Annotated in this window: 39 protein-coding genes, 1 tRNA gene and 1 pseudogene (1 of these 41 only partly in view); 12 read left to right on the top strand and 29 right to left on the bottom strand. The window is 66.5% G+C overall.

Annotation, left to right across the window (positions count from 1 at the left end; genetic code table 11):
• A pseudogene (locus AC1DEZ_RS20820) lies at nt 1-303 on the bottom strand (hypothetical protein); the annotation flags it as partial.
• A 14-nt stretch (nt 304-317) separates the two neighbouring features.
• Nucleotides 318-2,120 carry a sensor histidine kinase gene (locus AC1DEZ_RS20815; RefSeq protein ID WP_441510989.1) on the bottom strand — a complete coding sequence of 601 codons (1,803 nt, stop codon included), beginning with the start codon at nt 2,118-2,120 and terminating at the stop codon, nt 318-320.
• A 325-nt stretch (nt 2,121-2,445) separates the two neighbouring features.
• On the opposite strand from AC1DEZ_RS20815, the gene AC1DEZ_RS20810 reads away from it, so the two are divergent.
• Together AC1DEZ_RS20810 and AC1DEZ_RS20805 are read left to right on the top strand one after the other, a co-directional pair.
• The gene (locus tag AC1DEZ_RS20810; protein WP_441510988.1) at nt 2,446-2,712 is read left to right on the top strand and encodes a hypothetical protein; all 267 of its coding nucleotides are present in this window, start codon (nt 2,446-2,448) and stop codon (nt 2,710-2,712) included.
• Between the two features lie 103 nt (nt 2,713-2,815).
• Complete coding sequence (locus tag AC1DEZ_RS20805) at nt 2,816-3,244, top strand: SufE family protein (RefSeq protein ID WP_441510987.1); 429 nt, start codon at nt 2,816-2,818, stop codon at nt 3,242-3,244.
• Nucleotides 3,245-3,250: 6 nt separating this feature from the next.
• On the opposite strand, the gene AC1DEZ_RS20800 is transcribed toward AC1DEZ_RS20805, so the two are convergent.
• From AC1DEZ_RS20800 to AC1DEZ_RS20790, 3 genes are all read right to left on the bottom strand, one after another.
• On the bottom strand, nt 3,251-4,048 hold the full coding sequence (locus AC1DEZ_RS20800) for a DUF6456 domain-containing protein (RefSeq protein WP_441510986.1): 798 nt from the start codon (nt 4,046-4,048) through the stop codon (nt 3,251-3,253).
• Nucleotides 4,045-4,410, bottom strand: coding sequence for a helix-turn-helix domain-containing protein (locus AC1DEZ_RS20795; protein WP_441510985.1), 366 nt, complete (start codon nt 4,408-4,410; stop codon nt 4,045-4,047). Before AC1DEZ_RS20795 ends, AC1DEZ_RS20800 begins: the two co-directional genes overlap by 4 nt.
• A 206-nt stretch (nt 4,411-4,616) precedes the next feature.
• Nucleotides 4,617-5,033 carry a Ros/MucR family transcriptional regulator gene (locus AC1DEZ_RS20790; RefSeq protein WP_441511190.1) on the bottom strand — a complete coding sequence of 139 codons (417 nt, stop codon included), beginning with the start codon at nt 5,031-5,033 and terminating at the stop codon, nt 4,617-4,619.
• 334 nt (nt 5,034-5,367) lie between these two features.
• Between AC1DEZ_RS20790 and AC1DEZ_RS20785 the strand changes: the two genes are divergently transcribed.
• Entirely contained in the window at nt 5,368-7,539 is a 2,172-nt protein-coding gene (locus AC1DEZ_RS20785) for a S9 family peptidase (RefSeq protein WP_441510984.1), read from the top strand.
• Here the strand turns inward: AC1DEZ_RS20785 and AC1DEZ_RS20780 are convergent, their stop codons facing one another.
• Nucleotides 7,540-8,898 carry a hypothetical protein gene (locus tag AC1DEZ_RS20780; protein WP_441510983.1) on the bottom strand — a complete coding sequence of 453 codons (1,359 nt, stop codon included), beginning with the start codon at nt 8,896-8,898 and terminating at the stop codon, nt 7,540-7,542.
• 288 nt (nt 8,899-9,186) lie between these two features.
• Here AC1DEZ_RS20780 and AC1DEZ_RS20775 point away from each other — a divergent pair, with 288 nt between their 5' ends.
• Nucleotides 9,187-9,786 (top strand): superoxide dismutase, encoded by a 600-nt coding sequence (locus AC1DEZ_RS20775; protein WP_441510982.1) that lies wholly within the window; start codon nt 9,187-9,189, stop codon nt 9,784-9,786.
• Between the two features lie 69 nt (nt 9,787-9,855).
• Here AC1DEZ_RS20775 and AC1DEZ_RS20770 read toward each other — a convergent pair whose 3' ends face one another.
• Nucleotides 9,856-11,541 carry a methyl-accepting chemotaxis protein gene (locus tag AC1DEZ_RS20770; protein ID WP_441510981.1) on the bottom strand — a complete coding sequence of 562 codons (1,686 nt, stop codon included), beginning with the start codon at nt 11,539-11,541 and terminating at the stop codon, nt 9,856-9,858.
• 120 nt (nt 11,542-11,661) lie between these two features.
• Nucleotides 11,662-12,495 (bottom strand): ChbG/HpnK family deacetylase, encoded by an 834-nt coding sequence (locus tag AC1DEZ_RS20765; RefSeq protein WP_441510980.1) that lies wholly within the window; start codon nt 12,493-12,495, stop codon nt 11,662-11,664.
• Between the two features lie 195 nt (nt 12,496-12,690).
• Here AC1DEZ_RS20765 and AC1DEZ_RS20760 point away from each other — a divergent pair, with 195 nt between their 5' ends.
• Nucleotides 12,691-13,650 (top strand): glycosyltransferase family 2 protein, encoded by a 960-nt coding sequence (locus AC1DEZ_RS20760; protein WP_476780571.1) that lies wholly within the window; start codon nt 12,691-12,693, stop codon nt 13,648-13,650.
• Nucleotides 13,651-13,765: 115 nt separating this feature from the next.
• Complete coding sequence (murJ, locus tag AC1DEZ_RS20755) at nt 13,766-15,292, top strand: murein biosynthesis integral membrane protein MurJ (protein ID WP_441510978.1); 1,527 nt, start codon at nt 13,766-13,768, stop codon at nt 15,290-15,292.
• 3 nt (nt 15,293-15,295) lie between these two features.
• On the opposite strand, the gene AC1DEZ_RS20750 is transcribed toward murJ, so the two are convergent.
• From AC1DEZ_RS20750 to AC1DEZ_RS20735, 4 genes are all read right to left on the bottom strand, one after another.
• Nucleotides 15,296-16,276, bottom strand: a complete 981-nt coding sequence (locus AC1DEZ_RS20750) for an NAD(P)H-dependent flavin oxidoreductase (RefSeq protein WP_441510977.1) — start codon at nt 16,274-16,276, stop codon at nt 15,296-15,298.
• A gap of 16 nt (nt 16,277-16,292) precedes the next feature.
• Nucleotides 16,293-17,165, bottom strand: coding sequence for a branched-chain amino acid aminotransferase (locus tag AC1DEZ_RS20745; protein ID WP_441468778.1), 873 nt, complete (start codon nt 17,163-17,165; stop codon nt 16,293-16,295).
• A 126-nt stretch (nt 17,166-17,291) separates the two neighbouring features.
• Entirely contained in the window at nt 17,292-17,609 is a 318-nt protein-coding gene (locus AC1DEZ_RS20740; RefSeq protein WP_441510976.1) for an AzlD family protein, read from the bottom strand.
• Nucleotides 17,596-18,309 carry an AzlC family ABC transporter permease gene (locus tag AC1DEZ_RS20735; RefSeq protein ID WP_441510975.1) on the bottom strand — a complete coding sequence of 238 codons (714 nt, stop codon included), beginning with the start codon at nt 18,307-18,309 and terminating at the stop codon, nt 17,596-17,598. The genes AC1DEZ_RS20740 and AC1DEZ_RS20735 overlap by 14 nt, the downstream gene beginning before the upstream one ends.
• 126 nt (nt 18,310-18,435) lie before the next feature.
• On the opposite strand from AC1DEZ_RS20735, the gene AC1DEZ_RS20730 reads away from it, so the two are divergent.
• Entirely contained in the window at nt 18,436-19,053 is a 618-nt protein-coding gene (locus tag AC1DEZ_RS20730; RefSeq protein WP_441510974.1) for a 4'-phosphopantetheinyl transferase family protein, read from the top strand.
• Between the two features lie 3 nt (nt 19,054-19,056).
• Here the strand turns inward: AC1DEZ_RS20730 and AC1DEZ_RS20725 are convergent, their stop codons facing one another.
• The 7 genes from AC1DEZ_RS20725 to pheS form a co-directional block, all read right to left on the bottom strand.
• Complete coding sequence (locus tag AC1DEZ_RS20725; RefSeq protein WP_441510973.1) at nt 19,057-19,797, bottom strand: TerC family protein; 741 nt, start codon at nt 19,795-19,797, stop codon at nt 19,057-19,059.
• Between the two features lie 21 nt (nt 19,798-19,818).
• Nucleotides 19,819-20,523, bottom strand: a complete 705-nt coding sequence (locus tag AC1DEZ_RS20720; protein WP_441510972.1) for a TerC family protein — start codon at nt 20,521-20,523, stop codon at nt 19,819-19,821.
• Nucleotides 20,524-20,611: 88 nt separating this feature from the next.
• On the bottom strand, nt 20,612-21,688 hold the full coding sequence (locus AC1DEZ_RS20715) for a tartrate dehydrogenase (RefSeq protein WP_441510971.1): 1,077 nt from the start codon (nt 21,686-21,688) through the stop codon (nt 20,612-20,614).
• A complete protein-coding gene (locus AC1DEZ_RS20710) occupies nt 21,685-22,596 on the bottom strand; it encodes an alpha/beta fold hydrolase (RefSeq protein ID WP_441510970.1) in 912 nt (303 codons plus the stop codon). The genes AC1DEZ_RS20715 and AC1DEZ_RS20710 overlap by 4 nt, the downstream gene beginning before the upstream one ends.
• Nucleotides 22,597-22,785: 189 nt before the next feature.
• Entirely contained in the window at nt 22,786-25,209 is a 2,424-nt protein-coding gene (gene pheT, locus AC1DEZ_RS20705) for a phenylalanine--tRNA ligase subunit beta (RefSeq protein WP_441510969.1), read from the bottom strand.
• 26 nt (nt 25,210-25,235) lie between these two features.
• The gene (locus AC1DEZ_RS20700; protein WP_476780570.1) at nt 25,236-26,417 is read right to left on the bottom strand and encodes a ceramide glucosyltransferase; all 1,182 of its coding nucleotides are present in this window, start codon (nt 26,415-26,417) and stop codon (nt 25,236-25,238) included.
• A gap of 28 nt (nt 26,418-26,445) precedes the next feature.
• Nucleotides 26,446-27,528, bottom strand: coding sequence for a phenylalanine--tRNA ligase subunit alpha (pheS, locus tag AC1DEZ_RS20695; protein WP_441510967.1), 1,083 nt, complete (start codon nt 27,526-27,528; stop codon nt 26,446-26,448).
• 112 nt (nt 27,529-27,640) lie between these two features.
• Here pheS and AC1DEZ_RS20690 point away from each other — a divergent pair, with 112 nt between their 5' ends.
• Complete coding sequence (locus tag AC1DEZ_RS20690) at nt 27,641-28,417, top strand: LOG family protein (RefSeq protein WP_476780573.1); 777 nt, start codon at nt 27,641-27,643, stop codon at nt 28,415-28,417.
• A gap of 60 nt (nt 28,418-28,477) precedes the next feature.
• On the opposite strand, the gene rplT is transcribed toward AC1DEZ_RS20690, so the two are convergent.
• Complete coding sequence (gene rplT, locus AC1DEZ_RS20685; protein ID WP_265052281.1) at nt 28,478-28,852, bottom strand: 50S ribosomal protein L20; 375 nt, start codon at nt 28,850-28,852, stop codon at nt 28,478-28,480.
• A 28-nt stretch (nt 28,853-28,880) separates the two neighbouring features.
• Nucleotides 28,881-29,081 (bottom strand): 50S ribosomal protein L35, encoded by a 201-nt coding sequence (gene rpmI, locus AC1DEZ_RS20680; protein ID WP_066718776.1) that lies wholly within the window; start codon nt 29,079-29,081, stop codon nt 28,881-28,883.
• A 270-nt stretch (nt 29,082-29,351) separates the two neighbouring features.
• Here rpmI and AC1DEZ_RS20675 point away from each other — a divergent pair, with 270 nt between their 5' ends.
• Nucleotides 29,352-30,377 carry an amino acid ABC transporter substrate-binding protein gene (locus AC1DEZ_RS20675; protein ID WP_441510966.1) on the top strand — a complete coding sequence of 342 codons (1,026 nt, stop codon included), beginning with the start codon at nt 29,352-29,354 and terminating at the stop codon, nt 30,375-30,377.
• 24 nt (nt 30,378-30,401) lie between these two features.
• Here AC1DEZ_RS20675 and AC1DEZ_RS20670 read toward each other — a convergent pair whose 3' ends face one another.
• The gene (locus AC1DEZ_RS20670) at nt 30,402-31,610 is read right to left on the bottom strand and encodes an MFS transporter (RefSeq protein ID WP_441510965.1); all 1,209 of its coding nucleotides are present in this window, start codon (nt 31,608-31,610) and stop codon (nt 30,402-30,404) included.
• 101 nt (nt 31,611-31,711) lie between these two features.
• On the opposite strand from AC1DEZ_RS20670, the gene AC1DEZ_RS20665 reads away from it, so the two are divergent.
• A complete protein-coding gene (locus AC1DEZ_RS20665) occupies nt 31,712-32,308 on the top strand; it encodes a TetR/AcrR family transcriptional regulator (RefSeq protein ID WP_441510964.1) in 597 nt (198 codons plus the stop codon).
• Between the two features lie 60 nt (nt 32,309-32,368).
• Here AC1DEZ_RS20665 and infC read toward each other — a convergent pair whose 3' ends face one another.
• Together infC and AC1DEZ_RS20655 are read right to left on the bottom strand one after the other, a co-directional pair.
• Entirely contained in the window at nt 32,369-32,911 is a 543-nt protein-coding gene (gene infC, locus AC1DEZ_RS20660; protein ID WP_441468974.1) for a translation initiation factor IF-3, read from the bottom strand.
• A gap of 117 nt (nt 32,912-33,028) precedes the next feature.
• Complete coding sequence (locus AC1DEZ_RS20655; RefSeq protein WP_476780569.1) at nt 33,029-34,246, bottom strand: glycosyltransferase family 4 protein; 1,218 nt, start codon at nt 34,244-34,246, stop codon at nt 33,029-33,031.
• 107 nt (nt 34,247-34,353) lie between these two features.
• On the opposite strand from AC1DEZ_RS20655, the gene AC1DEZ_RS20650 reads away from it, so the two are divergent.
• Nucleotides 34,354-35,130: an alpha/beta hydrolase gene (locus AC1DEZ_RS20650; RefSeq protein ID WP_441510962.1), complete on the top strand. Its 777-nt coding sequence runs from the start codon at nt 34,354-34,356 to the stop codon at nt 35,128-35,130.
• Nucleotides 35,131-35,151: 21 nt separating this feature from the next.
• On the opposite strand, the gene AC1DEZ_RS20645 is transcribed toward AC1DEZ_RS20650, so the two are convergent.
• From AC1DEZ_RS20645 to AC1DEZ_RS20625, 5 genes are all read right to left on the bottom strand, one after another.
• A complete protein-coding gene (locus AC1DEZ_RS20645) occupies nt 35,152-35,418 on the bottom strand; it encodes a BQ00720 family protein (RefSeq protein WP_441510961.1) in 267 nt (88 codons plus the stop codon).
• 110 nt (nt 35,419-35,528) lie between these two features.
• Nucleotides 35,529-35,957, bottom strand: coding sequence for an Hsp20 family protein (locus AC1DEZ_RS20640; protein ID WP_441510960.1), 429 nt, complete (start codon nt 35,955-35,957; stop codon nt 35,529-35,531).
• Between the two features lie 184 nt (nt 35,958-36,141).
• A tRNA-His gene (locus AC1DEZ_RS20635) sits at nt 36,142-36,218 on the bottom strand.
• Between the two features lie 151 nt (nt 36,219-36,369).
• Nucleotides 36,370-37,308: a phasin family protein gene (locus AC1DEZ_RS20630; protein ID WP_441510959.1), complete on the bottom strand. Its 939-nt coding sequence runs from the start codon at nt 37,306-37,308 to the stop codon at nt 36,370-36,372.
• A gap of 90 nt (nt 37,309-37,398) precedes the next feature.
• Nucleotides 37,399-37,797, bottom strand: a complete 399-nt coding sequence (locus tag AC1DEZ_RS20625) for a phasin (RefSeq protein ID WP_441510958.1) — start codon at nt 37,795-37,797, stop codon at nt 37,399-37,401.
• Between the two features lie 223 nt (nt 37,798-38,020).
• Between AC1DEZ_RS20625 and AC1DEZ_RS20620 the strand changes: the two genes are divergently transcribed.
• Nucleotides 38,021-40,900 carry the 5' portion of a sensor histidine kinase gene (locus tag AC1DEZ_RS20620; RefSeq protein WP_476780568.1) on the top strand. The gene runs 66 nt beyond the window's last position, so 2,880 of the gene's 2,946 nt are visible here — the first part of the coding sequence; it begins with the start codon at nt 38,021-38,023; its stop codon lies off the right edge, out of view.

Below are 40,900 nucleotides of genomic sequence, written 5' to 3'. Positions count from 1 at the left end.
GTCCGGGATCGACGCGGGGGCCGGCTCGGCGCGGCGTTCGGCCGCCGCGCGGGGCGGCGCGGCCGGTGCAGCCGAGAGCATCGGCGCCGGATGGCGCGCCTTCTGGAACATCAGCGCATTGGCGACGATCGCACAGGAAACGATGCCGAAGGCGAGAAGCAGGATCGCCCGGCCCGGCCGCCGTCCGACTGTGCGGCCGATCCGCCCGAGCCAGGAGGATTTGCGACGCGCCGGCTGCGCGCGCCGAACCGGGGCGGACAGGGAAGCGCTGGAATGGGCACGGGCGGCCATGGTCACGGACATCGGTCAGCTCGGTTTCAGGCGGTCAGACGGAGTGGTTCTTTGGTTTCGAGCCCCTTCCGCGGGGCGCGCGCGAAAGTGACGATCTTGGCCAGCGGCTCGACGGCTTCAGAGCAGCCGACCGGCAGCCGGATCGAGACCCGCGTGCCGACACCGAGAGCGCTCTCGACAGTCATGCGCCCGCCATGCAGGCCGACCAGGCCACGGACGACCGAGAGGCCAAGGCCGGTGCCCTCATGGTTGCGGTCATAGGCGCCCTTGACCTGGAAGAAGGGATCGCCCAGCCGCGGCAGGTCGGCAGCCCCGATGCCGATACCGGTGTCGGAAACGGACAGGTCGATCATATCGCCGTCGCGGACGATGGCGAGCATGACGCGCCCGCCTTCCGGCGTGAACTTGATCGCGTTGGACAGCAGGTTCAGCACGACCTGCTTCATTGCACGCTTGTCGCCCTCGATCGGCGGAAGAGCCGGGCCCGCGACACGGTCGAGCGCAACGCCGCCGTTCTGGGCGCGCAGCGCCATCAGCGTGCAGCAGTCGCGGGCAAGCTCGGCAAGATCGAGCGGGTCCCGCTCGATCTCCATCGCGCCGCTCTCGATCTTCGAGATGTCGAGCAGGGTGTTGACGACTTCCAGCAGGTGGTGGCCGGACGCATGGATGATCCGGGCGTATTCGAGCCGCTTGGCCGCATCGATCCAGCCGTTCTCCTCGGTCCCCAGCATCTCGGAGAAGCCGATGATGGCGTTCAGCGGCGTGCGCAGCTCGTGGCTCACAGTCGCCAGGAACTGCGCCTTGACGTCATTCGCCCGCAGGGCTTCGGCGTGGCCGCGGTCGCGCTCGTCGTCGGCCGCCCGGCGCGCCGTGACGTCGCGCATCACGCAGACCACGGCTGTTCCGTCCCTCCCCTCGGCCTCCCCGGTGCGATAGGCCTGCATTTCCAGCCAGAGCGAGACTGGCCGCCGATTCTCGCCCTCCCGCGGGACGAAGAGCGTGCGGAAGCAGGCGGTCGCCGCGCCATCGCCGTGGGCGGCATCGCTGAGCGCCTTCAGAAAGAGCGGCCGATCCGCGACATGCACGCGATCGAGCAAGCCGCGCCCCAGCAGTTCGCGGGGCTCCGCGCCAGCGAGAGCGCGCGCGGCGGCATTCGCAAAGACGACGGAACCGTTGGCGTCATGCCAGGTCACGAGATCGCCGACATGATCGAGAAGGAGCTGCGCCCGCGTATCCGCCGCGCGGTGCGCGCGTCGCTCGGCATCGCGCCGGCGCAGCATGATCGCGGTCGCGATCAGCACCTGCGCCAGGGCCACGATGACCAGCATCGACATTGCTTCGCTCGTCCAGACGGCAGGCCCGGCCAGGAGGCCAAGATGCTGCAGGCCGATGGCGGCCAGCAGCGCCGCAACGGCCACCCAGCCCGCCCTCAAGACGAAGTCGCGCGAGCCGAAAAAGGCCGCCTCGACCGGAACGACGACGAGCCACAGCAGCAACGGTGAAGACAGGCCGCCGGTCGCACCGGCGAGCGCGATGATGAAGAGCGACAGAGCCGCCGACGAGATCAGGTGCGCGATGTCGAGCCGGCCGGTGCGAGAGAGCAGCACGACGGCCAGGACGGGAAGCGCCGCGGCCACAACCATGACTGCCTCGAAAGCGCCGAGCGCGCCGCGCCAGGCAAGATAGGCTGGTGCAAGGCTGAGCGCGCCGCCTCCGACGAGCAGACGCGACAGAACGAAGCGCTCGTGGCGCAAACGTTCAGCCGGGTTCGACCGCACCGATGCATGCACCAATGCCGCCGCCTGTGTCCTCAGTGCTGTGATCGCCATACGGAACGCAACGCCTAAAACTCTGCGGACCACCCGTCCGCGTCACGCATCTCGCCATGCGCGGTTTAAGCGGGACTTAAGGCGCAAGCTCCCACATACTCCACCGGAAGCGGAAAAGAAGAATTATCCCAGATTTTTCATGACCTTAACTGAAATTCTGACGTTTCCGCGTCGATATTCGATGTTCGCAGCAGGGTGAATGGAACCTGAAGATCGGCTGTGGCATTCGACTCGCATTTGAGCGTTCGGAATGACGCGTTTTTTCCGGATCTCTGCCTAATCTCGCTTGTCCGGTGCCGAAGGCGCATCAGCTATGGAGATCGAGATGGCTCACTTCCTGCGCAAGGTCGCGATCATCGGGCTGATCGCGGTGAACTCTCCGGTTCACGGCAACAAGCCCGCCGAGACGACGCTGCCGCAGACCGTCCGTCACGCCGTCGAAAGCGCCCAGGCGAGCGCGCGCAACGCTGCCGGTAGCCTCACGGCCGCGCGCGAAGCGGCGGAGATTCTCGCCGGCCTCGATCCGGCGCTGCGCGAGCGCATCCTGAATACCGCAATGACGACCGCGACCGCCAAGCCGGCGACGCGCTAGCAACGCACAAAGAGGCCGGGCTTTACGCGCTTGACGCGGAACTCCCCTCGCGGGAAGAGGTCGCGCGCCCTATCTGAAGGGAACAATCGCGGCCAGGCAGGACATGACAGCAAGCCTCGACGATATCGTCGCCAATTTCGAGCTGCTCGACGAGTGGGACGACCGCTATCGTTACCTGATCGAGCTGGGCAAGAGCCTTGAACCGCTGTCCGAAGCCGCACACAACGATGCCAACAAGGTGCGGGGCTGTGCTAGCCAGGTCTGGCTTGAAGCGCGGCGTGAGGGCGGTCCAGGTCCGCAGACCCTGCTGCATTTCCGCGGCGACAGCGACGCCCATATCGTGCGCGGGCTGGTCGCGCTGGCGCTGGCGATCTTCTCGGGGCGGCCTGCGTCCGAGGTTCTCGCAACCGATGCCTTCGCCATCTACGAGCGGCTGGGCCTTGCCGCCCATCTCACGCCGCAGCGCTCGAACGGCGTGCGCGCGATGATCGACCGGATCAAGCGCGACGCCGGCGCTGCCGCGGCAGGCTGAGCGGCGTCATTCGGCCGCTGCCGGAAAGAGAGCTGGACGAGAGTCCGCAGCCTGCCAGCTTCTGAGGCCGGCCGGCCGCGCAGGGCGAGCCAGCCCGTAATGCGTCGCCAGCGTCGCCAACGCGATGCGGAGCACGACCTTGGCCGAACGCGCCGGCCAGCGTCGCTCCCTCTCGACCAGATCGAGCCCCTTGAGAAAGCCACAGATGTCGATGACCAAACCAGACAGCTCCGGCCCCAGCTTGTCGCAGGCCAGCCTGACCCGCTGACGGGCCGCGAGCGAAGTATCGGACGCGCCTGCCGCGTCGCGGGGCCCCGGGCTCCGCTGTTCCGGCGTCAAGGCGGCGTCCCAGTTCATCGTCGTACGCGGCAGCATCTGGGCCAGCGTAATGTCGGCGCGAAAACGTTCGCCGGCCGCGAATTCCTCGTCAGTCACTTGCGGCTTCCCGTCCTTCCCCGAACGGCGATATAGCCAGAGCAACGGACTCTCGCGCTCATCCAGCAGGGGCCGGCTCGGATCTGCGGCCTGGGGGCCCGTATCCTCAGCCGGCAGGCGAGCCTGCGCCTCCCCACAGAGGGCGAGCCTTGCAGATTTGCCCGCGCCGCTCCAGCCGACGAGACCATCGGCAATCAGCGCGGTGGCGACTTCCGCCGAGGCGTAGCCCGCGCCAAGGCTGGCACCTCTCGCCTCACGATAAAGCGCAATGCGTCCGCATCCCAACGGAGACGCAATCGCATAGCATCCGGGCTGCGCGAGGTGCCGGAGCAGCCGCTGCCGCTCGTTGCGATCCTGTCCAGCGGTCATCGGCGCGCCTCCCTTGCCCGGCATTCCAGCCTGTGCATCACAGCCAGGAGCGCGGCTTCGAGCGCGTTGAGCCCGCATTCGAGGCGCAGATCGTCGCGGCGGTCCTCGACCAGAGCGCAAGCATGCCGCACCGTCGTCCGATCGCGGCCAAAGCAGGCGCCCACACGCGTCAGGCTGAGGCCAAAGGTGACATGGGCAAGATACATCGCCACCTGCCGCGCCAACGCCACCTGCTGGCGGCCACGCGTGGCGCCGCGCAGAGCGGCGAGAGGAACGCGTGCCAGCCCGGCAACCGCGGCCTCAGCCAACCGCGCCCCTGCCGTGGCGCGCAGGGAAGCCTCACTCTCAGCATGAATGTTCATGATATGTTCCCAATTTCAGACGACGCTCACCGCTAGGGAGTCGCCGTCCGAAATAGGATTATATTCTTAAATCCAGACTGACAAGCCTTGGCGGCACGCTATCCCCGGCTCCTGCCACGGGCTGACAGGTATGAAAAAAGCCGCCGGGTGCCCGGCGGCTTCCTCTTTGCCAGATCGTCTGGCCAGCAGACTGGCCGGATGTCGGCTCAGCGGCGCTTCCGGCGCTGCTGACCGAGGCCCATCTTCTTCGCGAGCTGCGAGCGCGCCTCGGCATAGTTCGGCGCAACCATCGGGTAGTCCGGCGGGAGGCCCCACTTCTCGCGATACTGCTCCGGCGACATGTTGTACTGCGTCCGCAGATGTCGCTTCAGCGATTTGAACTTCTTTCCATCCTCAAGGCAGATCAGGTAGTCGGCCGTGATGGACTTCTTCACCGGAATGGCGGGCTTCGGCGCCTCGACCTGAACAACCGGGGCGGCCCCGCCGATGACGCGATTCAACGCAGAATGAACTTCGCTGATCAGAGCAGGTAGTTCAGATGCAGGCACGGAATTGTTCGAAACATAAGCGGAAACGATATCCGCCGTCAGCTCGATGTAATCCGATCCCTCGTTTTCGGTCATGGCGATGTCACTCCTTATCGTTCTTGGCAGCAGTTTTTTCTGAGGATCGCCCGTTTTGCTCTGCCTGTTTTCTGACCAAACTTTGCGATAGCGGATCAAGCACTACCGCGCCCAGAATCGGACAACGCGGACTGATCGAGATAAGCGTTTAGTCCATGCCGACTATTCATGCAAGAGAACAATTCCCAACAATTGAAATTCTGGAAAGCTCTATAATTCAACCCCTGCGCGAGTTCATTTCATTGCACCGCAAAATCAAACACACGATTCCGCAGGCATCTTGCCAGGGCTTGCGCCGCTCTCTACCTGTCGCCGCCCCTATCGGAGAATTCCCATGCGCTCGGATCAGCATCGTCAGGCTCGCGGCACGCCGCCATCCCGCCGCGGCGGCCGGCCGAAGGCGCCAAGGGCCGAGATCAGGCCCAAGGAGACCGTCGTTCATGGCGTGCCCCTGCGCGACGACTATGATTGGCTGCGGGCAGCGAATTGGAAAGACGTCCTGCGCAGCCCCGATGCATTGCCAGCCGACATTCGGGAATATCTCGAAGCAGAAAACGCCTATTGCAAGAAGCTGATGGCGCCGACGCGCGCGCTGCAGCGCGATCTCGTCAAGGAAATGCGCGGGCGGATCAAGGAGGACGACTCCAGCGTACCGCAGCCGGATGGTCCGTTCCTCTACTATTCACGCTACCGCAAAGGCGCAGAGCATCCGCTGATCTGCCGGCGTGCGCGAGGTCCGTCAGATCAGCGGAAGGCGACGCGCGAACAGATCATGCTCGACGCAGATGCATTGTCCGAAGGGAAGGACTTCTTCGACCTTGGCGATACCGCGCACAGCCCAGACCACAAGCTGCTTGCCTGGAGCGCCGATGAAGCCGGCTCGGAATTACATACGATCCGCATCCGTAACCTGGAGAGCGGTGCGGATCTGCCCGATCAGGTCGAGGATACAACCGGTGACATCGTATGGGCGAATGACTCGCGCTCGTTCTTCTATGTCGCGCTCGATGCCGATCATCGTCCGTCGCGCGTGCTGCGCCATCGCCTGGGCACGCCCGGCAGCGCGGACGAACTGCTGCATGACGAAGCGGATGCCGGCATGTTCGTCGATATCGACCGGACGCAGTCCAGCCGTTTCCTGCTGATTACCATCAGCGATCACGAGACGTCCGAGACGCGCGTGGTCGATCTCGACAAGGACGACGCCAAGCCTGCCCTGATCGCGCCGCGTCTCGTCGGGCGGCAATACGCGCTGGAGCATCATGGCAACGACTTCCTGATCCTGACCAATGCCGACGACGCCGAGGACTTCAAGATCGTCAGCGCGCCCCTCTCCGGGCCCGCGCCGGAGAACTGGCACGATCTCGTGCCGCACAGGCCGGGGCGGCTGATGCTGAGCCATGTCTGCCTGAAGGGGCGCCTGATCCGGCTGGAACGCGAAGACGGGCTGCCCCGCATCGTCATCCGCGATCTCGCCAACGGAGTGGAGAGCAGCATCGCCTTCGACGAGGAGGCTTATGGCCTGGGCATGGACCCCGGCTACGAGTTCGACACGGATACGCTGCGGTTCATCTACGCGTCGATGGCCCGGCCGGCCGAAACCTATGACTACAACCTCGCCACCGGCGAGCGGACCTTGCTGAAGCGGCAGGAAATTCCGTCCGGCCATGACCCCGCCACCTACAAGGTGCGCCGCATCTTCGCGACGGCGAAGGACGGCGAGCGCGTGCCGATCTCGATCCTGCACCGCGTCGACACGCCACTCGACGGCTCCGCGCCATGCCTCCTCTACGGCTATGGATCCTATGGCTCGGCGATGTCGGCTTCGTTCCGGACACGGCCGCTCAGCCTGGTCGATCGCGGCTTCCTCTATGCGATCGCCCATGTTCGCGGTGGCACAGACAAGGGTTGGCGCTGGTATCTCGACGGCAAGCGCGAGAACAAGCGCAATACTTTCACCGACTTCATTGCTGCGGCGGAGGCTCTGGCCGAAGCGGGCTTCACCAGCCGCGGCCGCATCGTGGCCGAGGGCGGAAGCGCCGGGGGCATGCTGATGGGCGCGATCGCCAACATGGCGCCGGAGCTCTTCGCCGGTATCGTGGCGGAGGTGCCCTTCGTCGACGTGCTCAACACGATCCTGGACGACACCCTGCCGCTGACGCCGCCGGAATGGCCGGAATGGGGCGACCCGATCCGCGACGTGCAGGCCTTCGAGACGATCCGCAGCTATTCGCCCTACGACAACGTGACGGCGCAGAATTACCCGCCGATCCTCGCCATGGGCGGATTGACCGATCCTCGCGTGACCTATTGGGAACCCGCGAAATGGGTGGCGAGACTGCGGGCCACGATGACAGGCGGCGGGCCGATCATGCTTCACACCAACATGGAAGCCGGCCATGGCGGCGCCGCCGGCCGCTTCGACTCCCTGAAAGAGACGGCGCTGGCCTATGCCTTCGCAATCCAGACGGTTGGCGAAGGCTGGCCGGGCGCCGGTGATGCCTGATCACATGCCCAACCGGCTCTTCTCGCTGGCGAGATAGACTTTGAGCTCGTCCATCGAGGCGAAGCTATATTCGCCGTCGGGGGTGCGCGCCCGGATCGAGCCGTCGGCATAGATGGTGAAATGGGCGTCGCCGACCTGATAGGCGCCGACGACGCCTTCATCGGAAGCGGCTCGCTCCGGCGCGGCAGCCTGATCGTCTTCCGCCTCGTCCTCGACGGCCTCAGCGTGCGTGGCGGCCGTCGTCTGTGCGCCTTCGCCCGGGGCGGCATCTTCCAGAGCGGTTTCGGCGTGAGGTTCGGGATCGGGCTCCACCCCTGCCGGCGCGGGAGCAGAAGCAAACTCCGGCGCCTCCGTCCGCGGCGGCCATGGCGGCGAAGCGGCCTCGGCAGTGGCTTCCTCCGCCGGTGCGGGGGTCTCGAACCATGGCTCCTTGCGGGGCGAGGCCTTGTCCATCCAGGCTTCCGCCTCAGCGAAGGGATCGGTCTCAGGTTCGAGCCTCGGCTCGACCCGGAGACCGGGCTGGGCGGGTTCGTTCAGGTGGCCGGCCAGGCTCTCGCGCAACGCGCTGAACTCGTCGAGATCGGCATCGCGTTCGGCAGGCTTGCCCTCGTCCTGCCCAGCCGGGGGCGTCGTCTCGTGCTCCGGCGAAGGCCCGGCATCAATGTGAGCCGGCTCGACCGCATGCGCCAGCGCCTCATCCTCGCCCATCGGCTGGATCTTCGCGGCGACGATTTCAGCCGGCTCAGGGCTCTCCGTCTCGATCGCAATCGGAGCGTCCTTCGGCTCTTCGGCATGCCCGGACGAGATTTCCTCGAACATGTCGGGGAGCGGCTCCGCAGGCTCCGGGGACGCAGCGTCCCCTTCGCTGCCATGCGGCGGCTCCGTCTCTTCGAGACGCTTTGCCACGAGTGCTCCGAACAGGTCCCGATCCGGGGGCGACGCGCGATCGGCAGCAGGCGCCGCCGTTTCCGGTGCCGGCGCCACGAGCGCTTCGGCCACCGCACCGACAGCGACGGCGCCGGCCGCTGCTCCAACCGCCGCGGGCACGAACGCCGACTGCTTCGCGATGCGCTCCTCGCGCGCAGCCTCCCAAGGCGCGCGGACGGGCTCGGCGGCAGCCTGCGCCGGGTGCACATCCACGCGCATCTGCGCGCCTTCCGCCAGCGACCGCTTGAGCGCGACAACCTCGCGCAGCACCCAGGCGAGCGACAGGAGGATAAGCCCGGTGCCGCTTGCGATCGTACCGATGATGACCTGGGTGAAGCCGCGTTCGAGGACCAGATAGGGCCAGCCGTCATAGATGGCGTAGACGCCGCCGCCGAAGAGAACGAAGCCCAGAACGGTAAATATCGCGATCAATTTCGCATCCTTGGCATGAGCCGCGCCGGCGCTGAAGTGACGCAAAGCCGTGCGACTATCTAACGTATTGAATAAGGGAGAGTTTCCAATCCGGACCGCTTAGGCGCAGGAAATTGGCGCGATTGTGGCCGCCTGTCGAGAAGACATGCGCATTTCGCCGTGGAAGCGGTTGTCGGCCGGCACCGGGAGGCTTAACTATCGCGTGGAATGGCAGGGCCTCCCTGCCCCCGTCCGTCGACGGCAAGCCATTCTCATTCAAGCGATTTTCATAGCCCAAGGAGAGGCCTCATGTCTTTTACTCTTCCTGATCTGCCCTACGCTCATGATGCTCTCCAGCCCTTCATGTCGAAGGAGACGCTCGAGTATCATCACGACAAGCACCATCTCGCTTACGTGACCAACGGCAACAACGCGATCAAGGGCACGGAATTCGAGGGCAAGTCGCTCGAAGAGATCGTCAAGGGCTCCTACGGCAAGAACCCGGCCGTCTTCAACAACGCCGGCCAGCACTACAACCACCTCCATTTCTGGAAGTGGATGAAGCCGAATGGCGGCGGCAAGGTGCCGGGCGCGCTCGAGAAGGCGATCGTGGATTCCTTCGGTTCGGTCGACAAGTTCAAGGAAGACTTCGTCGCGGCCGGTATCGGCCAGTTCGGCTCGGGCTGGGCCTGGCTCGAGGTCAAGGGCGGCAAGCTCGCCGTCAGCAAGACCCCGAACGGCGAGAGCCCGCTCGTCCACGGCGCCACGCCGATCCTCGGCGTCGACGTCTGGGAGCACTCCTACTACATCGACTATCGTAACCGCCGCCCGGACTATCTCAAGGCCTTCCTCGAAAGCCTGGTGAACTGGGAGTATGTCGCGGAGCTCTACGACGCCGCCAAGGCCTGAGTCTGTCGGCAAGCCCAAATGCAGACGGGGCCTCGCGGCCCCGTTTTTTATAGCGGGTCCTGCAGCCGTTCAGGATGCGACGCTGCGCAGGAACTGGTCGACCGTCGAATCGAGACGCTGGGCCTGAGACGAAACCTCGCTGGCGGCGCCGCGCACCTGTTCGGCCGAGCGCCCGGTTTCCTCGACACTATCGGCCAACACGCTGAGATCGCTGGAAACCGAGAGCGAAGACGAACTCGCCATCGCAACGCCGCTGGCGATCTCGCCGGTAGCGATCGCCTGCTGCTCGATCGAGGTGGCGACCGAGTTTGCGAACTTCTCGATCGCATTCATGCGCTCGGCGATGTTCTGGATCGCACCGACGACCTGGCCGGTGGCGCCCTGGATGGCGGCGACCTGGGCAACAATGCGGTCGGTCGCGTCCGCGGTCTGCGCCGCAAGCGACTTCACCTCGGAGGCGACGACGGCAAATCCCCGCCCTGCCTCACCGGCGCGCGCAGCTTCGATGGTGGCATTGAGCGCCAGCAGATTGGTCTGCGAGGCGATGTCACGGATCAGGTTGACGACCTCGCCGATCGCACGCGCCGTCTCGTCAAGTTCACGCACGGAACCCGCCGTATCGCGCGAGGCCGAAGCCGCCTCGACGATCTCGGTGCGGACACGCCGCACCTGGAATTCAACTTCCCGGATAGCCGCACCCATCTCTTCGGCTGCCTGGGCAGCGTTCTCGACGTTCCCGGAAGCACCATGGGCGTTGTCGGCAGCGCGCGCAGCGCGCTGCGACGATTCTGCCGCGACCCGTGCAAGACCGTCGGATGCCTCGCGCATCCGCTCCGCATTGTTCTTGAACGCTTCGAGTGCGAGCCCGACCTCGCTCCGGAACGAGGTGATGGCCATGTCGACGCCCTGCTGGCGCGCGCGCTGCTCATCCTCAGACGCGCTCTGCTTCTCCTGCAGCGTCGCACGCTCGGCGAGACGAACCTTGAGCACGCCGAGCGCACGGGCGATCGCGCCGATCTCGTCGCGCCGTTCCAGCGCATCGATGGGTGTGTCCAGCTTGCCGTCGGAAATGCTGACGATGGATTTCGTCATGCTGCGCAGGGGGCGCATCGTCCGCGACAGCGAGATCCATAGCAGAGGCCCGAGCACGACCAGAATGAGAAGGCCGAGCCCAATGGTGACGAGTTGCTCCCAGGCGGCGCGTGCCACGAGCCGGGTCTTGTCGAAGCGCAAGGCGACATAGCCGATCAGCTTCTGCTGGCCGCCAACGCGCACGGCATGGATTTTGGTCACGAAGACGTCGTCTTCGATTGCGATCTCGTCGCGGCCTTCCAAGGCCTTCCAGGGCTCCTGGCCGACGGCGGCGGTCAACCAGCGAGGTGTCAGCGCGAGACGCGCCTCCTCGGTGCGCCCCGCCGATGCCAGGGCGGACAGATCATCCCCGACCACGCCGGCGTCGAAATCGGGGTCGCGGCGCAACGAGTTCAGGATGTAGCCGAGGGTGTTCGTGTCGCGCGACAGGATGAGCGACGGTGCCGCATTGACCACCATGAGGGTCAGCGCCGTGACCTTCTGATCGAGATCGGCGCGGGTGCGTGCATCGTTATAACGCGCGATCGCCATGACGACGAGGACAACCGTCACCGCGACGATCGCAACGGCGGCAGCGGCGATCTTTCGGCTGAGCGAACCCAGGTCCCGCCCGATCGGCTGCGCCAACTCGCCCGCAACCGAGGCGCGTCTGAACCACGTCATCGCCCCGAACATCCTCGCAATCCGGCGCGCGCATTTTGCGGCAGCACGCCAAGCCAATCCTCCGGCAACATTGGCCGATGCGGGTAAACAAATCGCTTGCGCGTCGGCCCGGAACGCCAGTCAGCCCGCCAGTTCGTGGAAGCGTCGCAACGGCATGTCCGGCGGCGGTTCGAAGGCGGCCAAGGCGGCATGCTCGATGGGCCGCGTCGCGGTGACCGGGTCGAGCCCCGCCAGTTCGGCATCGACGAAACCGGGATGGCACATGACGAGATGCACCTTGCCGGGCTTGATCAGAAAGCGGGCGAGGTCAGCGCTGAAATCGCGATGCGGATCGAAGGGTGCCACGCCCGCGAAGCCGGAGTTGACGCGCAACTCTCGCCTGAGCACCGCGCTGCGGAAACCCGCCGCAAGCCCGGCGATTACGAGCGCCTTGCCGACCGCCACGCCGCGCGCACGAATTGCCGCGATCCGATCGGCCGGATCGCGTACATAGAGCGAACCTGCGGGATAGCGCCGGGCCAGCAAATCGAGCAGCGCCCGCCGGACGCCTGGCAAGACGTGAACATGCTGGTGACCATCGACGAAGTCCGGCGGGCGGCCCATCGCATCCTCGAAAGCGTCGAGCTGTCGCGCGATCTCGCTGGCGATCTCGGCTCTGACCACACCCGAGACCGCAGCGGCACGCGCGACGTCCTTCAACCCCGGCAAGGCGCCGCCGGGTGCAAGGCGCGGCATGGTGGCGATCGGGGCGGCGCAGGTCAGGTTCAGATGCAGGCCGAGATCGGCCGTACCGGCGAAAGCGGCGAGCTTCGGCGCCAGCCGGCGCCAGTGCGGGCGATTGGTCATGGCGCCGGTGGCGGTCAGCCTGCCGCGCGCCAGCAAATCCAGAATCGCGCGGCTGACGCCTTCGGTCATGGCGAAATCGTCGGCGCAGAGGATGAAGCCTTTCGCCATGCCGTTTGTTGTCCCTCGTTCAGCCGGATCGCGGTATAGCGCGGCGGGCTTGTCGGCCGGCAAGCTTTAAGGTTCTGTGCGTCGCGCGTCACCTCGGCGAGGAGGCGCGTGGAAAGGTTGTTCGTGTCGGATTCCGCATCTCAGCCGGTTCAGCGCGCGCCCCGGGCGGCCCGTTGGCCGGAGCTTTCGATCGTCGTGCCCGTGCACAACGAGGCCGAGAACCTGCTGCTGCTGGTCGGCCGGCTGCGCAGCGTGCTCGAAGGTAAGGTGTCCTCCTGGGAAATCGTCTTCGTCGACGATGGCAGCCGGGACGACACGCTGCCGGTCATCCGAGACCTGAACGCCGCCGATCCGCGAATCAGCGCCGTCTCCTTCAGCCGCAATTTCGGCAAGGAGATCGCGATCGCCGCCGGCCTCGACCACGCGATGGGCGATGCCGTGGTCATCATGGATGCCGATCTCCAGCACCCGCCGGAAGTCATCCCGACCTTTCTCGAGAAATGGCACGAGGGCTATCTCAACATCTACGGACAGCGCACCGACCGCGAGGATGAAACCCCGCTGAAGCGCAATTTCGCCAAGGCCTTCTATCGGATCTTCTCCTATTTCGGCGAAACCGACCTGCCGGAAGGCGCCGGCGATTTCCGGCTGCTCGACCGCAAGGCGGTCGATGCGCTGCGCGCATTGCCGGAGCGGGCGCGCTTCTCGAAGGGGCTCTATGCCTGGGTCGGCTTCCGTTCGATCGGCGTGCCCTTCCATGTCGCCGAGCGCGAGCACGGCCAATCCAAGTTCAAATATCGCAATCTGTTCTCCTTCGCCTTCGACGGGCTCTCCTCCTTCTCCACGGTCCCTCTCAAGATCGCGACGTGGTCGGGAGCTGCCATCGCGGTGATCGCCGCGTTCAGCGCGGTCTACTTCCTGCTGCGCACGCTGCTGTTCGGCACCGACCTGCCAGGCTTCCCGTCGCTGATCGTCTCGATCATGTTCTTCTCCGGCATCCAGCTGCTGTCGCTCGGCATGATCGGCGAATATGTCGGGCGCATCTTCGCAGAGGTGAAGCGCCGCCCGCTCTATCTGATCGGCGAGCGCGTCGGCTTCGATGCGCGCACCGTCGACCATCCGCGCGGCGACGCCCTGCCGCCGCTGATCCGTTGATGAACATGACAGGGCGTCATTCTCGGGCTTGACCCGCGAATCTCGTTCAGGAAGAGGCTCAGGCGCCTCACTGTCCCGAGATGCTCGGGTCAAGCCGAGCATGACGAGGTTGCAGATGCTCAGAAACATCCTGTCGGTCGGCGGCTACACGCTGATCTCGCGCTTCACCGGCTTCGCCCGCGACGTCATGCTGGCGGCTGTGCTCGGTGCCGGCGCGATGATGGACGCTTTCTCGGTGGCGCTGCGCCTGCCCAACCATTTCCGCGCCATCTTCGGCGAAGGCGCCTTCAACCAGGCCTATGTGCCGACCTATGCCCATGTCGCCGAGCGCCAGGGCCAGGAGGCGGCGAATCTCTTCGCAGACCGACTTTTCACCGTCCTCCTCGTGATCCAGATCGTGCTGCTGGTGCTGGCGTTGCCGCTGATGCCCTGGCTGGTGGCGCTGCTGGCGCCGGGCTTCGTCAACGACCCCGCCGTCTTCGACCTCGCCGTCGCGCTGACGCGGATCACCTTCCCCTATCTGCTGTTCGTGACCATGGTCACGTTTCTGGGCGCGACACTGAACGCAGTCGACCGCTTCGCCGCCTTTGCCGCCGCGCCGATCCTGTTCAACCTCTTCATCATGGCGGCGCTGGCCGTGCCCTTCCTGTTCCCGAGCGCCGCCTATGCCGCGGCCTGGGGCGTCGCGGTCTCGGGCGTGGCTCAATGGGCCCTGCTCTATATCGCGGCCAAGCGGGCCAAGGTCTCCAGCACGATCGTGCGGCCGCATATGGATCCCGGCGTCCGGCGCTTCCTCAAGACCTTCGGCCCGGCCGTGATCGGCTCGGCCGGGCAGCAGATCGCGATCTTCGCCGATACGATCATCGCCTCGCTCCTGCCGCGCGGCGGCTATGCGGCGCTCTACTATGCCGAGCGGCTCTACCAGCTGCCGCTCGGGCTGATCGCCATCGCGGTCGGCACCGTCGCGCTCTCAGCGATGAGCCGCGCGATCGCGCGCGGCGACGAGGCTGCCGCCAACCGGGCGCAGAACCGCGCCATCGCGATCTCGCTCGTCGCCAGCGCCCCCTTCGTCGCCGCCTTCGTCGCGGTGCCGGAACTGATGGTCGCGGGGCTGTTCCAGCGCGGCGCCTTCGGCGCGCAGGCAAGCGCCGCCGCCGGAGCCGTGCTCTTCGCCTATGCGCTCGGCCTGCCGGCGATCGTAATGATCCGCACGCAGGTCTCCGCCTTCCAGGCCCGCGGCGACACGACGACCCCGATGCTGGTGGCGCTCGCCGCCATCGCCTGCAACCTCGCGCTCAAGCTCCTGCTCTGGCGCGACTGGGGCGCTCCGGGCCTGGCGCTCGCGACAGCGGCCGGCGCCTGGGTCAATCTGCTGGCGCTGTTCGTGCTGGCGCGGCGGCGCGACTGGACGGTGCCCGACCGACGCCTGCCCGGGTTCGCGGCGATCGTCTGCGGCGCTGCGGCCCTTTGCGGCCTCCTGGCATGGTGGGGCGCGCCGCTCGTGATCAAGCTCACGGCGTCCCTTCCCTTCGAGCCGCTGCTGATGGCAGTCCTGCTGATCTCGACCGCCGCCGCGGTGCTCTACGCGTTGCTCGCCATCGGCGGCCTGAAGGCGACGGGCCTGCTGAAGCTGTTGCGCTGACGCTCAGGCGAGGTATCGGCCCGCGCGCCCGAGCAGGGCCGCAGCTTCCGCCGCCATCCGCTCGACGATCTCCGCGGCGCTTGGAATATCGGAGATCAGACCGGCTGCCTCGCCGAATATGACGGCAGCCTTGTCGGGATCGCCCGCCGTCACGGCCTCCCGATAGGTGGGTGCCTCCGTCTCGATAGCGCCCATCAGCTCGGCATCACGCCCAGCCCATTTGGCAATGAAGGCGTTGTTGGAAACGCGGATGTCGAAGGGCTTCGGCCAATCGAGCTGGCGGACGATGTCGGGTAGCGAGGAGCGCACGGTCTCGTCTCCAGTCGCCGCCACCGCGGCCGCATGGTGGCGTTCGTGGACCAGCGCCTCCCGGCTCGCCCAGAAGCGCGTGCCGACCAGCACGCCATCGGCGCCGAGCATCAGCGCGGCGGCGAGGCCGCGGCCGTCCGCGATCCCGCCCGCTGCAAGCAGAAGCGTGTCAGGGCTTTCGCGTGCGATGAGATCGGCCGCTTCCGGCACGAAGGGCAGCGTCGCGCGGCTGGCGCCATGCCCGCCGGCCTCGGAACCCTGCGCGACGACGATCGCGGCACCGGCCTCCAGCCCTTGCCGAACATGATCGAGCGTCTGGCACTGGCAGATCAGCGGCACACCGGCCGCGGCGATCCCGGCGGCGAAGGGGCGTGGGTCGCCGAAGGAGAGCATCAGTGCGGCGGGCCTGTGAGCCAGCGCCTGCGTCAGCAGCTCCGGCTTCCGCGCCATCGACCAGGTGATGAAGCCGCAGCCGACCTGCATATTGCCGGCAGCGGCGAATTGCTGCTCGATCCAGGCGCCCTCGCCATAGCCGCCGCCGATGAGGCCGAGGCCTCCGGCGTTGCTCACCGCGGCTGCCAGCGCCCCGCCGCCTGCCAGCGCCATCGGCGCCGACAGGATGGGGTGGACGATGCCCAGCCGCTCGGTGAGCCGCGTGGCGAGGCGCGCCGTCACGGGGCGAACCGCCTTCTCAGGCGGCCTTGGCCTTGCTGTGCGCGAAGTCCATGTAGAGCTCGCGGGCGCGGCGGAAGAGCGGGCCGGGCTGGAGCGTGCGGTTGTCGATGCGCGTCACCGGCATGCACTTCGAATAGTTGCCCGACATGAAGATCTCGTCGGCCTGCTCGAAATCCTCGTAGCGCAGGCTGCACTCCTCGACCGGCACGCCGCTCTCGCGCATCAGCTTGATGACGCGCTGGCGGGTGATGCCGTTCAGGAAGGTGCCGTTCGGCACCGGGGTCTTCACCACGCCGTCCTTGGCGAGGAAGATGTTCGAGGTCGCGGTCTCCGCGACATGGCCGAGCATGTCGAGCACCAGCGCATTGTCGAAGCCGGCGGCCTTCGCGGCCTTCAGCACGCGGGCGTTGTTCGGATAGAGGCAGCCCGCCTTGGAATCGGTCGGCGCGGTCTCGTAGCTCGGGCGGCGATAGATGCCCTTGGTCACCGAGAAGCCGGCGGTCGGCTGCGGCATCGCCGCCTCGAACAGGCAGAGCGCGAACTGGGTCGATTCCGGATCGGGCATGATGGTGGACGGGCCGTCGGCCTCGGCCCAGTACATCGGCTTGACGTAAAGCGCGGTGCCGGGGGCGAATTTCTTGGCGCCTTCATACATCTTCTCGACGATGAAGTCCGGGGTGACCGTGGGGTTCAGGCCGAGCGCCAGCGCCGAGCGGTTCACGCGGGCGGCGTGCAGATCGATATCGGGCGCGACGCCGTCGAAATAGCGGCCGCCGTCGAAGACCGAGGAGCTCTGCCACAGCACATGGCTGCGCGGACCGACGAGGCCGGGGTTGCCCTCATGCCAGGCGCCATCGAACCAGGTCCACGTCTGAGAATACCATGCCATGACGGCGCTCCATTTTAGCTGATTTTACTGTGACGCACCGTCCTCCCCCCGCCCTTCGTCGTCAACATGCGCCGGTGCATATCGGGATGACGTGATGTGATGGAAGCAATCGGCGCGGGTGATGGATCAGAAGCCGAACGCGCGCAGGGCGGAGATCGCGGCCATGCCGGTCAGCAGCGCCAGCAACTCGCTGCGCCGCAGGATCATGGTGCCGATCGCGACCAGCAAGGCAACGGCCGCGGCCGCCCCGAGGCGCTCGATCAGCGGCAGCACGGTCGCGACAACGATCGAGCCGGGCAGCGCTGCGAGCCCGCGCCGGACATGCGGCGTCAGCGGGATGAAGCTCATCAGGACGACGCCGGCGATGCGGCAGAGATAGGTCGCGATCGCCATCGCGCCGATGGCGAGGACGGCGCCCCAGGTTCCGGGATCAGGCAGCGTCATCGCGGAACGCTCCCGTGACGGCGCCGGCGAGCGAGCCGACGATGATGAAGGCATAGCCRTCGACSAGCTTGGCCGTSACCAGCGCGACGAGGCCGGCGACGACCCAAGGCACCATGCCGCGCCGGCCACGCCAGAGCGGCACGATCATCGCGGCGAAGAAGATCGGCATGACGAGGTCGATGCCGTAACGGCGCGGATCGCTCACCAGCGCGCCGAGCATGTAGCCTCCGCCCGTCGCCACGACCCAGACCAGCCAGAGCGCAAGTCCAGCCCCGACGAGCACGCCGAGATCGCGCCCGCCCTCGGCCTGGTAGCGTGTGCCTATCAGCCAGTTGGCATCGGTGAAGAAGAACAGGTGGAAGGCGTTGAGCGCCTTGGGGTACTTCGCGAACCAGGGCTGGAGGGACGCGCCCTGCAGCACCATGCGCGCATTGACCGTCGCCGTGACTACGGCAACGCCGACGATGGCGCCCCAGCTCCATTCGGGGCGCCAGAGCTCCAGCGACACCAACTGCGCGACGCCGGCATAGACGAAGGCGCTCATCGACAGCGTCTCGAGCATGGAAAGTCCCTTCGCCGCCGCGGCCGCTCCGAAGGCGACCGCAAAGACGACGATGCCCGGCATCAGCACGGACACCTTGCGTATGCCCAGCACCATGCCGGTGCCCGTGATCGGGGCCCTCTGGGCAGTCGGTTCCATGTTCTGATCTGGCGGCATCGCCCTCCAAAAGGGGAAACACCCAGCGCTCGTCAACGCGCATCACCGGGACGGGCGCATGAATGGCGCGCAGAACGCGACAGCATGCGGCGGTGCCGGTAGAGTCGAATGATGCTCTGGCTCGATTCCGCCGACAGCGCGGCCCCTGCCCTCCCGGCCGTCTGGCTGATCCCAACGGGGGCAAGCCCGCGTAACCTGGCGGAGCGCTCCGAGCTGAGACGTGGAACGGCGCGGCGTTTGCTGGCCCGACAGCTCGGCTGCACGGAAGAGGATGTCGCCATAGCGCATGACCCGGCCGGGCGACCGCTGCTCGGCCTGCCCGCGGCATCGGGGATCGAGCTTTCTGTCGCGACGCGGGCGGGCATTGTTGCTATCGCGCTGGCGCGTCAGCCGGTCGGCGTCGATGTCGAGCGCATCGAAGCGCCGACCGCTCCGCCGCTCGATGTGCTGCATGCCGACGAGCGCAAGCGCCTCGCAGCGATGCCCCTCGCCCTGCGCCCACTCGCCTTCGCGCAGATCTGGGCGGCGAAGGAAGCCTATGTGAAAGCACTCGGCGTCGGCTTCCGGCGAGCGCCGGAGAGCTTTGCGGTATCGCTCCTGTCGGAAACAGCCTTTCGCGTGGACGACCCGTCGCACCCGACACAAGCGCGCGGGCACCTGCGCACCATGAAAAACGGCGGCCAGGAAATCCTGGCCGCCGCAGCAATTGTCCTCGACGGAGGCTGAAGCTCAGCCCGGCTGATCGACCGGCTTGCGCTTCAGCACATAGGCGACGACGCAGACGAAGAGCGCGCCGATGACGGCAGCCGCATAGTGCGGCAGGTTTGCCGGGCCGATGCCGATGGGGCTGACATCGGTCGAAACCGGCTTCACCCAATCCGGCCAGTTCACCTGCAGCCACTGCAGCACCGCAATATCGCCAAGGATCATCTCGCCAGCGATCCAGCCGAGCAGCGCGGCACCGAGCCAGATCAGGATCGGGAAACGCTCGATGATCGAGGTCAGGAGCTGCGCGCCCATGATGATCAGCGGGATCGAGAGCAGCAGGCCGAAGATGAACAGCTCGGCATGTCCGCGCGACGCCGCCGCAATGGCGATGACGTTGTCGAGGCTCATCACGGCGTCTGCGATGGCGATGGTGCGGACGGCTTTCCAAAGGCTCTCGCTCGCCTCGATTTTACCGTGCGATTCCTCCTCGCCGACCGCCAGCTTGATCGCAATCCAGAACAGCAGGACGCCGCCGATCACCTTCAGATAGGGCACGCCGAGCAGATAGGTCACCACCAGCGCGAAGATGATGCGCAGGCCGACGGCCGCACCGGCGCCGAGCCAGATACCGACCTTCTTGCGGTTCTCCGGCAGCGAACGGCAGGCGAGCGCGATCACGACCGCATTGTCGCCGGAGAGCAGCAAATCGATCCAGATGATCTGCAGCAGCGATATCCAGAAGGTGGAGGAGGAAAAATCCATCGGTCAGAGTGCCTCTTTTCGTCAGTGAGCCGGATCGGGCCGGCGCGATTTGATGAAGTAGCCGAGACCGACCACGAGCAAAGCGCCCAGGATCGCGGCCGGATATTCGAGCTTGTGCAGCAACTCCGCGCCGAACCGCTCGACCAGCCAAGGATCGCTCTCGAACATCTCGCCCGCGACCCAGCCCAGCAGCGCAGCGCCGGCCCAGACGAGGATCGGAAAGCGGCTCAGGAGATTGGTGATGAGCGATGCGCCGAGCACGATCAGCGGGATCGAGATGATCAGCCCGGCGACGAGCAGCGGGATCGAATCCTTGGCGACGGCGGCGATGGCCAGCACGTTGTCGAGGCTCATGACGATGTCGGCGATGGCGACGGTCTGCACCGCCTTCCAGAGCTTGCTGCTGGCGGCGACGGAGTTCTCGTCCTGCCCCTCGTCCTCGACGATAAGCTTCACCGCGATCCAGATCAGCAGCCCCGCGCCGATGATGCGCAGGAAGGGCGCGTTCAGCAGCGAGGCGATCAGTACCGTGAAGACGACGCGCAGCACGACCGCGACGCCCGCGCCGAGCGCGATCCCCTTGGTCCGCTGCGCCGGCGCCAGTGCGCGGCAGGCGAGTGCGATCACGACCGCATTGTCGCCCGAGAGCACGATGTTGAGGGCGATGATTTCGGCAAGCTTACCCCACATCCGGGGGTCGACGATGGAAATCGACGAAATATCCATGAGCTCAAATCCGTTCTCAGCCACATGACCCCGGTCGAAGCGGCCGGGGCTCGTCTTGTTGCAACCTGACGTCCCTGTTCGTCGCCGATCAGAGAGCCTGTTCGACCGCCCGGCCGGCGGCCTCCGTTCCAAGCGATCCGCCGAGATCACGCGTGCGGGTGCGGGCATCGCCCAGCGCCCGCTCGATCGCGGCCTCGATCGCCTGCGCCGCCTCGCGCTCGCCGAGATGGTCGAGCATCATCGCGCCCGACCAGATCATGCCGACCGGGTTGGCGATGCCCTGGCCCGCGATATCCGGCGCCGAGCCGTGGACCGGCTCGAACAGCGAGGGATGATCGCCCGTCGGGTTGATGTTGCCGGAAGGCGCGATGCCGATCGTGCCCGTGCAGGCCGGCCCGAGATCGGAGAGGATGTCGCCGAAGAGATTGGAAGCGACGACCACGTCGAAGCGGTCCGGGTTCAGCACGAAATGCGCGGTCAGGATGTCGATATGATACTGATCGACCGCGACATCCGGATAGCTCTTGGCCATTTCCTTCACCCGCTCGTCCCAATAGGGCATGGTGATCGAGATGCCGTTCGACTTGGTGGCCGAGGTCAGCTTCCTGCGCGGCCGGCGCTGCGCCAGCTCGAAGGCGTATTTCAGCACGCGGTCGACGCCGACGCGGCTCATCACCGTCTCCTGGATGACGATCTCGCGCTCGGTGCCGGCATACATGCGGCCGCCGACCGAGGAGTATTCGCCTTCGGTATTCTCGCGCACGACGAAGAAGTCGATGTCGCCGGGCTTGCGGCCCACCAGCGGCCCGGGAACGCCCGGCATCAGGCGCACGGGGCGCAGGTTGACGTATTGGTCGAACTCGCGCCGGAACAGCAGCAGCGAACCCCAAAGTGAGATGTGGTCCGGCACCTGCTGGGGCATGCCGACCGCGCCGAAATAGATGGCGTCGTGACCGCCGATCTTCTCCTTCCAGTCGTCCGGCAACATCTTGCCGTGCTTGGCGTAGTAATCGCAGGAGGAGAAATCGAACTCGTCGAGCCGCAGCTCGAAGCCGAACTTCTTGGAAGCGGCCTCCAGCACGCGCAGGCCCTCGGGCATGACTTCCTTGCCGATGCCGTCGCCGGGGATGACGGCGATGCGATAGACGCGATTGGTCCCGCTCATGATGCTGCTCCGAAAAAGGCCTTGAATTCCGCGGCAACGAGGTCGGGGACCTCTTCCGCGAGGTAGTGCCCGCCCGGGAGGGCGCGGCCGCGCACATCCTGCGCACGCTCGCGCCACAAGGCCAGAGGGTCGAAGCACTTGCCGATAATGCCGTTGGCGCCCCAGAGCGCGAGCAGCGGCTGCGTCAGTTTGCGGCCCTCGTCCTCGTCGTCATGGCGGATGTCGACAGTCGCGGCGGCGCGGTAATCCTCGCAGGAGCCGTGGATCGTCGCCGGGTCGGCGAAGCAGCGCAGGTAGTGGGCAAGCGCCTCCGGCGCGAAGGGCGTCATCCCGGCCGAGCCCGAGCCGCATTTCTTGCGCCAGTAAGCCTCCGGATCGGCGCCGATCATCCGCTCCGGGAAGGGGGCCGGCTGGATCAGGAAGAACCAGTGCCAATAGGCGCGGGCGAAGGCGTCCGTCGTATGTGCGTACATCTCGCGCGTCGGCGCGATGTCGAGCGTCGCGAGGCGGATGACGCGCTCGGCATGGTCGAGCGCGAGGCGATGCGTGACCCGCGCCCCGCGATCATGGGCCCCGACGAAGAAGCTGTGATGGCCGAGAGCCGTCATCACCTCCGCCATGTCCCGCGCCATGGCGCGCTTGGAATAAGGGGTGTGCTCGGTGTCGGTCTTCGGCTTCTCGCTGTCGCCATAGCCGCGCAAATCGGCGCAGACGAGTGTGAAGCTCCCTCTCAGCCGCTCCGCCACCTTGTGCCAGAGCGCGTGAGTCTGCGGATAGCCGTGCAGCAGCAGAAGCGGCGGCCCCTCCCCGCCGGTGCGCACACGGATGCGCGCGCCCGACGTCTCGACGTCGAGCAGGCGAAAACCGGGAAACAGATTGTCCGCAACGGGACGTTCGGTGAGGCTCATAGGACCGTGGCGATGCAAGAATGCGCCAGCCGATACCCTGAAAGCTCACGGATTGCTTTGGCGGATTATTACATAATCCTGATCAATGGTGGCGCATGCGTCATTCTCGGGCGGAGCGAAGCGCAAACCCCAGAATCTCTGGCAGGAGATGCTCGGGTCAAGCCCGAGCATGACGTGCGCGCCGGACTATCAGCCCCTGAGCGTCGCGCTATAGCGCTTGGCCATCTCCGCAACGATCTTGGCGCCGACCGCCTCGATCTCCGCCTCGGTCAGGGTCTTTTCGGTCGGCTGCAACGTCACCGCGAGCGCGACCGACTTCTTGCCGGCTTCGACACCCGGCCCCTCATAGAGATCGAAGACGCCGACATTGGCGATCAGCGCGCGGTCGGCGCCCTGCGCCGTCCTGGCCATGTCGCCGGCCGCCACCGCCTTGTCGACAATGAAGGCGAAGTCGCGCGTCACCGGCTGGAAGTCGGAAAGAGCGAGCTTCGGCTTGACTTTGGTCGGCTTGTACTTGGGCAGCGGCAGCGCATCGAGATGGATCTCGAAGGCGACAAGCGGCCCCTTGACGTCGAGCGCCTTGAGGATGCGGGGATGGACCTCGCCGAAGGCACCGACGATGCCCTTCGGGCCGAATTGCAGCGTGGCCGAGCGACCGGGATGAGCCCAGGCCGGGCCGCCCGCAACAATCTGCAAACCGCCGGTCGCGATGCCAAGACCGGAGAGCAGGCCGAGGACATCGGCCTTGACGTCGAAGACGTCGACGGGTTTGGCGCCGCCATCCCAATGGCGGCCGACGCCGTCGAGGCGGGCGGTGCCGCGACGCAGCCCGGTCGCCGCGATGAGCTGGCCTTCCGGCTCATCGCTCTTGAAGACCTGCCCGACCTCGAACAGGGCGACATCGGGGAAGCCGCGATCGGCGTTGGCCTGCGCCGCCCGGATCAGGCCCGGCAGCAGAGAGGGGCGCATATCGGAGAGATCCGCGGCGATCGGATTGGCGAGGGCGAGCTTGGGCGAGCCGCCACCGAAGAGCTTGGCCTCGTCATGCGAGATGAAGGACCACGTCACGGCCTCGACGAGACCGCGCGCCGCAAGCGTACGCTTGGCGATGCGCGTGCGCTTCTGCAGCACGGTCAGCACCGGCTTGACGACCTCGCCCTTGATACGCGGCAGCGGCGTCGAGGCGACGCGGTCGAGACCGGCGATCCGGACGATCTCCTCGACGAGATCGGCCTTGCCTCCGACATCGCCGCGCCAGGACGGCGGAGCGACCTTGACGCGGTCACCCGCGCCCGAGACGTGGAAGCCGAGCGAGGTTAGCGCCAGCTCCATCTCGACTTGGGGCAGATCGAGCCCGGTCAGGCGCTTGACCTCGGACCAGGGGAATTCGATGGCGGCCGTGCTGGCGGGCAGTTCGCCGACGAATTCCATCTCGGAGGCTTCGCCGCCGCAGAGCTCGATCACCATCGCGGTCGCGAGATCGAGGCCGGGTCGCGCGAAATCGGGATCGACGCCGCGCTCGAAACGGTAGCGCGCATCCGAGTTGATGCCGAGCGCGCGACCGGAGCGGGCGACGTTGAGCGGGTCCCAGAGCGCGCTCTCGATCAGCACGTCGGTGGTGCCCTCGCTGCTGCCCGAGGCCTCGCCGCCCATGATGCCCGCAAGCGACTCGACGCCATGCTCGTCGGCGATCACGACCTGCTCGTCGGTGAGTGTGTAGGTCTTGCCGTCGAGAGCGAGGATCGTCTCACCCGCCTTGGCGCGGCGCACGGTGAGATTGCCCGTAACCTTGGCTGCGTCGAAGACGTGGAGCGGCCGGTTGCGGTCGAGCGTCATGAAATTGGTGATGTCGACCAGCGCATTGATCGGACGCAGACCGACGGCCCGCAGCCGCGCCTGCAGCCAATCCGGCGACGGGCCGTTCTTCACGCCGCGCACGAGACGCAGGGCGAAGGCCGGGCAGAGCTTGCGGTCCTCGTCGGCGAAATCGAGCGTGACCTTGACCGGGCACGGGAAAGAGCCGCCCACCGGCTGGATGGCTTGCGTCTTGAGCTTGCCGAGGCCGGCGGCTGCCAGGTCGCGCGCGATACCGGCGACGCCCAGCGCATCGGCGCGGTTCGGCGTCACGGCGATCTCGATCACGGCGTCGTCGAGCCCGGCATAGGCCGCATAGGGCTGGCCGACCGGCGCGTCGGCCGGCAGCTCGATGATGCCGTCATGATCCTCGGAGAGCTCTAGTTCCGCTTCCGAGACCAGCATGCCGTTCGATTCGATGCCGCGGATCACGCCCTTGCCGAGCGTGACCTTCTTGCCGGGGATGTAGCTGCCCGGCGGCGAGAACACGCCCTTCATGCCGGTGCGGGCATTCGGCGCGCCGCACACCACCTGCACCGGTTCGCCGGTGCCGGTGTCGACCATGCAAACGCGCAGGCGATCCGCGTTCGGATGCTGCTTCGCCTCGATGACATAGGCGATGGTGAAGGCCGAGAGCGCGGCGGCGCGATCCTCGATCGCCTCGACCTCAAGACCGATGCGGGTGAGGGTTTCGGCGATCTCGGCAACGGAGGCGTCGGTGTCGAGGTGCTCTTTGAGCCAGGAAATCGTGAATTTCATCGCGCTATCGGGTCAGTATCTTCGGATCAGTCGGAAATCTTCGCGTTCGCCGCCGAAAGCTTCGGGGCCTTATCGTTGAGCTCGTTGGCGCCGTCGGCACGGATCTTCATCGCGTTGCCGCGCCAGCTCACCTCGCCACCGACGAAGGCATAGGCCCAGACGCCGGGGAAGGCGATGTCGCGCGCGAGCATGGCGATCGGCGTGCGCCAGTTCAGGAACCAGCCGACGCTCGCCGACAGAATGATGTCGCCGGCATACCAGAGCAGCAGCACCAGCAGCGGCGGCGCCCAGAATGGCAAGCCCACGGCGGAGGCACCAAAGGCCGCCAGCACGGCCGCAAGGAACGGTGTGGAGAGAAGCTCCAGCATGAAGAAGGGCAGGAAGGTGACGCGCCTCAACCGTGCCCAGCGGAACTGCCGCTGCACCGCATCCGCGAGACGACGTGGGCCAAGCGGCTGCTCGAAGGGTTGCCCGACGAGATGGACGCGCCTGCCTGCCGCGCGCACCAGCTTGGTGGAAGCGGCATCCTCGGCAATCTCGGCGCCGAGCGCGGCGATGCCGCCATTCGCATCGAGGAAGGGCTTGTTCCAGAGCATCGACTTGCCCTGCGCGAAGCCGAGCCCCAGCGCTTCGCCGACATATTGCCAGCGCGCCTGGAATGCGTTGAGGAAGGCGCATTCGACCTCGGCGCCGAAGCTTTGTGGCCGGGAACCCGCCGGCGTCGAGCAGACGAGGCCGGTATCGGACCGCCAGGCGGCGAGCATGCGCTGGATATAGTCCTTCGGCATCAGCACGTTGGAATCGGCGAGGATGACCCAGTCGGTCGTCGCCTCTTCCCAGCCGCGCACGCAGTTGTTGAGCTTGGGATTGGCGCTGACGGGGACGTCGCCGACGATCAGCCGGACCTTCTCGGTGCCATAGATGCCGATCAGCTCCTCGATCAGCGGGATGATCGGATCATGCGCGTCGGCGACGCAGAAGATCGTGCTGTAGCGGGGATAGTCGAGCTCCAGGCCGGAGACCGCCGTCTCGCGGCTGAAGGCCTCGATGCCGCGCACCGGCCTGACGATCGTGACCGGCGGCAGCTCGGCGAGCAGGGCGGAGCGCTGCATGGGCCAACGCAGGCGCCACAGCGCGATCGCCTGGCTCGCCAGGTTCGTCGCGCTCAGCAGCCCGGCAAACAGCGCCGCCCAGCCTGCAGGCGTCATCGCGCCCTCCCCTGCCCCGCCAGCAGCATCATGAGGAGAGGCCGCCCGTCAGCGTCGGCAGGTCGAGCGGGCGGAAGCCGTAATGGGCGAGCCAGCGCACATCCGCCTCGAAGAAGGGGCGCAGGTCCGCCATGCCGTATTTCAGCATCGCGATGCGGTCGATGCCCATGCCCCAGGCGAAGCCCTGATAGACTTCGGGATCGAGCCCGCAATTGCGCAGCACGTTCGGGTGGACCATGCCGCAGCCGAGAATCTCCAGCCAGTCGTCACCCTCGCCGAAGCGGATCTCGCCGCCCTTGCGCGAGCACTGGATGTCGACCTCCATCGAAGGCTCGGTGAAGGGGAAGAAGGACGGGCGGAAGCGCATCTTCACGTCGTCGATCTCGAAGAACGACTTGCAGAACTCTTCCAATATCCACTTCAGGTGGCCGAGATGGGCCGACTTGTCGATGACGAGCCCCTCGACCTGATGGAACATCGGCGTGTGGGTCTGGTCGGAATCGTTGCGATAGGTCCTGCCCGGGCAGATCACGCGGATCGGCGGCTGCTGCGCCAGCATGGTGCGGACCTGCACCGGCGAGGTGTGAGTGCGCAGCAACTTGCGCTCGCCATTGGCGTCAGGCTCGAAGAAGAAAGTGTCGTGCATCTCGCGGGCGGGGTGACCGACCGGGAAGTTCAGCTTGGTGAAGTTGAGGTCGTCGGTCTCGACATCCGGCCCTTCGGCGATGGCGAAGCCCATATCGCCGAAGATCGCGGTGATCTCGTCGATGACCTGGCTGATCGGATGGATACGGCCCCGCGCCTCCGGGCCGTCCTGCACCGGCAGCGACACGTCGACGCGCTCTGAGGCCAGTCTGGCCTCCAGCGCCGCCTCGCCCAGCGCCTCCTTGCGGGCGGCGATCGCGCCCTGCACGCGGTCGCGCAGGCCGTTGATCAGCGGCCCCTTTTCCTTGCGCTCATCCGGCGTCATCGCGCCGAGAGTCTTGAGCAGCGCCGAGATCGAGCCCGATTTGCCGAGCGCGGCAATCCGCACATCCTCGACGGCGGCTTCGTCGGCGGCGGTGTCGATCGCAACGAGGACGTCGCGTTCCAGGGTGGCGATATCGGTCATGAACGGGTCGCAAGCGTTGAAGGCGTGGGAACGGCGCGTTCTAGCGGGAACGGTCGGCATATGCCAGAGCGAAGCGACGCTTTGCCGAACCGGTCGAACTTGGCCGGTGCCGATGCAGGAGGATGCCTTGCCCGACAACACCCATCAGAAGGAAGCGCCGTCCTACCGGCTCGCCGCGCTCGACCCGGATTTCATCCTGGGCGATTCGACCCGCGGCGTGCGCTTCATGCTGGAGTACCAGAAGGCGGAAGATCATCTGAGGGCGCGCGGGGTCGTCTCGACCATCGTCGTCTTCGGCTCGGCGCGGGTGCGCGAGGGCAATCCCTGGTACGAAGCGGCAAGGCAATTCGGCCGCATCGCGTCCGAACGGGGCGGCGCGCTGCTGGATGGCGAGGCCGGACGCCATCACGTCATCGCAACGGGCGGCGGACCCGGCATCATGGAAGCGGCCAATCGCGGCGCCACCGAAGCAGGCGCCATCTCGATCGGCTTCAACATTACCCTGCCGCATGAGCAGGAGCCGAATGCCTGGTCGACACCCGACCTGACCTTCCTCTTCCACTACTTCGCGATGCGCAAAATGCATCTCGCCATGCGCGCCGCCGCCCTGGTGGTCTTCCCCGGCGGCTTCGGCACGCTCGACGAGCTGTTCGAGATCATGACGCTGGTGCAGACGGGCAAGATGGCCCCAGTGCCGATCGTGCTCTACGATTCCGGTTACTGGCAGGGCCTGCTCAACCTCGACCGGATGGAGGCCGCCGGCTTCATCCGCCCGGAGGATCTGAAGCTGTTCAGTTACGCCGACACGCCCGAGCAGGCATATGACCGCATCGTCGAGGGCGCAGGCGAAGGCTGGAACCCGCCTGGCAACGGCAGCGTGCAGACTTGAATTCAAAGAAAAAGGCCGGCGTCACCGCCGGCCTTTTCCAATTCAGCGATGCCAGTCCGCTCAGGCGGCCTTGGCTTCGGCGCCCAGCGCGCCCTTGACGGTCTCGACCACGGCCGTGAACGAGGCCACGTCGTCGATCGCCATCGCGGACAGGGTCTTGCGGTCGAGCTCGATGCCGGCCTTGATCAGGCCGCCGATGAAGACCGAATAGGTCAGGCCGTGCTCACGCACCGCAGCGTTGAGACGCTGGATCCAGAGAGCGCGGAACGAGCGCTTCTTGTTCTTGCGGTCGCGATACGCGTACTGCATCGAGCGATCGACGGCCGCCTTGGCGGCGCGGATCGTATTCTTGCGGCGGCCATAGAAGCCCTTGGCGGCCTTCAGCGTCTTCTTGTGCTTGGCGTGGGCAGTAACGCCCCGTTTCACGCGAGCCATGTCATGATCTCCGGAATGTCAGGTGGCGTCAGCCGTTGGGGAGGAAGTACTTCTTCACGTTGGCAGCGTCGCCCTCGAAGAGGGTCGTCGTGCCGCGGTGATTGCGGATCTGCTTGTTGGTCCGCTTGATCATCCCGTGACGCTTGCCGGCCTGGGCGTAGAGCACCTTGCCGGTACCGGTGATCTTGAACCGCTTCTTGGCGGCCGATTTAGTCTTGATCTTGGGCATTTCAGCTCCTCAATGGTCGCGGCATCGCGCTTTTTTGAACGCGTCGCCAATGTCTTGCTTTCAGGAAGCAAAGCACGACCGCCACGGCAGCCCTTATCAGCCGGGCGATCGAAGGCCGGCCCTATCGCAGAAAAGTGCCGTTCTGGCAAGTGCGAAGCCGGCAATGCCGAGCGAGGCTGCCGATAAAAACAGCAGCCATCCGCGCACTTCCTTCAGACGCCTGTCACAACGTAAGGTCAACAGGCGCGTTCCGCATCTGGAGAATCCCCCGTGAAGAAGCTTCTGCTCAGCCTCGCCGCAGGCCTCGCCCTGACGGCAGCAGCCTGTGCCCCTGCGCTTGCCCAATCGACCCTCGATAAGATCAAGGCGCGCGGCAACATCATCTGCGGCACCAGCGAAGGCGTGCCGGGCTTCTCCCTGCAGGACAAGAACGGCATCTGGCGCGGCTTCGACACCGATGTCTGCCGGGCGCTGGCCGCGGCGATCTTCAACGACCAGGACAAGGCGAGCTATCTCTCGCTCTCGAGCAAGAACCGCCTCGTCGCGCTGCAATCGGGCGAGATCGACGTGCTCGCCCGCACCACGACCTGGTCGCTCGGCCGCGACATCGGCCAGGGCGTCAGCTTCACCGCCATCAACTATTATGACGGCCAGGGCTTCATCGTCCGCAAGAAGCTCGGCGTGAACACGGTGAAGGACCTGAACGGCGCCTCGGTCTGCGTCGCGCAGGGCACGACCACGGAGCTGAACCTCGCCGATTACGGCCGCACCCACGGCATCAAGTTCGAGACCGTCGCCTTCGCAACCCTGGAGGATACAGTGCAGGCCTATGAGGCCGGCCGCTGCGACGCCTATACCACCGATCTCTCCGCACTCGCCGGCACGCGCGGCAGGCTGAAGGATCCCGACGAGCACATGCTCCTTCAGGAGGTCATCTCCAAGGAGCCGCTTGGCCCCTGGGTTCGCAAGAACGACCCGGCCTGGTTCGATCTCGTGCGCTGGACCGTGTTCGCGACGATCAATGCCGAGGAACTCGGCGTCACCCAGGCCAATGTCGAAGAGCTGGCGAAGACCTCGCAGAACCCGGAAATCCGCCGCATGCTCGGCGCCGAGGGCAAGTTCGGCGAGGGTCTCGGCCTGACCAATGACTGGGTGGTGCGCATCATCAAGGCCGTCGGCAATTACGGCGAGAGCTTCGACCGCCATTTCGGCCCGAAGACCAGCAACCCGCTGCCGCGCGGCGTCAACAAGCTGTGGACGCAGGGCGGCCTGCAATACGGCCCGCCGATCCGCTGACCTGCCGACAAGCGGGCCGGCCGATCAGGCCGGCTCGCAAACCGCCGTCTCCTTCCATTCGCCCAGCAGCCGGCTGTAGCCGGCGAGCGTGACGAGCAGCGCGACGGCCCCGGCCGCGACCGAGATCCAGAAGCCGCTGCGGGCGCCGAAAGCATCGATCAGAGCGCCGGCGGCCGAGGCGCCGAAGGCCATGCCGATGCCGATGCCCGTGATGCCCCAGGTCATGCCCTCGGTGAGCTGGCGCGGCGGCACCAGCCGCTCGATCAGCCCCATGGCGATGATGATCGTAGGCGAGACGGCCGCGCCGGCCATGAAGAAGACCAGAGCCAGAGAGGTCAGGCCGGTCACCGCCAGCAAAGGCAGAGTGGTCGCCGCCGCGAGCGCTATGGCAGCGACGAACTGGGTAGCGAGCGACGCCCTCAGCCTGAGCGCCCCGAAGACCAGGCCGACGATGAGAGAGCCAGCCGCGTAAATCGCCAGCACCACGCTCGCCATCGCCTTCTGCCCCTGCGCCTCGGCGAAAGCGACGGCGGTGATCTCGGCCGTACCGAAGATCGCGCCGACCGCAATCATCGCGAGCACCACGACCCGCACACCGCCGAGCCGGATGACCGAGGCATCCATCCCCACGGAGTCGGCACGGACAGGCGGCTCGGTACGGCGCTGGGCGCAGAGCAGCGGCACGCCGACGATCAGGAAGATCATGGCGGCGAGCGGCCCGGCCTCGGGAAAAAGGCTGACGCTGAGCCCGATCGCCACGATCGGGCCGACCATGAAGATGACCTCGTCGACCACCGATTCGAAGGCGAAGGCGGTGCGCAGCTGCGGTGTATCCCGGTAGAACTCCGTCCAGCGTGCCCTGACCATCGCGCCGATGCTCGGCATCAGCCCGGAGAGCAGCGCGAAGACAAAGAGCAGCCAGCTCGGCGCGCCCGCCCAGGTCGCGAGGATGAGGCCGCTCAGCGCAAGCACAGCGGCAGTCGCAGCCGGCATCAGCACGCGGCGCTGGCCATAGCGATCGACGAGGCGCGAGACCTGCGGCGTGATCAGCGCGCTCGCGAGCGCGAAGGTCGCGGCGACGGCACCGGCGATGGCATATTCGCCGCGCCGCTCCGACAGCATCGTCACGATGCCGAGGCCGACCATCGAGGCTGGCAGGCGTGCAACGAAGCCGGCGGACGAAAAAGCGAGGGCGCCGGGCACCCGGAAGATCTCACGGTAGGGATTAGGCATGATTGTCCCGAAGGAAGCGGACATACGCCGCGTATGCGAATGGATAATTGCATGCATCTCGTATGTCAATTAACGTACGAGACGTATGTGAAAGGGAAATGATGGCTCGCAGGCTTCGCGCCGACATGATCGCGGAAACCCGCGCCAGCCTGATCGCCGCCGCACGCGAGGCGTTCGGCACGGTCGGCTATGCGGCTGCGTCGATGGATGATCTGACCGCTGCGGCGGGGCTCACCCGCGGCGCGCTCTATCATCATTTCGGCGACAAGAAGGGCCTGTTCGCCGCCGTCCTCGACCAGATCGATGCCGAGATGACGGTGCGGCTGCGTGCCGTCTCGGCTAAGGCGCAGGATCGCTGGACCGGCTTTCGCGACGAATGCGCAGCCTATCTCGCCATGGCCCGCGAACCGGAAATCCAGCAGATCGTGCTGCGCGACGGGCCCGCCGTCCTCGGCGATCCCTGGAACTGGCCGATCCAGAACGACTGCATCCGCATGATGACGCACGGGCTCGGCGAGTTGGTGGCCGAAGGCGTGCTGGCCCCGCTTGATCCGGAGGCCATCGCGCGGCTGATCGTCGGCGCGACCCAGCATGCGGCGCAATGGATCGCGCATGCACCCGAACCCGAATCCGCCCTGCTGGCGGCGACCGACGCCTTCAACGCCATGCTCGACGGGCTTCTGCTCAAGCCCGCATGAAAAAGGGCGCCAGAGGCGCCCTTTTTCCGCATTCTGAACAGAAACGCGCCCGGTCACGCCTCAGCGCGGCGCGAGCACCATCACCATCTGGCGGCCTTCGAGCTGCCAGTCGCTCTCGACCTTGGCGATCTCGACGAGATCGGCCTTGACGCGCTCGAGCACCTTCACGCCGAGATCCTGATGCGCCATCTCGCGGCCGCGGAAGCGCAGGGTGACCTTCACCTTGTCGCCTTCCTCGAAGAAGCCCTGCATGGCCTTCATCTTCACATCGTAATCGTGCTTGTCGATGCCGGGCCGGAGCTTGATCTCCTTGATCTCGATGGTGCGCTGCTTCTTACGCGCCTCGGAAGCCTTCTTCTGCTCGAGAAAGCGGAAGCGGCCGTAATCAAGGATCTTGCAGACGGGCGGAACGGAATTCGGGGCGATCTCGACCAGATCGAGACCGGCATCCTCAGCGATCTTCAGCGCCTCGAAGAACGACACCACGCCACGGTTGGCGCCCGTGTCGTCGATCAGCTGTACCTCGCGAACTCCGCGGATATCACGGTTCGAGCGGGGGCCTTCCTTGGTCGGGGCCGGGGCAGCACGGTAAGGGCGACGAATGGGGTATTCTCCTGTATTTGGCGCAGTCCGCGCCGTTGATTCAGACACATTGCATAAAGAGGCGCGATGTCAATGCATGACACCGCTGCGACAGGCATTCGCCCGCGCCTTGACGCCTCAACGCTCCAGCAGCGCGCAATAGACGTCGAGGGTCTCGGTTACCATCGCTTCCAGCGAAAAATGCTTCTCGACATGCTCGCGCGCCCTCCTCGCCAGCGCATCGCGCGCGGAAGGCCGCAGCGACAGCGCTTCGGCGAGACCGGCCGCCAAAGCGGACGCATCGCCGGGCGGGACGCGCCACCCGGTGCGCTCGCCGGGAGTGACTTGCGGCGGGGCGAGCACCGTTTCGGGCACCGCACCGAGATCGGAGACCACGACGGGCGCGCCCATCGCCTGTGCCTCCACCGCGACGCGTCCGAAGGCTTCGGGCTCGGTCGATGGCACGGCGACGACCGCAGCCGAAAGCATCGCCGCCGGCATATCCGTGCAATGGCCGACACGCCGGACGCGGCCTTCCAGCCCGGCCTTGGCGATAAGCCCGTCGAGTTCCTTCACATAGCCGTCGCGCCCTTGGGCGTCGCCGGCGAGGATGAAGGCGGTATCGGTATCACCGCCGTCACGCATCAGGCGCGCAGCCTCGATCAGGACGCGCTGGCCCTTCCAGCCGGTCAGCCTGCCGGGCAGCAGCACGATGCGCTGATGCGGTTCGACGCCCCAGGCCTTGCGCAACGCCTGGATCCGATCCGCCCCAACCGCCGCCGGTGCAAAGGCCGAGAAATTGGTGCCGCGATTGACCACCCTGATCCGGTCCCGCGCCATCGGATGCTTCGAGAGAATCAGCTCAGCCGTGTAGCCGGAATTGGCGATGACGACATCACCGCGCGCCATSACCGAATTATASWGCGTCTTCACCGCCGAGCGGCTGKYRTAGGAGCCRTGATAGGTGGTGACGAAGGGCAGTTTCAGGAGCCGCGCCGCGCCGAGCGCGACCCAGGCAGGGGCGCGCGAGCGGGCATGGATCAATTCCACCCCCTCCTGCCGGCAGAGCAGCAGGAGCTTACGAATGTTGAGCGCCATGGCGATCGGGTTCTTCGAGGCCGCGGGGAAAGGCAGCCAGACCCCGCCCTTGGCCTGCAGCTCGGCGACGAGACGCCCGCCCTCGGTCGCGACTAGCGCGCGGGCGCCCACATCGGTCAGCCCCTTGGCGATGTCGACCGCAGTCCGCTCGGCACCGCCCGCCTCGAGCTCCGGAATGATCTGCAGGATCGTCCGCCCCGCCAGCGGATGCGTTTCGGTGGAAGGCAGCGAAAGATGGGCACCCGGTTTGAAGGACATGCTCTCTTGGTCTGGACTTTCATTCGTTGGGGCGAATATGCCCCTATCGGAGAGCCGCCGCAGCCTTTAATCGCCGCGGCCGCGTGATTCGTCACAGGAGATTTGCCGTGGAGCGCCAGCCGCCGCAATGGCTCGAGGTCGGAGACGGCCCCACCGGGCGCCGCCTCGCCTATCTCATCCAGGACGGCACGGGAGCGCCCGTGGTCTGGCTCGGCGGCTTCCGGTCCGACATGCGCGCGACCAAGGCCGAGGCGCTGGCGGACTGGGCCCGCGACACGGGGAGAGCCTATCTGCGCTTCGACTATGGCGGGCATGGCGAGAGCGAAGGCGACTTCGCCGGCTTCACCCTGTCGGATTGGCTGGCGGACGCGCTTGCGGTCATCCAGACCCAATGCCGGCAGAGCCCGATCCTCGTGGGATCCTCGATGGGCGGCTGGATTGCCCTGCTCGCGGCGCGCCGCCTGTTCGGCACGCCGCTGCAACCCGCAGGCCTCGTGCTGATCGCGCCCGCCGTCGATTTCTCCGAGGAGCTGATGTGGGCACAGATGCCTGACGCCATCCGCCGGGAAATCCTCGACGAAGGCGTCTGGCACCGCCCTTCCGAGTATTCACCCGATCCGACACCGATCACCCGCGCCCTGATAGAGGACGGGCGCCGGCACCTGATGTTCGGCGGCGAGATCAAGGCCGGCTGCCCTGTCCATATCCTGCAGGGCATGCGCGATCCCGACGTGCCATGGCGCCAGGCGCTGAAGCTCGTCGAACATCTCAGCGGCGATCCGGTGGTGCTGACGCTGATCAAGGACGGCGATCACCGCCTGTCCATGCCGGACGATATTGTGAGGCTGCAATCGGCGGTCGCCGGGATGGCGACCGCGCCCTGAGCGGCAGGAGCCTGGTCAGCGTCAGTGAACGCTGACCATCTTCAGATCATGCTCCCAGGCATTGGCCGTCGCGGCCTCGCGCGAATCCGTGACGAGGATCGGCGCGCCGTCGGCCGAGAGCAAGGTGAAGAGCAGCAAGCCGGACTCGATCTTCGGAGCCTGCGGAAAGATCCGCATCAGCTCGTCAGAGGTCATCGACTTGACGTAGGCGACCTCGCCGGTGCCGAGCGCGGCGAATTCCGCAGGGGTCAGCGGGTCGGCCTGGATTAGGATTCTGTCCTGTTTCATCGCGCCCTCCTTCAGAGCAGTGCGAATGCGGTTCTGATACTGCGCCTTCAATTATGAACAGATGCGAAAACCGCTGCCGCATCCTTCAACGCCGGACGGCGACCCGTCCTCTACTTTCGGCTCATGATATCGATACGCCGGATGAGCCGTTCCGGTTCCGGCCTGACGAGATCAATTGCAAGCAGGCCGTTCGACAGATCGGCGCCGAGAACCTGCATTCCTTCGGCCAGCAGGAAGCTCCGCTGGAATTGCCGGGCAGCGATGCCGCGATGCAGGAATTGCCGATTCTTGTCATCGCTCTGCCGGCCCCGGATCGTCAGCTGGTTCTCCTCCAGCGTGATCTCGAGCTGCTCGCGCGAGAAGCCCGCTACAGCCAGCGTGATCCGCAGACAGTCGGGCTCGTCCTCCGTCCGAGGCAACCGCTCGATATTATAGGGCGGGTAACCCTCGCTCGCGCCCTTAGCGACGCGATCGAGCGCACGCTCGATATCGTCGAAGCCGAGCAGGAACGGGTGGGACAGGCTAGGCGTACGCGTCATCTCTACCAGGCCCTCGAAAGGCGCCTCACGAACATCGGGACCCGCCGCCGGCAGCATCCCGCGGGCGAAAGGCGAACCCTTTCGCTTGTCCACGATATGGCGAAGCCGTGGCCGCTCTTCAAGAGGAGGGAGGATGCGGCGGCAGCGAACCGCACCGCATGACGATGAGAGAAAAACAAAAAGGTGGTACAGCCACCCCGGCTTGAACGGGGGACCTCTAGATCCACAATCTAGCGCTCTAACCAACTGAGCTATGGCTGCCCGTACCCGGGGCATGGGACCCTGCCGCCGCAGCGGGGGTCACCAGCGGCGCGGACCCTAGTGCCGACGTTCCGTTTTTGCAACCGCGGAATTCGATTTCTTCCGCAGGAATTTCGGCGCACCCGTCAGTGCGCCGATGATGTCGTCGCGCCTAGTCCTTGCGCAGCGCCGTATTGGCGACGCGGGCGAGCTCCTTCAGGTGCTCCGCATAGGATTCGTAGCTGCGGCGGACTGCCTTGGCCTGAAGCGTGATCGCCTCAGAGGCGCTGTTGCTGCGCGCCAGGGTTTGAGCATCGCGCAACGTCGCCTCGAGTTCGGCGCAGGCATGGTCGAGCATATGGGCCTGCAAGGCGCCGAAGGCCCGCGCCATCGTCAGCGCCTGGCTCATGATGGTCGCGGATGCGACGGCGGCAGCCTCGGGCGGACGCGGCAGCGGCAGCGAATCGAGTGAAACCGGCTGGATCAGCTTGGCCGCCACGGGCGCGGAGACCGGCTCGGCCGGCTTGACCGCCGGGGCAGACGGCGCGGCGGCTTCGACCGCCTGCGCCGGTTTTGGAGCCGGCTTCGCCCCGACCGGCGCGGCGTTGCCGCGCGGGGCGATCTCTTGCGGGGCGGTCTTCGGAGAAACGGCAGCTTTGGCGACCTCTGCCTTCGGCGCGGCCTCCGGGGCCTTGGCCGAAATCTTGGGCGCAAGGATCTTCGCCGCCGGCTTCTCAATGCGCCTCTCGGCGGGGGCAGACTTCACCGCAAGCGCGGAAGCCGGCGCTTCATCAGACTGATTCGCCTTGGCCGGAGCAGTTGCATCGGTCCGCGCCGGCGCCGGAATGGCGGGTGAAGCCGGCTTCTCGGGCGCCAATGGCGTCTGGGTCACCACCGGAGCGGCAGCGGTCGGAGAAGCGGGTTTCGCAGCGGCTTGGCTCGCAGGAGCGGCTGGAGGCGGAACCGCCGCGCCAGCGACGGGGCGGGCCTCGGCATTCGCCGACGGCGGCGTTTCAGCAAGCGGCTCGGCGGATGAGGACGATAGCGCCCTCACCGGGGGCAGGCTGACCGGGACCTTGGACGTCGTCCTGGTGGGAGCAGGCTTGACCATGACGGCTCTCCTTCAGCAGCAAACAGCGGAGACCGGGCGCAAGGCCCGGCCCGATACGGTGCCGGCGCGATCAGCGCCGGCCAATGCGGCTCAGCGGCCGCCCTTGGTGGCCTTGCTCACGGTCTCGGCAGCCTTGGCCGCAGCTTCCTGCGCGGCAGCGCCGACATCCTTGAGCTGGTCCTGCAACGCCGCCATCTGCGACTTCAGGAAATCCGACTGATGCTGCATGACTTCGGTGAGATCCTTGGACTTCACCAGCTTCTGGGCGAAGTCGAAGGCCGCCGCGACGTTATTCTCGGCATAGGCTATGGCCTTGCGGGTCGCATCATGGGTGTTGGCTCGGGCGCTCTCGGCGGAGCCATGGGCGCTGTCAACAGCCTTCTGAGCCGCGCCAATGAAACCGTCGAAGGCCTTGCGAGCCTGTTCGACACTACGCTCAGCGAATTCTCTCATCTCGGTCGGAACTTCATAAGGCAGCTTGCCGTTCATGGGATCCTCCTGTCGCCTCGTCAGCCAATCCTACGTAATTGTGCACTGCAATATCATTGTTGCATCGCAATGACAATAACGTGACATCTGCGACGCCGCGCATGTTAACGCTGTTTCGAGGAGAAGCGGGAGAGCAATCTTCGGCTCCATGGATTCGCCGCCGTTTGGGAGCTATTAAGCTTTCATTAGGCATAACGGGCGCGGATCGAACGAGCGGGCAGGCATGAGCGAATCCGGAGAGGACTGGGCGCGACGGGGCGTGGCGGCGGCTGAAGACGCTGCGCTTGCGTCCTTTGCCGCGGGCGGCGCCCTGCTGCTCTGGGACGCGACCGCCGGGCGCCCCGGATTTGCGAACGACGCCGGGTGGGCATTGCTCGGCGGCAAGGGGGCAGATGCCGCGGTTCCGAATCAGGCGCGTCAGCGGCTCGATGCGCTCGCGGGTGGCCTTGCCTCCGCGGCTGGCATCCGCCTCGAACGACTGCGCCTGACCTCCGGCTTCGCAGCCATCCCCCTCACCTGCGGCTGCAAGCTCCTGCCCTGCCCGGACGGTCAGACCGTCCTGGCGATCGCCATCCCCGCTGCCGAGCTGCGCCGGCTCGGCATCACGATACCCCCGAAGGCTGAGTCGACGCCGACCATAACCGCGACGGCCACTCCGTCCGAGGGGACCGATTCGCCCGCCCCGCCCCGCCCGTCGACGATCCGCTTCCTCTGGCAGAGCGACGGCGAAGCCCGGCTGACCAAGCTGTCCGACCAGATCGTCTTCCTGACAGGTGCCGACGCTGCAGACAGGCTGATCGGCCGACGCTGGCAGGATCTCGTCGGCTCCACCATTCTCGACCGCGATGGCGGGCTGATCGAGCGGCTCGGCACGGCCACGACCTGGAGCGGCCACAATCTGCTCTGGCAGACGGACACCGCCGGTGAAGGCGCGCGCGTCGAGCTGTCTGGCGTGCCTGTCCTCGATGCGGCCCGCGCACTCGCCGGTTTCCGCGGCTTCGGCATTGCCCGCTTGAACGAGCGCGAGCCGTTCCTTGCAGCCGCTGTCGCGCCCGAACAGGCTGCTGCGAACGCCCCTGCTGGGCCAGCGGAGGCCCTAGCGGAAGAGGATGCGAAGCAGCAGGATGAACCTGCCGGGGAAATGCACACCATCGCGGACGTAGAGGCGGAACTGCCGCAAGCCGATGAGGCGGCCGAGTCGTCCATGGTGAGCACGGCGGAACGCGAAGCGGCGCCTGAAGCGGAAAACCGCCCTGAGGATAGCGACGAGTTGCCGCTCGCGGCAGCGCGCGACGAATCCGAAGCTCCCTCCGCCGACCGACCGGACGACGAGCAGCCCGCTGCGGGGTCGGTGCCCCCTGCCGACAACATCGTTCCATTGCGCAACGGCGGCACTGTGACGGCGCTACGTCCGCTTCTAGAGCCGTCGAAGCCGCATCTGAGCTCGGCCGAGCGCAATGCCTTCCGCGAGATCGCCAAAGCGCTGGGCGCCCGCCTGGCCGGCGACGAGGAGCCGGGCGGCCCGCGCCTGCCGCCGGTCGCGCCGCTGCAGGTCAAGGAGCAGGCAGAGGTGGCCGCCGCCGAGAGGCCGGCGGTCGAAGCCGACTCGGCCCCGGCCCCGGCACGGCAACGTAATTCCCATGCCGACGTACTCGACCGACTGCCCATCGCAGTCCTGGTCAATCGCGGCGACGAGGCGCTCTATGCCAACCGCACCTTGCTCGATCTGCTCGACTTCGCCGACCTCGCCGATCTGAAGGCCGGCGGCAATGTCAGCCGCCTGATCAAGGAAGCATCGCGCGCAGAAGGCGGCGCGATGAAGCTGATCGATCGCCTCGGTCATCTGGTCAGCGTCGATGCCGTCCTCTCCAGCGTGAGCTGGCTGGACGAGCCGGCGACGCTCATGGCCTTCCGCCATCCGAATGGCGGCGGCGAGGTCAAGGTGCTGACGCCGGAAGAGGCGGAAGAAGCCGAGCTCGCGGCCGAGTTTGCCGCTGAGGAGGCCGAATCGGCGGCGCGCGTCGAGGCACTCCAGCTCGATGCCGAGGCCCGCGACGGCCGCATCGCCGAGCTCACCGCCATGCTGGACACGGCGACCGACGGCGTGGTCACGGTGGATGATCGCGGGCGCATCCTGTCGCTCAACAAGGCGGCCGAGGCGCTGTTCGGCTACGATCAGCGCGAGGTGACCGGCGAACTGTTCACGCTGCTCTTCGCCGGTGAGAGCCATGCCCCGGCCCTCGACTATCTCGAAGGCCTGAAGGGCGGCGGCGTCGCCTCGGTGCTGAACGATGGGCGCGAGGTGCAGGGCCGGGTGCGCCAGGGCGGCAAGATCCCGCTGTTCATGACCATGGGGCAGATCGCGCATGGTGCCGAGCCGCGCTTCTGCGCGGTGCTGCGCGACATCACCGCCTGGAAGAAGACCGAGGGCGAGCTGGTCGATGCGCGCAAGGCGGCGGAGATGGCGAGCGCGCAGAAATCCGACGTGCTCGCCAAGATCAGCCACGAGATCCGCACGCCGCTCAACGCCATCATCGGCTTCGCCGAAGTCATGGCGGAAGAGCGCTTCGGCCCGATCGCCAACGAGCGCTACAAGGAATATCTGCGCGACATCCATCAGTCGGGCGGCTACGTCATCAGCCTCGTCAACGACCTGCTCGACCTCGCCAAGATCGAGGCGGGCAAGCTCGATCTCGACTTCGCGAGCGTCAATCTGAACGAGATCGCGCTGTCGACCGTGGCGCTGCTGCAGCCTGAAGCGCAACGCGGCCGCGTCGTGCTGCGCTCGGGGCTCTCGCCGAAGCTGCCGCCCGTCGTCGCCGACGAGCGCTCGATCCGCCAGATCGCGATCAACCTGCTTTCCAATGCGGTGAAGTTCACCGATGCCGGCGGCCAGGTCATCATCTCGACCGCGCTCGGCGACCAGGGCGAGGCGATCCTGCGGGTGCGCGATACCGGCATCGGCATGGATGACGACGAGCTGAAGCTCGCGCTCGAACCCTTCCGCCAGGTGCCGACGACGCGCCGTGCCGGCGGCACCGGGCTCGGCCTGCCGCTGACCAAGGCGCTGGTCGAGGCCAATCGCGCGGCGATGTCGATCACC

This window comes from Allobosea sp. 10L422 (assembly GCF_056395345.1).
Note: the sequence above shows the minus strand (reverse complement) of the source record. Positions and strands in the feature narration are given on the sequence as shown.

What these genes read in the sequence shown, in the direction of transcription:
- AC1DEZ_RS20815 (WP_441510989.1), bottom strand. Translation starts at nt 2,120, where the DNA reads ATGGCGATCACAGCACTGAGGACACAGGCGGCGGCATTGGTGCATGCA.
- AC1DEZ_RS20645 (WP_441510961.1), bottom strand. Translation starts at nt 35,418, where the DNA reads ATGAAACAGGACAGAATCCTAATCCAGGCCGACCCGCTGACCCCTGCG.
- rplT (WP_265052281.1), bottom strand. Translation starts at nt 28,852, where the DNA reads ATGGCTCGCGTGAAACGGGGCGTTACTGCCCACGCCAAGCACAAGAAG.
- AC1DEZ_RS20810 (WP_441510988.1), top strand. Translation starts at nt 2,446, where the DNA reads ATGGCTCACTTCCTGCGCAAGGTCGCGATCATCGGGCTGATCGCGGTG.
- AC1DEZ_RS20745 (WP_441468778.1), bottom strand. Translation starts at nt 17,165, where the DNA reads ATGGCATGGTATTCTCAGACGTGGACCTGGTTCGATGGCGCCTGGCAT.
- AC1DEZ_RS20710 (WP_441510970.1), bottom strand. Translation starts at nt 22,596, where the DNA reads ATGAGCCTCACCGAACGTCCCGTTGCGGACAATCTGTTTCCCGGTTTT.
- AC1DEZ_RS20800 (WP_441510986.1), bottom strand. Translation starts at nt 4,048, where the DNA reads ATGACCGCTGGACAGGATCGCAACGAGCGGCAGCGGCTGCTCCGGCAC.
- AC1DEZ_RS20790 (WP_441511190.1), bottom strand. Translation starts at nt 5,033, where the DNA reads ATGACCGAAAACGAGGGATCGGATTACATCGAGCTGACGGCGGATATC.
- AC1DEZ_RS20690 (WP_476780573.1), top strand. Translation starts at nt 27,641, where the DNA reads ATGCAGGAGGATGCCTTGCCCGACAACACCCATCAGAAGGAAGCGCCG.
- AC1DEZ_RS20630 (WP_441510959.1), bottom strand. Translation starts at nt 37,308, where the DNA reads ATGGTCAAGCCTGCTCCCACCAGGACGACGTCCAAGGTCCCGGTCAGC.
- AC1DEZ_RS20640 (WP_441510960.1), bottom strand. Translation starts at nt 35,957, where the DNA reads ATGACGCGTACGCCTAGCCTGTCCCACCCGTTCCTGCTCGGCTTCGAC.
- AC1DEZ_RS20665 (WP_441510964.1), top strand. Translation starts at nt 31,712, where the DNA reads ATGGCTCGCAGGCTTCGCGCCGACATGATCGCGGAAACCCGCGCCAGC.
- AC1DEZ_RS20805 (WP_441510987.1), top strand. Translation starts at nt 2,816, where the DNA reads ATGACAGCAAGCCTCGACGATATCGTCGCCAATTTCGAGCTGCTCGAC.
- AC1DEZ_RS20670 (WP_441510965.1), bottom strand. Translation starts at nt 31,610, where the DNA reads ATGCCTAATCCCTACCGTGAGATCTTCCGGGTGCCCGGCGCCCTCGCT.
- AC1DEZ_RS20725 (WP_441510973.1), bottom strand. Translation starts at nt 19,797, where the DNA reads ATGGATTTTTCCTCCTCCACCTTCTGGATATCGCTGCTGCAGATCATC.
- AC1DEZ_RS20720 (WP_441510972.1), bottom strand. Translation starts at nt 20,523, where the DNA reads ATGGATATTTCGTCGATTTCCATCGTCGACCCCCGGATGTGGGGTAAG.
- pheT (WP_441510969.1), bottom strand. Translation starts at nt 25,209, where the DNA reads ATGAAATTCACGATTTCCTGGCTCAAAGAGCACCTCGACACCGACGCC.
- AC1DEZ_RS20785 (WP_441510984.1), top strand. Translation starts at nt 5,368, where the DNA reads ATGCGCTCGGATCAGCATCGTCAGGCTCGCGGCACGCCGCCATCCCGC.
- AC1DEZ_RS20775 (WP_441510982.1), top strand. Translation starts at nt 9,187, where the DNA reads ATGTCTTTTACTCTTCCTGATCTGCCCTACGCTCATGATGCTCTCCAG.
- pheS (WP_441510967.1), bottom strand. Translation starts at nt 27,528, where the DNA reads ATGACCGATATCGCCACCCTGGAACGCGACGTCCTCGTTGCGATCGAC.
- AC1DEZ_RS20795 (WP_441510985.1), bottom strand. Translation starts at nt 4,410, where the DNA reads ATGAACATTCATGCTGAGAGTGAGGCTTCCCTGCGCGCCACGGCAGGG.
- rpmI (WP_066718776.1), bottom strand. Translation starts at nt 29,081, where the DNA reads ATGCCCAAGATCAAGACTAAATCGGCCGCCAAGAAGCGGTTCAAGATC.
- AC1DEZ_RS20730 (WP_441510974.1), top strand. Translation starts at nt 18,436, where the DNA reads ATGATGCTCTGGCTCGATTCCGCCGACAGCGCGGCCCCTGCCCTCCCG.
- AC1DEZ_RS20765 (WP_441510980.1), bottom strand. Translation starts at nt 12,495, where the DNA reads ATGGCGAAAGGCTTCATCCTCTGCGCCGACGATTTCGCCATGACCGAA.
- AC1DEZ_RS20770 (WP_441510981.1), bottom strand. Translation starts at nt 11,541, where the DNA reads ATGACGTGGTTCAGACGCGCCTCGGTTGCGGGCGAGTTGGCGCAGCCG.
- AC1DEZ_RS20740 (WP_441510976.1), bottom strand. Translation starts at nt 17,609, where the DNA reads ATGACGCTGCCTGATCCCGGAACCTGGGGCGCCGTCCTCGCCATCGGC.
- AC1DEZ_RS20700 (WP_476780570.1), bottom strand. Translation starts at nt 26,417, where the DNA reads ATGACGCCTGCAGGCTGGGCGGCGCTGTTTGCCGGGCTGCTGAGCGCG.
- AC1DEZ_RS20625 (WP_441510958.1), bottom strand. Translation starts at nt 37,797, where the DNA reads ATGAACGGCAAGCTGCCTTATGAAGTTCCGACCGAGATGAGAGAATTC.
- AC1DEZ_RS20715 (WP_441510971.1), bottom strand. Translation starts at nt 21,688, where the DNA reads ATGAGCGGGACCAATCGCGTCTATCGCATCGCCGTCATCCCCGGCGAC.
- murJ (WP_441510978.1), top strand. Translation starts at nt 13,766, where the DNA reads ATGCTCAGAAACATCCTGTCGGTCGGCGGCTACACGCTGATCTCGCGC.